A 56,532-nucleotide genomic window follows, 5' to 3' on the forward strand; every position below is an offset into this window, starting at 1 on the left:
AGCCGGAACGCCGGCGGTGCTATCTTACACGGACCAGCATTTTTTTAGCGCGCTCATCCTGCAGCCAGCAGTCCACATGATGCTCACTGCTTAAACGGCTTTCAAACGGATAGACTTTTTCACAAACTTCCATTGCATAATCACATCTTGCTGCAAAAGGACAGCCCTGCGGCGGTGCGAACAAATCAGGGGGGGATCCAGGTATCGGCACAAGCTCCCCTTCTTCAGAATCAAGGCGCGGCACCGAGTTCAGCAGCCCTACTGTATAAGGATGCTGAGGACTATAGAAAATCTCCCTTCTTGTGCCTGCCTCAACGATCTTCCCGGCATACATAACTGCGACACGGTCAGCTACCTGCGCAACCACGCCAAGGTCATGGGTGATCAATATAATGGATACACCTGTCTTTTGCTGGATTTCCTTGAACAAATCAAGTATCTGTGCCTGAATGGTTACATCCAGGGCGGTCGTCGGCTCATCCGCAATCAATATTTCCGGCTCGCAGACAAGGGCCATCGCAATGACTATTCTCTGCCTCATGCCGCCGCTGAATTGGTGCGGGTATTGCCTGAGCCTTGACTCAGGACTGGGTATCCCCACCAGTTTAAGCATCTCCAAAGCCTTTTTCTTAGCCTGGTCTTTGGAAACGGACTGATGCTGCCGGATTCCTTCTATAATCTGTTCCCCAACTGTAATGGTCGGATTAAGAGCTGTCATGGGATCCTGAAAGATCATGGATATGTCCGCCCCCCGGATCTTGCGCATCTCTGACTCTTTCAGCCGGGTCAGGTCCCGGCCATTGAACAGGATCGACCCCTCTGCGATTCTTCCGGGCGGGGAAGGTATCAGCTTCATGATGCTCTGGGAAGTGACGCTTTTGCCGCTTCCGGATTCGCCGACTATAGCCAGGGTTTCCCCTTTGTATAAATCAAATTCCACCCCGCGGACTGCTTTTACCTCTCCGCCATAGGTGGAAAAGGACACATGCAAATTTTTGATTTCCAATACTTTTTCCATCATGGCTCTACCTCCTCAGCTTTGGATCCAGTGCATCCTGCAGGCCGTCCCCGAGAACATTAAAAGCAAACATCGTCATGGAGATGAAAAAGGCAGGAAAGAACAGCCTCCACCAATGGCCGGAAAGGATAGTAGACAGCCCGTCATTGGCCATTACTCCCCAGCTGGCAAACGGTGCCTGGATTCCCAGGCCAAGAAAGCTCAGGAAAGCTTCTGCAAATATGGCCGACGGCACGGTCAGCGTGAGCTGGACGATGATCGGGCCCATTGTATTAGGCAGGAGATTCTTTCTGATGATCCTCGATGTCTTTGTTCCAAAGGTTTTGGATGCCAGTATAAATTCATAATTTTTGATTTGCATGACCTGTCCCCTGACAATCCGGGCCATTCCAATCCAGCCTGTAACTGACAAGGCGACAATGATGGTCGTCAGGCCAGGGCCCATTACGACTGCAAGAAGAATAACAACCAGCAGATATGGCAGGCCGTACAGGACTTCAATGATCCGCATCATCAGGTTGTCTGCCCTGCCTCCTTTATAGCCGGCAATGCCTCCATAGATGACTCCGATCATAAAATCCAGCAGGGCCGCAATCACCGCTACGAACAGTGAGACCCTGGCGCCATACCAGGTTCTTGTGAACACATCCCGCCCCAATTCATCTGTGCCGAACCAGTGGCTGGAGGATGGAGGGAGATTCTGTTCGGTCAGCTTAGAGCTTTCGACCGAATGGGGTGAAATGACCGGTCCAAAAATAGCCATAAAGAGCAGAAAGATGAGAAATACGAGTCCGGCCATTGCCAGCTTGTTGCGCGACAGCCGCCTCCACGAATCCTGCCAGTAGGAAAGGCTTGGCCTCACTACTGCCTCAGCTTCCCCCTCTTCTTTCGAACGGGGCGTAAACCACTCATCAGGAATTTCCGGGGAAACGCTGCGCTCCTGCTGTTTTCGCAATTCCATTATCGTCCCTCCCTTTTACTCAGCTTAATGCGGGGATCGAGTACGCCATAGGCGAAATCCACCAGAAACAGCATGAAGATAAGTACGGCGCTATAAAAAACGGTTGTTCCCATGATGACGGGATAGTCCCGGTTTCCGATGCTTTCAATAAAATACTTGCCCATCCCCGGTATGGCAAAGATCTTCTCGATGACAAAGGTGCCGGTCAAAATGCTAGCCGCCATGGTGCCAAGCACCGTGACAACAGGAAGCAATGCGTTTCTCAGTGCATGTTTGAATACGATTTTTACCGGTGTAAGTCCCTTTGCCTTGGCCGTCCTGATATAATCCTGGGTCAGCACTTCGAGCATGCTTGCCCTTGTCAGCCTTGCAATGATTGCCATCGGGCCGGTTGCGAGAGCCAGTGTCGGGAGAATCATATGCCTCCAGCTGGTCCATGTAGCTGCGGGAAGCAGGTCCCAATTGACAGCAACCTGCTGGATCAGCAGCGTTGCCAGAACAAAGTTGGGAACTGATATGCCAAGCACAGCGATGGTCATCGCCAGATAGTCAATGAATCCGTTATGCCTGAGTGCTGCGATGATGCCAAGCACGATCCCCGAAAAGACTGCCAGGAGCAAAGTCCACATCCCAAGTTCAAATGACACCGGAAAGCCCCTGCTCAGCATGTCATTGACTGTCTGTGACGACTTTTTGATAGAAGGTCCGAAATCCAGCGTTATAAGCGACTTCAGGTATGTTGCATATTGGACAGGAAGCGGTTCATCCAGATGATAATAGGCCTCCAGGTTCTTCTGGACAGCTTCGCTCGTCGCCCTTTCTTCGTTGAAAGGAGAACCAGGGATGCTGTGCATCAGGAAAAAGGTAAGCGTGATGATCAGCCATAGTGTAACAAGCATCGATAAAAGTCTTTTGAGTATATAACTATTCATCCCGGCCACTTCCTAACAAAATGCCGTTCTCATGGCCAGCTCGGTCATGACCAGCATAGCCTGGTATGCTTCCAGAATATTTTTTGCCTGGAACCGGACAGTTGTCGTTCCTTTTTCTATTTCCGTACCAGGCATAAGCCCTGCCCATTCTGCCTGGCCGTAGTTTGCAAATTCAATCCTCAGGAGAGGGGCATCCGGCGGGACAAGCGGTTTAACCTTTTCCCTGTTTTCGATAGCAGCGGCGGTTTTTTCTTTCAAAAGCATTCCGGCCTTAGCCGGTGTGAGGGTTTTTACGGCCGAACGGGAAATGGTCTGTTTTACAACGGCTGTCGTTACATTCGGAATAAGCTCTTCGGCTTCTTTGGCCGCCCTGTCATCGCCTGCAACCATGATCACCGGTACTCCAAAATGGCCTGCCACATATGCGTTGAATCCCAGCTCCCCGACTGCTGTGTCATTTATGTATATATTCCGGACACCGAATATCATGGTGTGAGACATTACACCTTCCATGGATGCCCGTGCATGATAGCCAGCGAATATAGCACCTGAGAATTCAGAATTCAAACCCTGGACCATGCTGAAAGGCTTAACATCCCCTGTGATCAGCTGGGTTTCCGGGTGCATCCTCTCAACAAGAAGATTATTCATTTTGGAATGGCTGTCATTCACCAGCACCTCAGTAGCACCGCGGTCAAAAGCTTCTGAAACAATAAAATTTGCTTCGTCTGTCATAATGATGCGGCTTCTTTCGTAATTATGCCTGGAAGAATCAACATGGGTATAATCAGACAGCCCGGTTATGCCTTCCATATCAACCGATAGATATATTTTCATAGACTCTCCACGCTTTCAAATATTTTGAATTTTCTTACTATTATAGCGGATAAATTACTATATTTCAATAGCGTTATGAATAGAACTTAGGCTATTAAAAAAATCCAGCTGCCAGAGAGAGTCTCTAACAGCTGGATTTTATCTGGGTTCAGCAGAAAAAGCAGCTATACATTTAAATTTATTCCGGCTATTTGCTTGTACTTTATGCTGGCATTCTTAAAAGCAACCATCAGCGCTTTCTGGGAAGAACCAAAATACCGCGCTTCTATTTCAGAAAGGATGCCTTCTTCCTCCAGCATGGATTTCCCTGCAAACAATGACTTAACAAACAGGGAAGTCAGCCCAATTGTTGAAGAGCATTCTGCATCTTCAATCTTATGTGTGTCCCTGTCAATGACGAGTGCAATGAAAAAACCATTGTATTTCTGCATGATCGGATTATTGGAGGATGTCTTGCTGTCTCCAATAATATACACTGTGCTGTCCTGATACATATTGCCCTCCTGCGGCGCGGGGATATTATATGAGGCATTTATGCGGGAACATAAATATTCATTATAATGCACACGCCCTTATGGAAATTGTAATATAACAGAGACTGCTTTGACAATTATTTTTATGGATTTTTCTAAATTTTTTATCTATTCAAGCTTCAATAGTTATTAGAAAGGACCAAAAAGTCCCTTCATCTGTATCTTTCCTCCTTAAACGGATCGGCGGTCATGGAGTAGCCAAGCTCCTCCCAGAAGCCTTCTTCATCGTCTTTCATAAAACGGATGCCGGATACCCATTTTGAGCCTTTCCACAAATAGAAAGAGGCTGGAGGTATGAACCTCAGCGGGTAGCCATGCTTAGGGGATATTTCCTGCCATTCATGGTTTTCATCCTTCCATCTGTATACAAACAGGGCGTCATTGCCTAGAAGGTCCCCCAGAGGCAGGTTTGCAGAGTAGCCAAAACGGTCCCCGTTATAATACCCGTATATCTTAATATATTTGACATCTTCCTTGATATTGACCAGCTGCAGCAGTTCCCTTAAAGCGATGCCTTCAAACCTGGTCCCAAACTTGGACCAGGTAGTCACACAATGCATATCAATGCTGGACACCGTTTTTGGCAGCATCATCATTTCAGCATATGACAGGGAAACCTCCTCTTCTACCTCTCCAAAGAGCCTGAAATCCCAAGAAGCTTCATCAAATTCATAAACATCGCCCTGGTGGAGAACAGGCCATTTTTCAGTTTCAAATTGCCCTGGCGGCAGCACCCGCTTCACTGTCATCATCCTTTACAATTATATTTTCATTAAGAATAACCTTTGCAGCTTCCTCCCGCAAGAAATCCCCTTTACCAATCACTTTTTCAGGCAGTCCTCCCCGCAAATACCCAATGGGATATAAGCCTGGCCAGCGGGATTTTTCCGGTTTAAATCATAATATTTTGAGAGACTAATTACTGCTGATAAAATAGACATGAGCTGATGAACTGCAGCAGCCGCCATTCCAGAAGAAAGAAGTGACAATATGTCTGAGAATAAAAAGTTAAGCGATATTAAATATTCTGTACTTGACCTTTCACCTATCAATGAAGGCAGTACAGCAGCGGTTTCGCTGAAGAATACTCTGGACCTCGCACAGCATGCCGAAAAATGGGGCTATACGCGCTATTGGCTTGCAGAGCATCATAATATGGCAGGGATCGCCAGCTCTGCTACTTCTGTTGTGATCGGACATGTCGCCGGGGGAACCTCTAGCATCAGGGTTGGTTCCGGCGGGATTATGCTTCCGAACCATGCACCGCTTGTCATTGCAGAGCAGTTCGGTACATTGGAATCTCTTTATCCGGGCAGAATTGACCTTGGTCTCGGGCGTGCGCCGGGCACTGACCAGCTAACAGCACATGCATTGCGCAGGGATCGCGGAAACGATGGACAGGATTTCCCTGAACAGCTTGAAGAACTCCGGGAGTATTTTGAAGCAGAGTCGCCGGCTGAAAGGAAAAGAGTAAGAGCCATTCCAGGCGAAGGCTTGAATATACCGATCTGGCTTTTGGGCTCAAGCGGCTTCAGCGCCAGGCTCTCTGCCCAGCTGGGACTTCCTTTTGCGTTTGCCAGCCACTTCTCTCCTGATAATACCCTGCCTGCCCTTCAGCTTTACCGAAGCCATTTTACGCCATCAGATGAACTATCTGAGCCTTATGCAATGGTAGGGGTCAATGTGATTGCCGCTGATACACAGGAAGAAGCTGAAAGGCTCGCCACTAGCATGCAGCAGCAGTTCCTTAATTTGATCCGCAATACACCAGGTGCCCTGAAGCCGCCTGTCGACAACATGGATGAACTATGGAGTGAATACGAGAAGGCTCTGCTGCAGCAGCAGCTTGGCTCATCCATTATTGGCGATGCAGAAACGGTGCAGAAGAAGCTGCAGGAATTCCTGGACAAAACACAGGCTAATGAATTCATGGTCAACGCCCAAATTTATGATCACAAAGCCCGCTTGCGGTCATTTGAAATTGTTAGTGAGATCATGAAAAAACAGTAAACAAAAAGGGCTGCCGATAAATCTCGGCAGCCCTTTTTTGCTTCTATACTAAATATCATCAAAAAAAGATGCGTGGCATTATACTGCCACGCATCCTTCAGTATGATCTGAGAGGGATTCGAACCCCCGACCCCTTCCCTGTCAAGGAAGTATTCTCCCGCTGAACTATCAGATCGTGTCTTAACTACATATTTAATTATATTCATTTTCGGGGCAAAGTCAATACTATTTCAGATATTTTTTCGTTTTAATATATTTTTTATTTTGCGGTTTGGAGAACGTCTCCATTGCCTAAAGAGGCATGTGACAGTTCCCCTTAACCAATTTGTTAAATATGAATCCTCAATCGATGTCCATTCACGCTTCCTTTTTTAAAAATAAACGAACCCCCGCAGCAGCTGCTGCCAAACAGTAAGCCACTATAATCAGACTGTCTTTAAGCAATGGTGCCAGTTTAGCCGCAATGTCCCCCTGGCTTAGATAACTCAGCGCCCTCATGACAGGGGGCAGCAGCCACAGGAACCAGGAAGCTCCCTTCCACTCATCTGCAGCTGATTCTGCTGCTAATGAAGCTGTAAGTATGAGAACAGCGGCCAGCCAGGCATACCTTTTATCCGCGTTCAGTCCGCCAGAGAAAAGCATTGATACAAGCAGGCCCAGAATCGCCAGCATAATATGGGCATAGAAAGCCAGCAGGTAAAAAGAAATCTCCATTTCCAATCTAAAGCTTCCTGTGATCACAGGAAAGTAGATAGCAAATATCATGAGCGGCAGGGAGGAGACAAACACAGCAGCCGCCTTGCCAGCAAGGTATTTCTTTTTGCTGCCCAGGTGTGACATAAGGATAAACTTTTCCTGTTCCTGATCCAAGGAAAAGAAAAGCATGCCCAGCCAGGCTGTACACAAATATAAAGCAATCGATGAGACCGCGTAGCTGCTAAGGACGGGTGCCCCTTCGTAGGTGTACAATACGAAAATCCAGACCAGGTAAACAGTATACGGAGGCAGGAATCTGTAAGATCTGATTACACTTCTGAGCTGATACTGAAGGAAAGCCATCAAAGCGCTCCCCCCCTTTCTATCACTTCAACAATTGAACAGCCAGAATCAAGAAGGCTTTTTAGAAGGACGTCTGATGCCGAAGCTGCTTCTTTAATAATAAACAGGTTATGGTCCAATTGGCTATACTGAACAGCTGGCAACTCTTTTAGGATTGAATTATGCGGGACTAGGGCTTTTATGTATTTTACGGCTTCTGCAACATTATTAACATCAGATACAACAGAACCATTTTCCAATTCATTCACCCTGTCCGCAGCCTCTCTGACAAGGAAGTTTTCATGAGCAGTAAAAGCAATGGCCATTTTTCCTTTAAGGCCTGGAAGGTACCTGAGGAATGCCTGCTGGGCTTCCTCGTCCAGACCGGTCAATGGCTCATCCAGGAGGAGAACATCCGGCTGCAGCAGAAGGGCCTGGATAATCCCAGCCTTCTGCATCGTTCCCTTAGAACAATTCTTCAAGGGAGTTTCCAGAAACCCTTCTGCATTGAATAACTCAGCATAATATTCAATCTCTTCCTCAAGCTCTGACTTCGTTCGGCCTCCCATTCTTCCTGCAGACAAAAGAAACTCTCTCATCCTGAACCGATTTTGATCAGGGAAATGTTCAGGAACAAACCCGATCTTCTTGGTCCTCCTTTTTACGCTTCCGGCAGTAGGTTCAAAAAATCCTGCCATCAGTTTCAATAAGGTGCTTTTCCCAGAGCCATTGTGCCCGATTATAGCTGCCCGTTCACCCTCATCCAGCTTTAAATTAATATTAGTGAGAATCATCTTCCCTTTTATGTTTTTCTCTGCCTCAATTAATTCAATCATATGCTTATTCATAGCAATCCCCTAGTCGATTTTCTTTAAAGCAAGCACCGATATATCAAGTGACTCTAAAATGTAAAAAAATGAAAAAAAGTTAAGCCTCATACTTGAAAAAGAACATTTGTTCGCATATAATAAAAATACAAGAAATAAAAGCCCTTTGAAGGCTTAATGGGAGGAAAACTAAATGAAAGGCATTTTATACAGATCAATGGAAAAAAATATGGCTATACAGGTAATCTATCTTTCCGCCAAGAACAAGCTGACACAAAGGAAGATTTTAGTAAAGGATATAAATGGGACTACCGTTCTTGCCTATTGCTTCACAAGAAGGCAAATGAGAATCTTCAAGCTCGAAAACATTCTTTCGCTCATGCCGGAAAAAGAGCAGACATACCGTAAAATCAGCTAATTTCAATATTTGTATTGGGATTAGCTCTTCTGCTTTGGCCACCTATATTTCGCCTCCGCCCCACTCGATTTGCAATCAAGCTATGTTAATATTCAAAAATCTTCCTTCACATCCATATTATCACAATTTTAATCATTCAAAAAAGGAGCCCGATTGGACTCCCTTTGTAATTCAGCCTGCAGTCTGCGGCTTTAGTGAATCATCCCTTTTAATAACGAACTGAAGGATGATAAGAGCTGCAAATAATGCAAGGCCGACAATATCTGTTAAAGTTTCTGGATAGATGAGGCATAAACCACCAACAATGCCGATTATGCGTTCAAACCACCACAGCCTTCTGAACCAGTAGCCGATAACACCTGACCCGATAGCCATCATTCCCGCAAGAGCAGTAAAGACTACCCAGACCAGATAATACCATGTTGTATCAATCATTAACAATTCAGGCGAAAGAACGAACATATACGGAATGATAAAGGCCGCGATCGCCAGCTTCGCCGAATTGACCCCGGTCTTGATCGGCTCCCCTCCGGATACACCAGCGGCTGCGAAGGCTGCAAGTGCAACTGGCGGTGTAATATCGGCAATGATTCCAAAATAAAAGACAAACAGGTGGGCTGATAAATCAGGCACACCAAGCAAAATGATGGCAGGTGCCGCGATGGTTGATGTAATGACGTAGTTTGCTGTCGTCGGTGAACCCATCCCGAGGACGATGGCAGCCAGCATCGTGAGCATAAGCGTCGGTATTAAAGCACCGCCGGCCAGATCAAGCAGTCCATTTGCCAGCTTCAGCCCCAGCCCTGTCTTGGTTACCACCCCGACGATAATGCCGGCAGCTGCGGTTGCAGCGGCTACACCAAGGGCAGTTCTTGCACCGTCAACGAGCGCGTCAATAGCATCTTTAAAATTAATCCTGGTTTCTTTTTTGATAGCGCTGACTGCTATTGTAATGAGGATAGACCAGAGAGCGGCCCTAATTACACTCATACCGCTCATAAGCAGGACGACCACTGCCAGGATAGGCAGCAGCAGATAGATTTTGCTCAGCACTTCTTTGCGGTTTGGCATTTCTTCTTTCTTCAGGCCCCTGAGCCCTATTCTTTTCGCTTCAAAGTGGGTCATGATCCATATCCCCGTGAAATAAAGAAGGGCAGGAATCGCTGCTGCTTTGGCAATATCCCAGTAGGTGATGCCTCCGCCAATGAATTCGACCATCAGGAAGGCCGCAGCCCCCATGATTGGCGGCATCAGCTGTCCGCCTGTAGAAGCTGCTGCCTCAACGGCTCCGGCAAATTCCTTCTTGTATCCAAGCTTTTTCATCATCGGGATTGTAAAAGAACCTGAAGTTACCACATTGGCAACTGAGCTCCCGCTGATCGTACCCTGAAGTGCACTGGAGAAGATCGCTACCTTCGCAGGCCCGCCTGTCCTTTTTCCGGCAATGCTGACAGCCAGATCATTGAAATATTGCCCCACACCCGTTTTTACCAGGAACGACCCGAACAGCAGGAACAGGAAAATGAAGGTGGCAGAAACTCCGAGGGGCGTACCCAATATCCCTTCGGTTGTAAAGAACATCGTCTGCACCAGCCTTTGGAGATCCAAGCCTCTGTGCGCAAGGAATCCGGGCATATAAGGACCGTATAAGGCATACGCAAGAAAAAGGGCAGCAATGATGGTTATAGGAAGCCCGACTGCCCTCCTGGTTGCCTCAAGGACAAGGATGATTGCTGTAAGTCCAATATAAAAATCAAGATCAGTCAAACGGCCGACCCTCATAACGATTTCATCAATCATAAGCGGCCAGTATGCCCCTACTGCAACCGCAGCAATGGCAAGGATCAAATCATACCAAGCTACCTTATGCTTTTTTCCCCTGTCCTTTTTCCTCGCCGGGAAAAGAAGAAAAATAAGCGCAAGTGCAAATCCCAAGTGGATGGAACGCTGTAGCTGCGCCGTCAATACACCGAATATTCCAGTGTAAAGCTGAAATAGGGAGAAGGACAGCAAGCCTAAAAAGACAATCCATCCCAGCACTCCCTTCAGCTTTCGCGTCCCCGCTTCGGGATCATATTTTTCGAGCAGCTCCTGCTGCTGTTCCTGAGTCAGTGTTTCTCCTTTATTGCTCAATGATATTCACTCCTTCCAACTGCTGGTAAATGTTTATTTTATCAATTGTAAATCTTACCCATGTTCCCGGCTCGATAAAACCTGCCATAGGATACTCGGTTCCGTTATATACAATTCTATGATTTGCCCTCACCTTGCCTGTCCGCATATCAAAATGAGGGAATATCCTATTCATATTCCGGATATAGTATTTCCCGTCCTTTTGTTCAAATACCTCACCTGCGGAAGCGTTGTCAGGCATGCCGATCGCAAAATCTTCATACATAAGCTCGTATTGCCGGATCTTCAAATCCTTTGTTGGTTTATAGCTCTCTACCACATCTGAAAGATGGATTGAATGGGTATATTTTATTTTAAAAATTTCTTCCTCGGTGAAAGGGATATAGGCAAGCACTTTGCCTGTATTTTGGTATTGAATTACAAGTGCTTTTTTGTAAGGGATAAAGATAATAATTGCAATGGCAGCAATTAAGAGGGGAAGCAGCAATAATGCTCTCTTCAATCTAGTTCGTTTTTTCATCAGGACCCCCTGTTAGAAAATGGGATGAAGGCCAACACCTTCACCTGGCCCATCTCTCATTGGGCTAAGGCTGACTTAAACTTCAGGTCCTCTTAAAGAGAATTGACCGGCGCGGTAACCTGTTCAGGTTTGCGGCGCCGGCCAGGGTGAAGCCATTTAGAAAAATCAGCAGACTATTCGGCTTTTACGCCTTTTTCGTCAAAATACTTCTGAGCTCCCGGGTGCACATCGATGCCTACCCCATTAAGAGCACTTTCAGCTGTAATCAATTTGCCTTTTGCGTGTGTGATCTTGTCTGTGTTTTCAAAGATAGCCTTAGTAATGTCGTAAACCGTATCTTCAGACAGGTCATTTGCCACGACAAGCATCGCCTGTACAGCAACAGTTGCTACTGCATCAGAGAGTCCGTAAGTTCCAGATGGGACTTCATCCTGGATATAATAAGGGTACTTCTCAATCAGAGCATCAATTTTGTCTTGTTCGATAGGAACAATGACAACTTCTTCAGTTGCTGAAAGACCTTCAACAGCACCAGTAGGAGTTCCGGCAGTTACGAAAGCCGCATCGATAGTTCCATCCTGGATACCTGCAGTAGACTCGTCAAAAGAAAGATCCTGCTTGTCGATGTCATCAAATGTCATCCCATGCACTTCAAGGATCTGTTCTGCATTCGGGTTCGTGCCTGAACCTGGAGCACCGACAGAAACCTTCTTGCCTTTCAAATCCTCAACAGATTTGATGCCGGATTTAGCTGTAGTGACGATTTGAATCGTTTCAGGATAAAGCGTTCCGATAGCGCTGACATTGTCAACAGCAGAACCTTCAAACATCAGCTTTCCATCTTTTGCATATGAGGCAATATCAGTTTGTGAAAAAGCAATTTCAGCATTTCCATCCTTAAGCGTATTCATGTTCTCGGCAGAAGCGCCTGATGTTTCAGCATTGGCCTGGATGCCGGTTTCATCGGAAATGATATCCGCAAATGCGCCTCCAAGCGGGAAGTATGTACCGCCGGTTCCACCGGTAACGATGCTGAGGAATTTAGGCTTTTCTGATCCGCCTTCCCCTCCATTGTCTGAACCGCCTTCATCTGAATTGCCGCCGCAGGCAGCAAGAATCATAGAAAGCGCCAGCAGCAATGCTGCTGAAAGTAGAAAACTTTTTCTTTTCATAGAATTTCCCCCTCTGTTTTTATTTAGAATTTCTCAAGTTTATTTTAACATAAACTTTTGCACAATTGTCAATTACCATCCCCTGGTCGGTCCTAAAACCAATAGCGGGGCGGTTATGCCGGCAAGGAAAACTGTCTTTGCCTTCAATGTTGAAGAGTTATTAATATTCATGGATTAAAATTGGATTTATTATCCAATAATAACATATTACTGCAATAGGCTGAACCAATAAGGTGCACAGATTGGGCAATTCTTAAATTCTTATGTTAGAATTCCTTTTAAAAGGCTTACAAAGCTGTTAATGGAGGTCTGGAATGGAAATTCAAAAAGGAACGATAAAAGAAATCTCTTTTCAGAGCAGGGAGCTGGGAGAAGAGCTGGATATACTTATCTATCTTCCTCCCTCTTATTCTCCTCTTTATAAATATTCCCTTCTCATTGCCCAGGATGGAAAGGATTATTTCCAAATGGGACGGGCAGGACGGGCAGCGGACGAGCTCCTTCACAAAAGAGAAATAGAAAACGTTATCATTGTGGGCATCCCTTATAAAAATGTGCATGACCGCAGAAGCAAATATCATCCCGAGGGAGATAAACACAGGGCGTACATACGATTCCTGGCACATGAGCTCGTGCCTTACCTTGATGCAGAATTCCCTACTTATCAAATGGGGCAGGGCCGCATTTTGGCCGGAGACTCACTTGGCGCTTCAGTCTCGCTCCTGGCTTCGCTGGAATATCCGCATACATTCGGGAAAACCATCCTTCAATCTCCTTATGTGGACGAAAGCATCCTTAAAGCTGCCCGGAGCTTTCCAACCCCCGGCCTGCTGAATATCTATCATGTAATCGGCACGCAAGAGACAGAAGTAAAAACGACTAAAGGAGAAATAGAAGACTTCCTTACACCAAATAGAAGTCTCTCATCCATATTATCTGAGAAAGGTTTTCAATATTTCTACGACGAATTCGAAGGCAATCATACCTGGAAATACTGGCAGCCGGACTTTAAAAGAGCTTTGAAGCACATGCTTTAAGAAAAGCGGAGGCGTCTGTTCTATCGAGGAACGCGGACTAAGTACGCCGCGTCCTGCGGCAACGCCCTCAAGCACAAGACGCATTAGCAAAAAAGGCGTCCTCAGCCTTCAATCCTAAGACATTTTATTGATTTTCAAAAACAATCGGCCTTAAAAAAGCACCTGTTATATCATTGAAGTCGGAAAATTTGTTATAATAGATAAACAAATCTTATATATGTGCTTATCATTTTTATCAATGGAGGTATTCAGGATGAAATATGGAATAGTTATATTTCCTGCAAAGAAACTTCAAGATCTGGCCAATTCCTATCGGAAGCGCTATGATCCGCATTATGCTCTCATTCCGCCGCACTTGACACTGAAAGGTGCTTTTGAGGCAACTGATGAGCAGGCTGAATCGCTTTCCGAAAAGCTTCATAAAGCAGCTGAGAATGCTAGGCCTTTTAATATGAAGGTCAATAAGTTCAGCTCTTTTCAACCGGTCAACAACGTGATTTACCTTAAGGTTGAACCAGATGATTACCTGGATGCACTCCACACGGAAATCAATCAAATATTTCCCGGGGGCGAAAATCAGGAATATGCATTTGTTCCCCATATTACAGTCGGGCAAAAGCTCTCGGATGACGAGCATTCCGATGTCTTCGGCTCACTCCGCATGGAGCGTGTCAACTATGAGGAAACAATCGACCGCTTCCATCTGCTCTATCAGCTGGAAAACGGTTCTTGGACAGTATATGAAACATTTCGTTTTGGAAAGGAATTTTAAATCGTGATCGTAAAAAAAGCAGTTGAACAGCAAGAGATTGAAGATGTATATAATATCAGGCGAATCGTCTTTATAGACGAACAGCAGGTCCCAGAAGAAGAAGAGTATGATGAGTTCGAAAAGGAAGCCGTCCATATCATTCTCTACGATGACAGCCACCTCCCGGCAGCAGCCGGAAGGTACAGAGTCGTAGATGGGGTCGGGAAGGCTGAAAGGATCTGCGTCCTTAAAGATTCCCGCAAAATTGGGGCTGGCAAGGCTGTCATGGATAAAATCGAAGAGCTTGCCAGAGAGCAGGAACTTCCTGCTGTTAAGCTGAATGCCCAGACACAGGCCATCCCTTTTTACAGCAAACTGGGCTATGAAGTGGTCTCTGAGGAATTTATGGATGCTGGCATCCCTCACCGCACAATGAAAAAGTACTTATAAAAACCCGGGCGCCCTTATTTCAGGGCGCCTTTCCTATTGAAAAATACTCTTCCCAGTCAATAATTTCCTCCATGTCCGTACATACTATGAAAATAATAAGGACGAAAAGGAGTTATAGCCATGGAATATCTGCATATTTTCGCAGAGCTGGTTGTGGGTTTTGCCGCCCTTTTTTTAATCACTAAGTTCCTGGGCAAAACACAGATCACCCAAATCACAACCTTTGACTTTGTTTCAGCCCTTGTTTTGGGAGAACTGGTGGGAAATGCATTATTTGATAAGGAGATCGGCCTGGGGCAAATCCTGTTTGCCGTCTTCTTATGGGGAGTATTGATTTATTTCACTGAGTATTTGACACAGAGATATAAAAGAATGCGCCGTTTTTTAGAGGGAGAACCATCGATCGTCATTAAAAAGGGGAAGATTGTATACGACTCTTTAAAGAAGAATCACCTTGACATCAATCAGCTGCAGCATCTATTGAGGTCCAAGGATATTTTTTCAATACGCGAATGCGAGTATGCGATACTTGAAACAGATGGGACAGTAAGCGTGCTTAAGAAACCGGAATACAGCTCCCCTGCAGCCAAGGATTTCAAAATCCAGCTGCAGCCGGAAGAGCTTCCAGTCACCCTGGTGCTTGATGGTGAAATAGTCACCGATAATCTGCATATGATCCATTGGGATGAAAGCAGGCTTCAAACCGAACTGAAGGGATGGGGAGCTAAAACGGTCAAAGATGTGCTTTACGCTGAATGGAAAAAGGGAGAGCCCCTGCATGTGCAGACCTTCTAGGCTCTCCCTTTCTTTACGTCCCTTAAATTGATTCGCTGAATAGTGTCCCTTTACCTGTCATGTCCCCGTACACTCTTTCAACAGTCCGTTCATTTACCTTCCTCGCCGGCTTTTCCTCCGAGTATCGGGTCTCAGCAGGACGCGAAAATTGAAACAGCTGCTCCGGCTGGAACCATTGTGTGTCATTTTCCACTCTGTTCACCCTTGAAACTGGATAAAGCCGGAACGGATCCTGCTTTTTATCCAAGTCCCTCACAGCATACTGATTGTATTGATAATGATTGAAAGGCACGATATACCCCATTGTCCATTCCTCCATTTCAAGGTCTTTTCCAGACTTTGCCGAAAATGTATATTTTTCTTCCTATACCCCTTGGCCCGCGTGATAAACTGAGGAAACTCCTTTTTTTAAATCACTTGTTTTGTTATGATAGACTTCGCCGGCTTCGGCATGTTTACGGGTATAAAATATTTATTTTTTCCAGGTGGAAACCCAGGTTTATGGGTATTCAATACATAATAGATGAACTAGAAAAACGGGGATGACTTTTCATGAAAACTGCTGTTTACCGGCAACAGACTATTAATATAGATAACTACAGCCGCGAAGAATTCCAAAAAATCTATGATGAAGGAAAGAAGGGCAATCTTTTCTGTCCTGCCTGCGGAGAGCGGGTGAGGATGTACTTGGGGATACAGGCTTCCCCCCACTTCTACCATCTTCACTCCAATGCTGAATGCCAGGATGCAGAGGAGACATTGAACGAGGTGAAAAAAGAGCCGGTTGAAGCGGAAATCTCCGCCGGCGGGTTCAGGCTGCCTAAATCGAGGACGATCACTGCTGAGACAATGCCTCCTCCTGTGTTCCAGGAAGCTTCATTTGTAAAAACAGGTGCCCCTTTCCAGTCTATGCCTCTTAAAAACAAAGCTGCCAGCGGATACCTGAAGGATCTCGCAGACAATGGATTCCAACTGGATGCTGCACAATCTGCTGCTGTATCTCATATCGACGGACCACTGCTTGTTCTGGCCGGGGCAGGCAGCGGAAAGACGAGGGTTTTAACCACCCGTACTGCTTATATGCTCCAAGAGCTGAGAATAGACCCAAAATCCATCATGCTGGTTACTTTCACAGCTAAAGCTGCTGCTGAAATGAAAAGAAGGCTGATTGACTATCCAGGCATAAAGTCTGCCCAGGCACAGCAGCTCCTTGCCGGCACCTTCCACAGTATTTTTTACCGCATCCTCTCCTTTCATGACAGAGAAGGATGGAACTCTCAAAAGCTGCTAAAAAAAGAATGGCAGCGGGAGCAGATTTTAAAAGGGGCTGCAAAAGAGCTGAAAATCGATGAAAAGGACTTTGCTTTCGATCTGGCTCTGCAGAAAATCGGTTTCTGGAAGAACTCTCTTATTCTTCCACAGGACACAAAACCTGCAACTGATTGGGACAAAACGGTTACAGAATTATACAGGCTCTATGAAGAATATAAAGAGATTCACAGGCTCTTCGATTTTGATGATATGCTTCTTGGCTGTTACCGTCTTTTCCAGGAGCATCCCCATATTCTGGAGTCTTATCAAAACCGCTTTCACTATTTCCTTATTGATGAATTCCAGGATATCAATAAAGTCCAGTATGAGCTGATTAAGATGCTTTCCGCAAAAAGTAATAATGTTTGTGCAGTCGGAGATGATGATCAGTCTATCTATGCGTTCCGGGGAAGCGACCCTCGGTATCTGCTCGAATTTGATAAAGATTTCCCGGCTGCCAGCATCGTTGTGCTTGATCAGAACTACCGTTCCGCACATGAAATCGTGTCTGCGGCCAACAGCATCATTGTCAAAAACAAGCAGCGGCGCGACAAAAAGATGAAAGCCCAGTATTCAAAAGCAAGGAAGCCTCTCCTCTTTTTCCCGCTTGATGAGGAAGAAGAAGCGACGATGATCGTTACCGATATCCAGGAGAAGATTTCCCAGGGCGGAAGTCCAGGGGAATTTGCGGTATTATTCAGGACCCACGCAGGGATGAGGGCCATTTTTGAAAGGCTGGCCAATTCCAGCCTGCCATTCAGGATTGACCAGGATGCTGAATCATTTTACGATCGTTATTTAGTGAGGACCCTCCTGGCTTTCTTAAAATTGGCTCTTGATGAGGATAGCCAGGAATCCATCAAAAATATCCTCCCTGCGCTCTTCCTGAAGCAATCTGTACTGCAGGACTTGAAAGCAGAAAGCATACTGACCGACAGGACTCTTCTCGAGTGCCTTGCTGATGTGAAAACAGGATTTGCTTTTCAGGAGAAAAAGCTGGCAAGGGCTGTCCCATCGATTCGTTCCATCAAGTCGAAGAGTCCTGCAGCTGCCATTGATATGATAGAAAAAGAACTCGGATTCAATGACTTTCTTAAAAAACGCGGGCTGGAAGGCTCCAGTATGGAAAAAGGCTCAGATGATATTCGCGATTTAAAGGTTGCTGCCAACAATTTTGAGAGCATAGCAGGATTTCTTGAGCATGCCGAGCATATGCGCGCCATGAATAAAGAAATGAAAAAGCCCGGCAATATAAGGGACAATAGCATAACACTCAGTACGATTCACCGCTCAAAAGGCCTTGAATATAAGACTGTTTATATTATCGGGGTTGTTGACGGGAGCATCCCCCATGACTTCGCCCTTGAAGCTTACAGGAATGGGGACCCTGACCCGATGGAAGAGGAAAGAAGGCTATTATATGTAGCGGTTACACGGGCACAGGAGGAGCTGTTCATATCTGTCCCGCAGAAAAGGCGGGGCAAAAAGGCGAGGCCTTCCAGGTTTCTTGCGCCGGTAAGGAGCTAAAATGGCATAAGAAGGCAAAGAAGGACTTGGCTCGCTCCAAGTCCTTTTCTGCAGATTATTTTTTATTGATCATCTGGCTGATTGTATTGAAATCCAGCTGTTTGCCGTCCGCGACGATGGATTGTACAATTTTATCTTCTGTTGCTTTTGGGACCGGTTTGTTGGCAATTTGGGATACCCTGCGGATTACGCTGCGGACAGTTTTTTCATCCTTGAAATTTGCATTCTGCAAAGAATTCGCCAGCTCCAGAATATCTTTCATATTAACGCCTGTTTTCTTCTCGATATTTTTAAAGAATCCATTATCCATGCTGAATTCAAGCCTCCTTCTTAAACTACTTTATATAGTATGAAGGAGGGCTGAAAAGGTGAAATGAATAAGAAGAAAAGCCTAAAAATTTGCCTTCAGCAGGTTTTAAGGCGTTAAAATCAATTTGCCGCTCGTTTTCCTCCCCTGCATCTGTTCATGAACAAATGGAGCTTCCTCCAGGGGATAAATTCCGCCGACCGTCAGCTTCAATTTACCTTCTGCCAGGTAGCCGAGCAGTTCCTTCATGCTTGTATGAAGAAGCTCCGGCATTTTCATGATTTGCGGGAGGAAGAATCCAATCACAGACTGGTTCCGTGCCATCAGTGAGGATGGGTACATTCTGTATTGCTCTCCGCTTGCCACGCCATAGACGACAACCCTTCCAAACGGTGCGAGACACTTCATGGTTTTAGCGAAAACCTCTCCCCCGGCCATTTCAAGTGCCAGATCGGCCCCCTTGCCCTCTGTTGCTTCCCTTACTTTCTCCTCCCATCCGCTTTCTGTATAGTCCACCAGAACGTCAGCCCCCATATCCCCAGCCAGTCTGAGTTTTTGCTCTGAGCTGGCTGTCGCGATAATCTTTCCAGCGCCAAATATCCTGGCAAGCTGGACTGCCAGTGTTCCCACACCTCCAGCAGCTGCATGGACAAGAACATTTTCTCCTTTTTGAAGCCTCCCCATTGTCTTTAAAATGTGATAAGCGCTCAGTCCCTGGAGGGGCAGGGCCGCTGCCTCATGGAAGTCAAGTCCTTCCGGAATGGGAATGAGCCCCCTGCTGTCGGCAATGGCAAATTCCGAATATCCGCCGGATTCTATCAGTGCCACTACCCTGGTGCCCGGCACTATATCCGCCTTTTCTCCAACTGCCTTAACCACTCCAGCCACTTCCGCACCAGGAATGAAGGGGAGGGGGGTTTTTACTACATACTGGCCCTCTCTCCTTGCTGTATCGGCATAGTTAACGCCAATCGAGCGGATTTGAATCAGCACCTCATGTCCTCTTGGCTCTGGAACGTCCATTTCAACAAGCTTCAGGACATCAGGTCCTCCATATTCCTTTAACTGAATTGCCTTCATATAAGTTCCCCTCACTTTCCCTGGAATTGCGGCTTCCGTTTTTCTTTGAATGCTGCAATTCCCTCTAAATGATCTTCTGTTCCGGCCATCATCGTCTGGATAAGGCGTTCTTGTTCCAATACCCCCTCAAGTGTAGAGGCATGGGCGCCATCAATCAGCTTCTTCATCATCCCATATGCTTTGACAGGTCCTGATGCCAGCTTTTCTGCCACAGCCAACGCTTCTTCTCTCAGCTCCGTGCCAGGTACAATTCTGCTGACAATCCCCATCTGCAGCAGCCTGTCCGCAGGTATCGCTTCAGCCGTAAAGAAAAACTCCTTTGCAAGATGAGGCCCGATCAGCCGCGGCAGGAAAAATGATCCCCCTCCATCTGAAATTAGCCCCACTTGTGAAAAACTCATCGCAAAGCGGCTGTCATCTGCAGCAATGATCAAATCACATGCGAGTGCGAGATTGAAGCCAGCTCCTGCTGCGAATCCATGAACAGCAGCAATGACAGGCTTGCTGGCGGCTTTTATGCTTAAAATGCACTCATTGAGTTTCCCGATATGTTCATAGATTTCTGCCGGACCTGCCTGCCCCATTGTTTTTACGTCTCCGCCTGCAGAGAAAGATCTGCCTGCGCCGGATAAGACAATTGCTTTAATATCCTCATCCTGATCAGCCTGGCGGAATGCTTTAGTCAGGCCGGTAATCATTTCACTGCTGAAAGCATTCAGGCTGTCCGGTCTGTTCAGCGTTAAAAGCAGAACACTGGCTTTTTTTTCAGAAAGCAGGTGCTGATGATCCATATTCTCTCCCCCAATCGGTTATATAAGGTTTGGACATGAGAAAACCTCAATCGGCATGCACAGCCGGTCCCCATTGCAAAGCTCCTCAAGTTTTCTGCTGCTTCTAGCATACATAGCGGGTTGCTTGATAAATTCTTTCAGCAATTCTCCGGTTCCGGCTGAAGCCTCCCCCATTCAGCTCTATTCTTCTGAATCCTTTTTCAACAGCGGAGGCCAGTTTTTTTACATCTTCCCGTAATGCCAGTTCCGAAGAAAGGGTCCTGAAGGCTTTCTCACATTCCCACAATGCCTCTTCCAGATAAGATCTGGCCAGGTCAATTTTTTGTAAGGATGCTTCTTCCCCGGCTTTATTGATGCTTTTATATGTCCTGTAGACTGCCGACTCGGCCGCATATAAGGATATCGCCATATCAGAAAGCTTCATCAGCGTTTCCTGTTCCTCCGAAATCTGCTGGCCGTGAACCTGCAGGGCCAGGCCTGCTGCAAGCAGAAACGCATGTCTCATCAGGGAGACTGCCTCCCGCTCCATAGCCAGGACTCCATTAAGAGATGCAGGCTGCAGGATGGCGGATGCCGCTTCTTCGGTCAGCTCCCTGAAATCCACTTCTCCCTTTGCAGCTTTCTTAAACAAGCCTGCCGGAATGAGCAGCCGGTTGATTTCATTTGTGCCTTCAAAGATCCGGTTAATTCTGGAGTCCCTGTATATTTGTTCGATGCCATATTCTTTTATGAATCCGGCGCCCCCATAAAGCTGCAATGTTTCGTCTGCTGCATAATCAAGGGTTTCCGATCCAAATACCTTACAGACAGCACATTCTGAGGCATACTCGCTCATCCTCTTCCCTGCAAGGCGGGAATCAGGGCTGTCCCATACATCGCCCAGCGCCTCTTCAAGCAGTCCTGCTGTCCTGTATTGCATAGATTCAGAGGCATAGATCCTCGCTGCCATTTTTCCCACTTTTTCTTTTGTCGCATGGAAGTCAGCGATCTTTCGTCCAAACTGCCTCCGCTCCTGTGTATATTGTGCTGCTTTCTTCAGACTGTATTTGGCAGCTCCCATGCAGGCCGACCCTAGATTGAAGCGGCCCAAATTGAGGACGTTCAGGGCGATTACATGGCCTTTCCCCTGCTCCCCGAGCATATTTTCAGCAGGCACCTCGCAATCTTCCAAGATGACAGACCTGGTTGATGAACCTTTGATGCCCATTTTGTTTTCTTCAGGCCCCAGAACCAGGCCCGGAAAATCCTTTTCTAAGATAAAGGCAGTAAAATCCTTTCCATCAACCTTTGCATAAACGATGAAGGTATCTGAAAAAGCCGCATTAGTGATATAAAGCTTCGTCCCGTTCAGAATATAATGCGTCCCCGCTTCATTGAGGCGCGCCACAGTCTGGGAGGAAAGGGCGTCAGATCCTGCATTCGGCTCTGTCAGGCAATAGGCGCCGATATATTCTCCGGACGCCATCTTAGGCAGATATTTATTTTTTTGCTCTTCGGTTCCAAAATAGGTGATCGGCAGGGTGGCAATGCAAGTATGGTTGGAATGGGCCACACCATAGCCGCTTGAGGCTCCGATATTTTCACCTACAATACCTTTAGTGATCTTATCCAATCCAAGCCCGCCGTACTGTTCAGGAATGCTGTGTGCCAGCAGTCCGAGATCCCCGGCTTTCTTCAGCAGCTCCTTCACCAGCCCGAAATCCTGGCTCTCGATTTCTTCCTTTAAAGGGGCCACTTCCTGTTCAATGAACTGCCTTGCTGAAGTGCCGATCATTTTGTGTTCTTCAGTAAAATCTTCTGGTGTAAACAATTGGCCTTCATCTATCTCCGATAACAGAAACCCGGAGCCCATGTTTTTTGTTTTTGCCATGCTGTTCACTCCTCCTTTTTTTTTAAAAATGCCTTCCTATTTGCACACCTTTGCTGCCGAGATGAGTCCATTCTTATAAACTGGGACAATATGAATACTGTCTAAGCCGGCTGCAAAGGTAAGTTCATCACTGAGGCCATGGCGGGCCAGAAGGCCGCCGACATATGAATTTCCCAAGACTTCCTCGGCATTGTCCCGCTTTGTCTGAAAGAAGAGCAATGCCGCCAGAGCTGCATCCGTCAGCTCATAAGACTTCCTGCCTGTTTTTTGGAGGCAGTCAATCAAATGTCCTGCTCCATAGAAATCCTCAAGGCTGAATTCCCCTGAATTTCCTGCACAGATGATGACAATGGTGGGATCCCCATCTTCTTCACTGATCGCTTCCGCCACTGCAAAGTTATTTAATAGAGACGAAGCATATACCTTTTTTGCTGCATCTGCCTTTGCAAGGGCAACTGTCCCGTTGGTAGTTGCAAGGATCAGCGTCTTTCCGCTCACCTGCCGCCTAAGAACCTTCGGACTTGGATAAACAAAGCCTGCGACAGGTTGTGCGTCAGATTCCCCGGCAAGAAGCATCCCGCCGGAATCATCCTCGTCAAATCGGACTTTCGCTATTTCACAGCTTTCTGCCGGGATGACATGGGCTGCTCCGTCCTTTAATGCCGAAGTGATGCTTGTGGTTGCAAGCAGGATATCCAGCACAACAGCTATTTTGCTGCCTTCCCGCAGTTTCTGTTCATTGATTTCTTCTTTTTTCAGCAGCAGATGAATCTTGCCCATAGATGCCTCCCGGTAAAATACTGACTTGCATTTCTGTTATGCCTTTTCATAGGCAATACTTGAGCTGTGCTGGATAAGGCTTCTGACAAACCTGTCAAACTGGGAAAATCGCTTATCGGCTGTCTGCCCTTTTTTATAGCGGTAATAGATTTGCTGGCAGATGACAGCAAGCTTAAAGTAAGCGAAGGTCAGGTAGAAGTTCATGCCGCTTATATCCCTTCCGCTTCGCTTTGCATACGCTTCCATAAATTCCTTCCTGGAATAAAAGCCCTTCAAGGCAGTTACTGGCGGTTTGCCCAGGCCATATTTCAGCAGATCTGGGTCGTCCTCCTGAATCCAATAGCTCATGGCAGCCCCCAGGTCCGCAAGCGGGTCCCCAACCGTAGACATTTCCCAGTCGAACAGTCCTGTCATAGCTTCCAGTTTATGATCAAACATGCTGTTGTTCAGCTTATAGTCATAATGGATGATGCTATGGCCGCTCTCGGAAGGGATGTTTGCCGACAGCCATTTGATGAGCGCCGCTGCCTCTTTGATTTCCTCGGTCTTCGCTTTCTCGAAACGGCTGATCCATCCGTGGACCTGTCTCTCCATGAACCCTTCAGGACGGCAGATTTTTTCAAGGCCTGTATCCCGGTAAGGAAGAGAATGCAGCTCGGACAGCTTTTCGACCATGGTTTTTGACAGATGCTGGCAAAGCTCCACGGAAGGGGTGATATGCCCGGGAAACTCTGTATCCAATACAATCCCATTCTTTCTTTCCATCAGGAAGAATGGACTTCCGATGATGCTGTCGTCCCCCGTATAGATGAGTGGCTTGGGTGCTGGAGAGAACATGCTGTTCAATTCCTTCAGTATGATGAATTCACGTTCCATATCATGGGCTTTGGCAGCCACAGGGCCAAGGGGCGGACGTCTCAGGACTGCTTCCCAATCCCCCGACCTCAGCTGGTAGGTTAAATTGGAATGGCCGGCTGAAAATTGAAGGACTTCAAGAGGCCCGCCCGGGAATAAGTCCACATTGCTCTCCAGGAATCTGACAAGGCTGTCCAAATCCAGCTCTTCTCCTTTTCTTACCATTATTGTGTCTTTGCCGGCAGGCATGTACAGCGCCTCCTTTTTTAAATTTTCAAATTATTCTTCTCGTGTAAATATCCTTTGAGCCCTTCCCTCAGGTCCTCCGGCAAGGAGCTGCTCTGCTGTGCTTCAAAGTCAAAATATACGATGACAGCATTTCCTTTGGCTATAGGCTCTTTTGTTTTCGCACAAAGGATTTCATGCTCCAGCTGAAAGCTCTTATTCCCTATTTTAGAAACATAAGTTGTGATGGCCAGTTTTTGATTGAAATAGCCCTGATTCAGAAAATCGCATTTAGTGGAAGCAAGGATGAAGCTCCACTTCCTGGTATCCATGCTGTAGCCAAGCGATTCGAAGAACTCTATCCTGGCTTCCTCCAAGTAAACGAAGTAACTTGTGTTATTCACATGGCCAAGGGCATCAGTTTCACAAAAACGGACTTTGACCTGCGTTTCCTGCATGGGGCATCCTCCCTTAGCGGTGCTTGAACTCCGCTTTTCTTTTTTCGATGAAAGCCTTGACTCCTTCTTTTATATCCTCCGTGCGGAACACCTCTTCAAACAGGCGGGCTTCAAGCTTTACGCCTTCTTCTAAAGTCCTGTCGAGACCTCCATCCACTGCCTGCTTGATTCTGGAAAGCGCCTGCAGTGAATGGCCGGCTATCTTGGCTGCAAGCTCTCTTGCACTTTGCATGCCCTCCCCCGAAGCTGCGACCTTATTGACAAGGCCGATCCTTGCAGCCTCTTCCGCTGAAACAGGCTCACCAGTATACATCAGTTCTTTGGCCTTTGCTTCACCAATCAGCCGGGGCAGCCTCTGGGTTCCTCCGCCGCCGGGAAAAAGGCCCAGCTTTATTTCCGGAAGGCCGATTTGAGCATGCTCCTCCGCGATCCTGATATCACATGCAAGGGCTAGCTCGCATCCTCCGCCGAACGTAAGGCCATTCAGGACAGCGATGACAGGCTTCGGGAATTGATCTATGCTGTTCAGCACTTCATGCGTAGACATTACCTCATCAATCATGCGGGGATTGCTCATCATCTCCGGAAATTCTTTAATGTCAGCACCTGCAACAAATGCTTTGTCTCCAGATCCAGTGAGAAGGACAGCCACCACCCCGTCATTGGTTCTAAGAGATTCAAAGGCTTCGCCCAGCTCCTGAAATACCTTTTTGCTCAGCACATTAAGCGGCGGATTCATGATTGTCAGTACAGCAGTTTTATTTTCAAAATGAATATGCACATAATTTCCCATCAGCGCACCGCTCCCTCTTTCCCATACTCATACCAGCCTTTTCCTGTCTTTCTGCCCAGGTGGCCTTCCTTTACTTTTGCTTCAATACAGGCAGCAGGCTTATCCAGCGGATCACCCGTTTCTGCATACCGCTGCTCCATCACATAATAGCCGACATCAATTCCTGACAAGTCCATCAGCTCAAAGGGGCCGATCGGATGGTTAAGCGCCTTTCTGCAGATGATGTCAATATCCTTGTAGTCTGCAATGCCCTGTTCATATAATTGGACCGCTTCACGCTGCAGGGCCCCAAGAATACGGTTGGCGACAAACCCGGAAATCTCTTTTTTCAGGAGGACAGCAGTACGGTTGATGGCGTTGCAGACTTCCATCGCTGTCTCAGCCGTTTCTTCAGAAGTCCGGCTGCTCATGACAACCTCTACGCAATCCATAACCAGCGGCGGAAAGAAGAAATGCATATTGACTGTCTTTTCCGGCCTGTCTGCCGCATCGGCCAGCAGGCTGTTGACAATGGTTGAGCTGTTCGTCGCAAATATGGCATGCGGCGGCGCCATTTCCTCAAGCATTGAAAATACTTCTCTCTTGACCTCGAGCTTTTCAACGACCGCCTCAATGATAAAATCGGCAGACTTTACAGCTTCCCCAAAATCAGATGTGCAGCGGAGCCTGCTGAATGCAGCCTCTATCTGTTCTGATGGCAGTTTCCCTTTGGCTGCCCATTTATCCATAATTCCGCGGAGCTTTTCCTGAGCCTGATCCAATGCTTTTTCCTGCATGTCATGCAGGGTGGTTTCAAATCCTCCCAATGCACAGAGCATGGCGATTTGGTGGCCCATCTGTCCTGCACCAACCACGGTAATATTTTTCACTGTCAAAGCCATCAGCATTTCCCCCTTTTAATATCACTATCAGGTATACCATCCAGCTAGCAGGAAAGAGTCAGTTTCCTTTCCTGATTTAATTGGTGATTCCGTTCAAAACCATATCCGTGAATATGCGCGCCACTTCATAATCCGGGACGCTTCCGTTCGGGCTGAACCACTGGTAGCTCCAGTTAGCGGCACCCAGAATGCCGAATGTAATGATTGAGGCATTAAGATCCTCCCTGAACTCCCCGTTCCTGATGCCTTCTGATATCAGCGCTTCAATATTGGTCCTGAACCGGTCCCTCTTCGGGATAATCTGGCCCAGCCTCTCTTCACTCAGATTCCTGATTTCCCTGAAAAACACTTTGGCGCTTGCCCCCTGATTTTCGATGCTTCCGATCAGCATGGCGACAACATCATACAATTTACCTTTACAATCGGCATTGCTGTTTTTGAGGATTTTTTCCTGCTGTGACAGAAGATCATCTATATAACGGAGGTGTATATCCATCAGCAGTTCTTCCTTGCTTGAAAAATAATAATAGAAGGTTCCTTTGGTCACTCCGATTGAATCGACTATATCCTGGATTGATGTCTCGCTGAACCCTTTTTTGTCAAATAAGCGGATGCTTTGTTCTGTTATTTTTTCCTTCATAATGATGTCCTCTCAATCTTTGAATATCGCCAGGAATTATACCATGAATTGGATGTCTCTTTCTAAGAATGCCCATCGGAAAGCCTTTTTTCAGCATAGGAGTGCCATGTAAACAACCTGTCTTAACGCCGGCCTGTTCCCGCTTCCTCCCGTAATGCTCTGCGGAGTATTTTTCCAACACTTGTTTTCGGGAGTGCATCCCTGAATTCAATGATGCCCGGCACCTTATACGCAGCCATATTGGCGCGGCAAAATTCCATGATTTCCTTTTCGTCCGCCAGTTTGCCCGATTTTAGGACGATGACTGCTTTCACATCTTCTCCCCTGTACGCGTCAGGAACGCCGATCACCACCGCCTCCTGGACGGCAGGGTGCTCATAGAGCACTTCTTCTATATCGCGCGGATAGATGTTATAGCCGCTCGCGATAATCATATCTTTTTTCCTGTCGACGATGTATAGGTATCCTTCTTCATCAACCCTTGCAATGTCCCCTGTATAAAGCCAGCCGTCCCGCAGCGCATGTGCCGTCTCCTCAGGCATATTCCAATAGCCCTTCATCACCTGCGGCCCCTTTATGATCACTTCTCCAAGCTCACCGGCAGGGACTTCCTGGCTTCCTGACGCCAAATCCACTATTTTATAGTCAGTTGAAGGAAAACCGATCCCTACACTCCCCGCTTTGCGGGCTGCAAATACCGGGTTGCAGTGTGTGGTAGGAGAGGCTTCAGAAAGCCCGTAGCCCTCCAGGATGACAGCACCCGTCTTTCTTTCAAACTCCTTCAGCACCTCGACAGGCATCGGGGCGCTGCCGCTGTTGCAGACCTCAATGCTGTCGATGCCGTATTCCTCTGCCCTGGGGTGATTTGTAATAGCTCCGTACATCGTCGGAACACCCGGGAAGACTGTCGGCTGCTCATTTTTTATCGTTTCCAGCACCTCATCGAGTTCGAACCTTGGCAGCATGATGGATTCTGAAGCAGTAAAAATCGAAAGATTCATGCAGGAGGTCATGCCAAACACGTGGAACAGCGGGATGACAGTCAGATAGCGTTCTTCACCGATATCAATAGTCTGCTTGAAAAACTCGTAAGACTGCACCACATTGGCGATAATATTTCTGTGGGTAAGCATGGCTCCTTTGGAACGGCCAGTCGTCCCCCCTGTATACTGAAGTACGGCTGTATCATGCTCCGGCTCCATCATAACCGGCGCAAAGTTTCCTTTGCCCCGCTGCAGGAAGCTCTCAAAGGTGCTGTCTTCGCCAAAATCCACGGCGGACGGCTGGAGGCTTACTGCTATGATTTCTTTAAGTGGCATATTGCTGCGTACACTGCTGACCTTCGGATAAAATGCATCAAGGGCAATCATTCTTTCTGCACCCGAATCATTTAAAATATATTCGATTTCCCTTTCCACACTCATCGGGTTCACTTGGGTGACGATCCCGCCGGCGGCAAGGATGCCGTAATAGGAGATGACATATTGCGGACAGTTCGGGAGCATGACAGCGACCCTTCCTCCTTTCTCAAAACCGCCCGCCTGCAGGGAAGCCGCGAACAGTCTGACATGCTGCCGAAGTTCCCGGTAGGTAATCTTCTTTCCGTAAAAAGATAATGCAATATGCTCCGGATATTGTTCTGCCGTATCATCCAGCATTGTCGGGAGGGTTATGTCAGGAATCTCCACTTCTCTTGCAGCTGAATCGGGATAATGGGCAAGCCAGTTCTTTGTGCTCATCTTAATACCTCCTGTATTAAAAGCGTAGTTTAATAGCGAAATACCAAAGAGTAATGAAAAGGCTTACAATGTTTTTCACAGTCAGCAGACACGTCTATCTGCTACATGGCGTGAGTGCCTCCATCTACCACCAGGACATTGCCTGTTACAAAGCTTGATGCTTCCGATGCAAGGAAAAGTGCTGCACCCTTCAGATCCTGGTCAGTACCGAAGCGCTTGAGGGGGGTTGCATCAAGGATAGGATCTTTTCCATGTTCAATAATGGCCTGTGACATTTTTGTAGGAAAAAAACCAGGGGCAATGCTGTTTACATTAATATTGTATTTTCCCCATTTAACTGCCAAATCTTTTGTCATGGTAATGACTGCACCTTTGCTCGTGTTATAGCCCAGCGTATCCATGACACGCGGGTCTGTTCCTCCCAGGCCTGCAACTGAAGCAATATTGATGATTTTGCCGCTCTTCTGCTCTATCATCACCCTCCCTGCCGCCTGGCTCATCAGGAAGGTCCCGGTTACATTGACATCGATCACTTTCTTCCATGCTTCCAGAGGCATTTCTGCAGCAGGCGCCCCCCAGGTTGCACCAGAATTATTGACAAGGATATCAATCGTGCCAAACTCCTCCACTGTTCTGTCCACTATCTGCTGAACCTCGTCCGGATTGGAGATATCACACTGCAGCGCCAGGGTTCTAACACCAAGGCTTTCGAGATGGGCAGCGGTTTCCCTGCAGGCCTCAAGCTTACGCGAACAGATGACAATATTGGCGCCTGCTTCTGCCAGCCCTTCAGCAATCTGGGCCCCAAGGCCTCTTCCCCCGCCTGTGACAATCGCCGTTTTCCCTTTAAGATCAAAAAGTCCCATCACATTCATATAAAAACCTCCATTTAGTTATTGATGCTTCCGCAATTCCAATTTTGCGATCTGTGCCCTGTGCACTTCATCAGGACCGTCAGCCAGCCTCAGTGTCCTGGCATTTGCCCACTGTGCAGCCAGCGGGTAATCATCGGAAACGCCCGCTCCTCCCATAGCCTGGATGCTTCTGTCCAAAACCCGGAGTGCCATAGAGGGAGCAGTGACTTTTATCATGGCAATTTCTGCTTTTGCTTCTTTGTTACCGACTGTATCCATCATATAAGCAGCTTTAAGCGTCAGCAGCCTGGCCTGCTCAATCTCAATCCGGGAGTCTGCAATCCATTCGCCTATCACTCCCTGGCTTGACAGCGGCTTTCCGAATGCAGTCCTTGTCTGGACCCTCCTGCACATAATTTCAAGTGCTCGCTCAGCCGCCCCGATCAGCCTCATGCAATGATGGATCCTTCCCGGGCCGAGTCTGCCCTGGGCAATCGCAAAACCTTTCCCTTCCCCCCAGATGATATTTTCCTTTGGGACTCTGACGTTTTTGTATGTAATCTCTGCATGCCCGTGCGGTGCATGGTCATAGCCGAATACAGGGAGCATGCGTTCAATCGAGACTCCCGGTGCATCAAGGGGCACAAGTATCATAGACTGCTGCTCATGCCGTGCTGCCCTTTTATCTGTCTTTCCCATCACAATAGCCACACGGCACCTTGGATCTCCTGCACCGGAAGACCACCACTTTCTGCCGTTTATGACATATCCATCTCCATCCCGCTCGATGCTTGCCTCAATATTTGTTGCATCCGATGAAGCAGTCCCGGGTTCGGTCATGGAAAAGCAAGACCTGATCTCGCCTGCCAAAAGAGGATCAAGCCACCGTTTTTTTTGTTCATCGCTCCCATATCGGACCAGCACCTCCATATTCCCTGTATCAGGGGCGCTGCAGTTAAAAACCTCCGGACCAATCAGGGATCTGCCCATGATTTCGCACAGCGGGGCATATTCCAGATTTGACAGGCCAGCTCCATATTCACTGTCAGGCAGGAACAGATTCCACAGACCCTCCGCCTTCGCCTTCTCCTTCAGCTCTTCCATAATTTGCGGAACCCCGCTCCAGCGGGAATCCTGCTCATTAAGCTGCTTTTCATACAAATGTTCAGCAGGATATACATGCCTTTCCATGAATTCTGTAAGCTTATCCTGCAAATCCTTCACTCTGCCTGAATAAGAAAAATCCATTCTTAAAAAGCTCCTTCCTTAACTTACTAACCGGTCGGTATGTAAAATAGTATACTCTTTTCAGAAAATTATTCAACTATTGTTCTAAAAATTCTGTCTTTATACATACAAAAAAAAGAACTGCCCTTAGGCAGCTCTTCTTCTTCACTTTTAGTTATAGAAGCTAGCTCCAACAACAATCAACAAAATGAACAATACAACGATTAGTACGAAAGTTGATCCTCCGTAATAGCCGCCGCCACCGCCGCCGCCGTAGCCGCATCCGCCATATCCGTAGCCCATCAAAGTCACCTCACTTTGTCTTTACTCACTTATAACATATGAGAATTGACAAAAGTTGTGTGGGCAAGCTCCCAGTATTGCTCTCAATTTTCTTTTTGGACTTTCAAAACTGGATGAATCTGTTTGCGGAAAGTTTCAATCTCTGCAGAAAACTGTCTGCAGGCTTCAGAGAATTGGGGTGCTTCTGCAGACAACTGCTCAAACTGTTCCTGCCACTTTGCCATGCAAGCCAGTATGTTTGCAGCAGACAGTTCCTGTCCGGCATTACCAGTTGCCTTCGGCTCATCCACAGCGGGCCGAAAGCATTCCAAATCTTCATAGACGACAGGCTGTTTGACTTTTTTTAAAAGAACACTGATCTGCCCATTTGTTTCAAGCTGGGCAAACTCGACATCTTCAGGCTCGAAAATACTTTTCAGCCTCAGCTGCTCCAGAAGTTCATCCATCGTATACTTTTCCTTTTTCACCTTTTCCTTCAGCAATCTGCCATTTTCAATGAATACGGTTGCTTTTCCTTCCACAGCAGCCCGGAATTTAGGAAAACGCAGGGATAAAAGGGATACAATCAAGGGGGTTGCGGACCAAATCAGGAGCGCCGGGAGGCTGGATGCCAGGCGGAGCCTTGGATCCATCGAGATGCTCCCAGCAATATCGCCGATTGTTATGCCCACAATATACTCATAAAAAGATAAAGAAGAGAGCTGTTTTTTTCCGAGCACTTTAGTGATAAAAAATAGCGCGATGATGATTAAAACCGATCTTATGATTGCTGCTCCAAAGTCCGGCACCATGCCAGCCTCCTCTTATTAACCCTAATGGTGATCCATAGCACCATGCTATCCAATATCCCCGAATTCCGGCTTATCCTTTAGGCTTAAACAGCAAAGCGCCGATAAACCCAAATACAATAGCAGCAGATATACCAGAGCTTGTCACTTCAAACATTCCCGTCAGGACACCCACAAGGCCGTGCTGCTCTGCTTCCTGAAGGGCGCCGTGGACCAGTGAGTTGCCAAAGCTGGTAATAGGAATGGTTGCGCCTGCACCGGCAAAATCAGCAAAAGGCTCATAAAGCCCAAGCCCGTCCAATACCGCGCCAATAACGACAAACAAACTTAATGTATGGCCCGGAGTCAGCTTGCCTATATCCAGGAAAAGCTGTCCGATCACACAAATGACCCCTCCTACAACAAAAGCCCAAAAAAACATTGCTAGCATCCACAAATCTCCTTTCTGAACTCCGGTTCCTTATTTACTGAGTCATTTCAATCGCTACGGCATGGGCAATGCAGGGAATGCTTTCCTTCTGCTGGAAGGTCAGCGGGGACAAGAGAGCGCCTGTTGCCACCACAAGGATCCTTTTCAATTCTCCCTGCTTCATCCTGTTCAGCAGATGTCCGTAAAGCACGGAAGCTGAACAGCCCGCCCCGCTTCCTCCTGACTGTACTGGCTGATCATCTTTGTAGATTAAAAGGCCGCAGTCCGCAAACCTGTTCTCATCAATGTTAAGCCCGTCATTCTGCAATAGCTCAAGGACTGTCTCCCTCCCAATCTTTCCAAGGTCTCCTGTGACGATCAAGTCGTAATAGGAAGGATCAATTTCCATATCCCTGAAGTGGGCTGAAATCGTGTCAGCAGCTGCAGGTGCCATGGCCCCTCCCATATTAAAAGGATCGGACAGTCCCATATCGATGACCTTTCCAATTGTGGCAGAAACAGCAGCCGGCATATCTTTTTGCCCTGTATTTTCGCCCACAAGAGCAGCGCCACCGCCCGTCACGGTCCATTGGGCAGTAGGAGGCTTCTGCCCCCCATATTCGGTTGGATAGCGGAACTGCTTTTCTACGGCAGAGTTATGGCTTGAAGTGCCGGTAATGATCTTCTTTGCTCCTCCGTAATTGATGATAAAAGCAGATAATGCCAGACCTTCCATTGAAGTCGAGCATGCTCCGAATACTCCAAAATACGGAAGCTGGATCGTTCTTGCTGCAAGGCTGCTTGGCGTAATCTGGTTAATCAGGTCCCCGGCAATAAAAAACTGTACATCATCTTTCTCTACAGAACCCTTTTGCATGGCTGTCTTTGCTGCCTCTTCCATCAGGACTCTGTGCGCCTTTTCGTAGGAGTCTTCCCCCATCCAGAGGTCATCGTGAAGGATATCAAAGTCCCTGGCAAGGTTGCCCTTTGCTTCAAAAGGCCCCCCAGAGACGCCAGTGGAAAGAATGACAGGCCGGTTCTGAAATATCCAGGATTGTTTACCTTTCAGCATTCACAGCACCCCCCACATGACTAATAGTGTTTTAACCAAAGCTACTACAAAAGCGGAAAAAACCCCAAATAAGATAACTGACCCGGCGAGCTTAAACATATTTCCTCCCACCCCAAGCACAAACCCTTCAGTCCGGTGCTCTATGGCAGCAGAAATAACTGCATTTCCAAAGCCTGTAACCGGTACAGCGGAACCTGCTCCGGCATATTGGCCGATATGGTCGTATACTCCAAAGCCTGTCAGCAGCATGGATATGAAAATCATAGTGGCGACTGTAGGGTTTCCTGCTGTCTGCTCTGTAAAATCAAAGAAATATATATAAAAATAAGTAATGGCCTGGCCAATCACACAGATTACCCCGCCCACCCAAAACGCCTTCAGGCAGTTCTTCAGGACCGGGCGCTTTGTTTCATGCTTTTGTTCAAGCTGTTCATATTTCTTCTGCTCGGGTGTCTTGCTCTTTGCCACTATTTTCGCCCCTTTCTATGTGAGCTCTTTTTTCATATTGATGATTTTTTCAAGCTTATCCTTGGCCTTTTTGCGCGGGAAAGCCGGGTCCTCCATCTGTTCCTTCAATTCCACAGCCTCAAGGAAGATTTTATAGTCGCTGGATACAATGAAGTCTTCTTTAGGAAACTTTTCTTCCAGTCGCTTATTGATCGTCTTTTCAATTTTTTTCATGCGGAAGCGCTTAAGATGCTTCACCTTATAGGCCACAAGAACTTCCTCTTCGCCTACAACCACCGCAACATCATAAACCTCTTCGATTGCTTCGATTTCCTTTTTAACCCTTGGCGCCAAATCCTTCCGCTCCTCTTTCTTTTCATCAAGAAGCAAAGGCTGCGGGTTCGTCGTTTTTATTAGTGCCAGACGGCTTTCCGCGGTCTTTTGCTCGTTGCTGCAGCCGCTCACATACAGAATGGCGGCCAGGATGACCATTGACCTTCTAAACATCTGTTTTCTGTTCATATGCAATCCTTCCTATGTAAAGTGGATTTATTCGCTCTTATATTTTCCTCGCGGCAACAGCAATTTATGAATAAAACTAACTTGTAAAAAATGACAAATAAGAAAAACAAATGAGGCTGGACAGTAATCAAAGTTGAAAAAAAATGAAAAAAGCCGCTAATGCGGCTTCTGAATAGGCACCTTATTGCCTTCTTATTCAGCTGTTCCCCTTCTTTTTGCCGCAATTGCAGCCCTTCTTCTTTTTTTTCTTTTTGACAGGCCGGGACACTGTCCCCTGAACCGGTTTATCAGCATTTAACATAAGGATGCCTCCATTATTTAAATTTCAGTACACAGTGCCAGTTTATGCATGCAAACCAGCGCCTGTGCCGGCACAGTGCCATAGTTCAAAGATATCAGATAAGCCGCTGAATGACCGATTCAATAACTGCAGCAGCACCGGCGATGGCAAGGATAAAGATGACAGGGGCCGCTGCCATGGGGAAATAAAGATAGGAGAGGTAAAGCAATGCAGAGGCCCATACGCCTGTGCACCAATAACAGCTGATAAGCTCGCCGATAAAGCCTCTGATCAATCCCGGCCTCGTCACATAATACATTTCTCCTTTTTCCACAACCTCTTCCAAAAAAATCTGCCTGAAGAATTCGGTAATCGAATCAAATACAATCAGCCTTGTCAGCCGGAAGGCGGCAAAGGCCAGCACAGTGAATTCCCATAGTGATATGAACATCATGTACCCCTCTTCTGAGTTTTTTCCTACAGCTGATGCAGTACTATACTTTATGCACAGCAGAAAAAAAACTGCCTAATTTTCAGAAACAAGGCGTTTGTCCGTAACCCATAAGCCCTTCCGGCAATATGTTATTAGTGTAGTATCACAAGAAATAAAGGAGGAAAAGATAATGGGTTGTGGAAAAAAAGACGATGTTTATGGCTCAAAAAGCTGTGTCTGCGAAGTGGTTCGTGCGATAAAAGATATTCAAGATAATGCCGAAGATGTATGCGAGTGCCCGACAAATTGTTTCCTGGAGCCGCTTGGGACACTGGTTTCTCCGTCAAAAAGGCAAAATGCCGATACACGCGTTTTTGTCCTGAAAACAGCTGACGGGTCACCATTCCATGCTTTCTTCAGAGGCAGCGACTGCTCTTGCGTATCTATCTTCTTCCGTGTAGAAGATGTTTTTGATAACTGCTGCGCAGTGCTCCGCGTCCTAGAACCGCAAAAAAGAACACATGATGGCTATGATACAGTAGATCTCACAGAAGACTGCTGCATCGACCTCAAAAAGGTCTGCCAGGTAGACCGCTTTGTCAAGACGAATGACTGCATCACAGTCGACCTGAAATGCTTCTGTGCTGTGCAGTGCATCGCCGATGTCAACCTAGACATCTGTGACTAGCACCTTGGCCATTCTGAATGGCCCATCTGAGTTAGAACCTTCTTTGCATAAGTCAGGCAAGTCAAACACTTGGCGTTCGCCGGCTTTGACCGGCGGACCGCTTTGTTTTTGTATTGAAATGCGGAGGCGGCTTGCCCATTAAGGAGCGCAGACTAAGAACGCCACGTCCTGTGGCAACGTCTGCATGACCCACATCCTGTGGGCCTCAAGCATAAGACGCGGTAGAATAAAAGGCGTTCTTTGCCTTTAATTCTACCGTGGCTTATGACTAGAGGCACCAGCCGCTGCAGCTGGACAAATTGAAATGCGGAAGGCGCTTGCTCAGCCCCGAAAATCATGATTCCTATTCATTAAAAAGCCAGCCCGAAGGCTGGCTTTTTTGCGTGCTTATTACTTTGTGAAGCCAATCATCTTGATTTCTTTTATAGACTTTACAGAAATCGTTTCTAAGGATTGATCCATAAGCTTTATTTCTACCCTATCTTCTGAAGGCATGCTCTGCACAATCCCTCTGTATGTCTTTTCTTCCGTTAAAATCAGGCAGGGAACCGGCGGCAGCTGCTTGGGAAAATGGATCAGATAATCGAGCCTTTCTTCGACATTCATTTCTTTGAATGGCTTTACTCTCTGAAAGGAAAAGAACCCCTGCTTCCGTGATTCTTCTTCCTTCTTTTCAAGCTGAGCATCCTGATAATCTCTGATTGCAGACTGGACATCATCATTTCTTTCAGGCAAATCAGCTTCATGACTGGCAGGACCGAAAATTGACTCTTCCCTTTGTACGGCCGGCTTGCTTTTTTTGTGATTATCGCTTGCCTGACGAGCAGCAGCCTGTTTTTTAGCATTTTTTGCAGAATAAACCTCCTGCATTTTGATTTCGGGCATTTTAAAGTGTGGCTGATGAATATAAAGCATAGGTTCTTTTGTTTTTTTCTCCACCCTGTGCACCTCCGCATTGTTTCTCCTTCATATATGTATGCAAAATGGGCAAATTCGTTTACAGGGCGACCTTATCTTAGACTCGCAGATATCGCGGCAGAGAAATAAAATCATCAGATGAGCAGCTTTACAAAGGATTAACACGGGGGGAATATATGGTTCACAATCATGTGCTATTGTTGGAATATACGGAACCTCAGTGCGGGATTGCTTCCTGCGCTTCAGGTTTTACCCCCCATTTACATATAGAAAAGGCAGGCCAAGGAAATGGCCTGCCAATTTTTTTATTAGCCCATGATATGGAAACCGGAGTCAACATGGATGTTTTCCCCAGTGATTCCTCTGGACATATCGCTGAATAAGAACACCGCAGTATCTCCGACTTCTTCTTGTGTGGTGATGCGGCGCAGAGGGGCCTTTTCTTCAATTTCCCTCAAGATTGAATTGAAGTCGCTGACACCTTTTGCAGACAAGGTACGGATCGGGCCAGCAGAAATAGAATTAACCCGTATACCTGATTTGCCAAGATCTGATGCAAGATATCTCACGCTTGCATCGAGCGACGCCTTGGCAACTCCCATAACATTGTAATTCTGCATAACACGCTCTCCGCCCAGATAGGTCAGTGTGACAATGCTTCCTCCATCGGTCATCAATTCTTTTGCTTCCTTTGCCACTGCTGTCAAAGAATAAGAGCTGATATTATGGGCAAGCAGGAATCCGTCCCTGGTCGTGTTCATGAAATCCCCCTGCAGCTCTTCTTTATTGGCAAAGGCGATGCAATGGGCGACGCCATGGATGGTTCCTGCCTGGGCTTTAATTTCTGCGAAGCATTTAGCAACTTCTTCGTCATTTGTCACATCACACGGGATGACAAGGCTATCTGCGTTTTCCAGTGAGCCTGCCAGCTCTTTTACGCTCTTTTCAAGGCGTTCTCCTGCATATGTAAAAATCAGGCGCGCTCCTGCTTCATGCAACGAACGGGCAATTCCCCATGCTATGCTGCGTTTATTGGCCACTCCCATTACAACATATGTTTTTCCTGCTAAAGACAGAGTCATAGTCGGTGCCTCCTATATTAATACATGTTATTAGTACCTAGTACTAATATTACTACATAATCAGCTAAAAGGAAAGTGCTGTTAAAGAATATAAGAAAGCCGGCCATCTTAAACGGCCGGCTTTCTATGATGCTGATTAACACCATTCGCAGAACTCAAGCTCACGCTTCAATTCATCCACATACTCTTTAGAACCTGTAACGATCAGCCTGTCATTCATCTGAAGCTCAGTATCCCCATGCGGGACAATTGAATCCATTCCGCGGAAAATGCGGACAAAAATAACATCCCCGGTAAATGGAAATCTCCTTAAGGTCATGCCGTCAAACTGGCTGTTCAGCAGCTTGATCTCATACAGGGATGTTTCCTGATTGGTCAGGATATTCATCACGCTAGGAGATTCGATTAGAGCACGCAAAAGCGCCTTTGTCGATAAAAGCACTGAGAAGACTTCCACTTCCTGCTCACGAAGGGATTCTTCCAGGTCAGGGCTTTCGATGCGGCAGATGACCCGCTCTACTCCCCGTTCCTTGAAAGCGACGGATAATGTGGCATTAGCTTCTTCATCACCTGTAGAAATCACAACAATATCCGAATTGAAAACATCTGTACCCTCTAGGACACCCACTGTGAAATCATCAACCTCTTCTATCTCGAAAAGGGAATCGGCAATCTGCTTATCAGACTTCTCTTGCTTTTTATGGTACAGCTTTGGTTCATACAGCGAGGATTTCAGTTCACTGTAAACCGGAAGTGTAAGCTGGTTGGCGCCAATAAAGGCGACCTTGAGCATTTTTTCCTCTGCAGCTTCTTTCGGGAAAAGCTTTTTGAAGACAATCGGAGTCAGCACACAGGTAATGATTGCAACCAGGATCAGCGTTCCGCTCATCTCTGCTGTGATGATCTCCATCCTTTCTCCGATGGTTGCTGCCGCAATGACAAGAGACAGCGTGGATGTCAGCAGGAACCCTGATGCTATCACAGTTTTTGCGTCATACCATTTCTTGAGAATAAGAACTGGGACAAGCTTGGAAGCAAGCAGGGCAATCAGCAGAAGCGGAATAAGCATAAGCATCTTCTGATCGCTGAATAACGTCCACACATTAAGGTCAACACCGACCATTACAAAGAAAATAGGAATCAGGAAGCCATAGCCGAATGAATCCAGTTTATGAATCATTTCCTGATTTGGTGCAAGCAGGGACACAAGCACACCTGCCAGGAATGCACCGAGTATATTCTCCGCGCCAACCGTTTCAGAAAGGCCAACCAAGAGCAGAATGAGTGTAAAAACTGCTCTCGTGCCAATTTGAACTGTACCGGTTGACATCGCCTCAATGAAATTGCGTTTCTGGAACTTCTTTCCGACAAAAAACAGGATGACTCCGGCTCCGAATAATACGAGCAGAAGCCAGGTATTGCCTTCACCGCCATCATTAAGCGACACAAAGACAGCCAGGAGGATCATTGTCGCCAAGTCGGCAATGACTGCGATCAGCAGGATGATCTGCCCGATCCCCGTTTTCATCAGATGGGCTTCTTTCAATGTAGGCACTACCACCCCAAGGGATATGGTCGAAATGATCAGGGTCATCAGGAAAGCATTATCAATGAATCCTGCCAGGACAAACAAATAGGAAAGCAGCAGCGATACAGCGAAAATCCCGACAAACACAATGGACGCAACAAGAAACGTGTTTGGCTCAGGCTTTCCATTTGGCAGGACTGCTTTTTTCTTGCTCTTTTTGAAAGCCGAAAAGTCAATTTCAAGCCCGCTTAAAAACATCAGGAAAATAAAGCCGAGGGTCGAGAGGGTTTCCAGCCACATGTCTTCATGAACCAGGTCAAACCCGCTTTTTCCTATGATCAGGCCGACAATGATTTCCGCCACGACCACAGGGATAAAGTTTAACTTCAATCGATGCAGCACAATAGGTGTGATAAACGCTGCAAGAATGACTATAACAAGAGAAGCAACAGATGCTCCATGCTCCATATCTATTCCTCCTCCGATTTAAATCAGATAGCTCATGAACAATGTGGCCATCCCAAAATAAATTAAAATACTGATAATATCATTTATTGTCGTAATAAAAGGTCCTGAAGCAACTGCCGGGTCGATCTTCATACGGTGCATGATCAACGGTACGAGCGCCCCTGCGAGTGTTGCAACAATCAATGTAGAGAAAATGGAAATGCCGACAAGCAGGCCAAGATAAATATCGCCATGCCAGAGCCATACAGCGAGACTGACCAATATCCCGCAGATCGTCCCTGTAATAACCCCTGTCCCTGCTTCCCTGAATATAAGCTTCGATTTGTTCTCCCTTTCAAGGTCGCCTGTTGCAATCCCGCGTACAGCAACTGCCAGGGCCTGTGTGCCCGTATTGCCAGCCATGCCGGCGATAAGCGGTATGAACACAGCCAGTATGGACACCTTGCTCAGCGTTTCTTCAAACCGTCCAATCAGACTGGCAGTCATCATCCCCAGAAACAGCAGGATAATAAGCCATGGCAGCCTCTTTCTGGCAGCAGCAAATGGACTTCGATCAAGAGTATCCATGTCAGAAACCGCTGCTAGCTTGGAATAATCGTCTGATGCCTCTTCTTCCATGACATCCATTACATCATCAACTGTTATGATTCCCAATAAATGATTCTGAAAATCCACTACCGGCAAGGCCAGGAAATTATAATCCTTAATTTTTCGGGCAACATCCTCCTGATCTTCGCCCACCGACACTGAGACGACCCGGTCATTGGTGATTTCCGCGATCATCGTATCGTCATCGTTCACAATCAGATCACGGAGGGAAATGACCCCTGCCAGCTTTTTGTCTTCATCCACTACGTATACATAATAGATTGTTTCGGCCCGGGGGGCTTCATTTTTCAGGATATACATAGCAGAACGGACCGTCTGATTGGCGGAGATCGAAATGAATTCGGTCGTCATGATGCTTCCTGCCGTATATTCTTCATAATGCAGCAGGTCTTTGATTTCCTGTGCCGCATCACTGTCCATTATGGTCAGATAGCTTGCAGCCTGGTCTTTGTCCAATTCATTCAGGACATCGACCGCATCATCAGCATACATATTTGACAGCATATCTGCTGCATAGCTTGGATTCATTTCAGCCAGTACATCTTTGTATTCTTCCTCATCCACTTCCAGATTTTCAAAGAGACCTGCCATCTCTTCCGGGGACAGGAATTGATAGATGACTGAACGGGCTTCTTCCTCCAGCTCCTTAAAAAATGAAGCTTGATCATAAGGGTGCAGATCAAGGAACTCCTCCCTGAAAACATCTAAATCTTCATTTTGTAAAGACTGGAGCAGCAGCTCGCGGTTATATTGCTCCGAGGGTCTTTCTTGCATATCGGGCATGATTTACCCCTCCTTCCGGGTATACTAAAACAGTCTTTACTATACTAGCAAATGTTTGTTTTTTTGTCGTCATTAAAATCTTCCCACAGGAATATTTTGAGGATTTCAAATATACTGAGTAAGACCTGCTTAAATGATAGGCGGAGGAGGAACAGAATGAAAATTGATATCATTGGGGATATACATGGATGCTTTGCTGAATTCAAAACACTCACTATGAAGACGGGCTATTCCTGGGAAACCGGCATCCCCATCCATCCTGATGGGAGAAAGCTTGCTTTTGTCGGTGACCTGACTGACCGGGGCCCCGAGTCGCTGAAAACGGTTGAGATTGTGTGGGAGCTTGCAGCCAGGCGGCAGGAAGCCTATTATTCACCGGGCAACCATTGCAATAAGCTTTACCGCTTTTTCCTGGGCAACAAAGTCCAGATTACCCACGGCCTTGAAACCACTGCTGCTGAATATGAAGCCCTTCCCCATAAGAAAAAAAAAGAAATAAGAAGAAAATTCATGGAACTGTATGAAAAGGCTCCCCTCTATCAGGTGCTTGACGGGGGAAAGCTCGTCATTGCCCATGCGGGGATCAAGGAAGAATATATCGGGAAAAATAATGCAAAGGTGAAAACTTTTGTATTATACGGAGACATTACCGGGAAGAACAATGCAGATGGCACTCCTGAAAGAAGGGACTGGGCAAAGGCGTATAAAGGAGAGAGGGTCATTGTGTATGGACACACGCCCGTGAAGGAACCGCGAACCGTCAATTCAACCTTTAATATTGATACAGGTGCCGTTTTTGGCAACAAGCTTACAGCCTTGAGATACCCGGAAATGGAATTGGTTTCTGTCGGCTCCTCCATGCCTTTCAATGCAGAAAAGTTCCGGGACATCCTTTAAACATCTGCCGGCATAGTAAAACGGCCGCCTAAAAAGGCGGCTGTCTTCTATTCCAGCAGTGCCTTCATATCATCAGGCAGCCCGGCTGAGAAGCAAAGCTCCCTCTCCAGGAACGGATGAAAAAAACGGAGCTCCCGGCAATGAAGGGCTTGGCGGCTGATTTGATTTTTATTCCCGCCATACAGCCCGTCTCCAAGCAGGGGATGGCCGAGATGGCAAAGATGGACCCGAATCTGGTGAGTTCTCCCTGTTTCAAGCACCAGCTCCACATAAGTGAACTCTCCGGTTCCTTTTACTTTATAATGTGTGCAGGCATACTGCCCTTCAAGGAAATTGACTTCCCTTTCAATGATGCTGTCCTTTTTGCGCGCAATCGGTGCCTCAATGGACCCTTCTACCGGGAATAGCTTTCCTTCTGCAAAGGCTTCATAGGTTCTCTTAACCCTGCCTTCCCTCTGCAGTGTGCTCATTAAGTGATGGACATGGCGGTGCTTGGCAACCAGGACCAGCCCTGAAGTGTCACGGTCAAGCCTTGTCACAATATGGACCGTCGATGCCAGATCGATTTTCCTGTAATAGCCGATAAGTGCATTCGCAAGGCTTCCGCGTGGATGCTCTCTTGAGGGGATCGTGCTCATAGCGGCTGGCTTGTTGACAACCAGTACATAAGGATCTTCATACACGATAGCCAGGGGAATGTCTTCTGCTTCCATCCCTGGACTCGGCATTTCAGAAGGAAACCTGACGGAAAGGCAGTCCCCCTCATTTAGCGTATAGCGCACATTTTCCTCATTGCCGTTCACTTCGATTTTCCCGCCGCTGAACTTTATATCAGTCAGGGCAGCTTTGGAAATTTCACGCTGCTTCAGATAATCTTTAATGGACTGTCCGCTGTCCTGCTTATCGATTCTCCAATTTAATGTGAACGAATCCATGGACGGGCCCTTCCCTTCTTAGTTGTCGGTAATAAATGAATCATGCACCCTTTTCCAGAATGGGAATGGACGGAAACGGGCAAACCTGATCTTCTCATCCGCCACCCTGAACTGGATCGACTTTACATCCTTGTGCAGGAGCGTCAGATGGTCAATTGTAATCTGGAAGTCCGGTACATTTACCGGCTTCAGCATGCACGTATGATGGGCCGGCAGGACAAGCGGTGAACCCAGCGTCCTGAATACCCTGTTATTGATTGAAGCCATTTCCGCAAACTGGATGGCAGGCAGCGAAGGATGGAGAATGGCCCCTCCAAGCGCTTTATTATAAGCCGTACTTCCTGATGGAGTGGACAGGCAGAGCCCGTCTCCCCTGAAGCGCTCGAAATGCTGTCCCCTGATTTCCACGTCCATTACCAATGTGCCCTCGATGCTCTTGACTGTCGACTCATTCAGGGCCAGATATCTCGTTTCCCTTCCTCCATGCTGGTAGCGGATAATTACTTCAAGAAGCGGATATTCAATCACCTGGTACGGCGTTTTGGCAATGGCAATCACCAGCTTTTCGATTTCTTCCGGCACCCAATCAGCATAAAAGCCAAGATGTCCTGTATGTATGCCGACGAAAGCCGTTTTTTCCAGCCTGCTGCTGTACCGGTGGAAAGCATAGAGAAGCGTGCCATCCCCGCCTATGGATACAACAATATCCGGCTGATCCTCATCATATATTAAATCGAAATCCAGTAAATACGTTTTCATTTTATGCATAAGTGTATTTGATTTGGAGTCGCCTTTAGACGTAATGGCAAATTTCATTGTGCTTTTTCTCTCCTTTTCAAAATCCCAGTTTGACCTTTGCCCTTGTAGTGGACAGAAGCCTTGCCGCCGTCAGCTTCCGCCTTCCTTCTGATGCTCTTTCTTCCGGGTGAAGAACGCCTGTGCATCCTGGATTTCTCCTCTGATCAGGGACATTTCTTCGTCCAGGCGGAAGGCAGCCTCAGCAGCCCTTTTCAGCCTCATCTGTATATCCTTTGGAAATTGGCCGCGGTATTTATAATTCAATGAGTGTTCTATAGTCGCCCAAAAGTTCATGGCCAGCGTCCTGATCTGGATTTCAACAAGGATTTTTTTCTCGCCATTGATCGTTTGGACAGGATATCTTATGACGACATGATAGGAACGGTAGCCGCTTGCCTTTTTGTGGGAAATATAATCCCTTTCCTCTATCAGCTCGAAATCGTTCCTGCGGCGGAGCATTTCAACAACCAGTTTTATGTCATCCACAAACTGGCACATCATCCTCAAGCCCGCAATATCCTGCATCTCGGTTTCCAATTTATCAAGAGGTATCCCCTTTTGATTGGCTTTATCCAATATGCTCGCAATCGGCTTTACCCTGCCTGTCACAAATTCAATCGGGGAACTTGAGGAATCAAGTTCAAACTGGCCCCTCATCCCTTTCAGTTTTACCTTCAATTCCTCGACAGCCTGCTTATAAGGTGCTAAAAATTGATCCCAATGCTTCATGCGCATCTTCACCTCATCCCATTTTCTCTATTTTCCGGAGGAAGGCCGGGGTGCACCAGCCTTTCTGCCGGGGGCTATTGCGCTTTTCAGAAGGCGGCTTCCACCTTTGCCACCATTTCATCTCCATAATTGCTGTTGCCTTTAATATTCTCGATCAGATAGCCGAGTTCCTCCCTGAATTGAGGAAGGTGCAGCCTGCCAGGGCCGTTTGCCAGATAGGCATCCGCCCCTGCTGCGAGGGCCAGGCTCATGGCGGCCCATATGCCTTCTGATAGGACTATGTATGTATATTCATCATTGCTTTCCGCAATATAAACAAATGCCAGGTTATCTGAATCGACCAGCATCTGTCCATTCGCCTTAAGCCCATTAATATCCTGTTCTGTCTCCAGCAGCAGCTCATTCGTTTCTGTCAGTGCCGCATTGGTTATGTCTATTTTTTTATTCATGAATTCCAACCTCCCATACTCTCCCCTATTTTATCACAGGTTGTTTCTATATCCTAAGGATTGAAGTCTGTCTGAAAGAAAGAGATAATAAAAATGACTATACTCAGGGGAGCACACATAATATGAGCCATTCACAGCACATTGAAATAGAATACAAGAACATGCTGGAGCAGCATGAATTTGAGAAGGCGGCAGCCTTTCTGCAGGTTAAACCGGCAGATTTTTTCTTGCAGGAAAACCATTATTTTGATACACCGGACTTTAAGCTCAAGGACAAAATGAGCGCGTTAAGAATCCGTTTTAAAAACGGGACATATGAAATGACGCTCAAGCAGCCGGCAGACGAAGGGCTTCTCGAGACAAATATAGAGCTTTCGCAAACGGAAGCGGATGCCTGCATGCAAACAGGAAGCATCCCGGACGGCCACATAAAAGAGGCGCTTGAAATCATGAAAATTCCTGCTGCTGAACTTGAATACTTTGGATCCCTTTCTACCAAACGGGCCGAAAAAGCTTATAATGGCGGCCTGATGGTTCTCGACCATAGTTCCTATTTAAATTGCGAGGATTATGAATTAGAATATGAGGTAAGTGACAGCGAAAAAGGAAAGAAGGAATTTATCCTTTTCCTGAAACTCCTAAACATTCCCGAAAGAAAGACCGAAAATAAAATTAAGAGGTTTTACCGTCAAAAATTAAACATGAACACTGCTGAATGATTGATTAAAAGCTTTGGCAGTTATATAAAAGGAGACAGCAATGAACATTGACCAACTGAAAGTGATGCTTGAACTCCAGGCCCTCCAGAATTTCGGCGGCAACAGTACTCCTTCAGACTCCGGCTTGGGCAGTGTCTTTACCAGCATCATGAATGAAATGATGGCATCGGATGAGGCACCCGGCGGACAGGAGTCTGCAGAAACCGGACGAGAAACATTCTTGTCTGGAAAGATGGCTGCGGCACTTCCTCCAGTAAGCTTTACAAAGCTTTCCGGCGGAAATGGGGAACCTTTTTCAGATATCATCAATGAGGCAGCAGAGCTGTACAAGCTTCCTGCCAAGCTCATCCACTCTGTCATCAAACAGGAATCCAACTTCAATCCCGGTGCTGTCAGTGCTGCCGGGGCTTCCGGGCTGATGCAGCTCATGCCGGAAACAGCCAAAGGCCTTGGCGTCAAAAATATATTTGATCCCCGCGACAATATATTTGGCGGCAGCAAATATTTGCGTGAAATGATGGACAGATATGGGGGCAACATTGAAAAGGCGCTTGCAGCATACAATGCAGGCCCGGGAAATGTCGATAAATACGGAGGCATCCCTCCTTTTAAAGAAACTTTGAACTATGTAAAAAAAGTGACCGGCAGCTTCTTAGCATAAGAACCTTGCGAGAAAGCCTTCTGCAGCCCAGGCTATGCGGAAGGCTTTTTTTTTGCGGGAAAAACCTTCATATTGAGCTGACAATGGTTCACGCTGGAAAAATTCCGTGATATTGGTTAAAGTAATGAATGCCGCCACTTTGTGCTGCTTGTCCTCAAGCTATTTGTTTGAGATATAAAAAGGGCGTTGTTAAAATAAAGAAAGCACAGGAATATTAAAAGATAATGTTTCTGCTATAACTAATCTTTTGGAAACTTACTCATTAAACTCGAAAAGGAGTTTTTATAATGGCCGAGAAAATGACTGTACCGTTCGATGCTATTGGCGAAGAAAAACTTCACCGGCTTGTTGATGTTTTTTACAGCCTGGTTGGACAGCACCCTGATCTCGCTCCTATCTTCCCTGATGACCTGACTGAAACGGCCAGAAAGCAAAAACAGTTCCTGACACAATATCTTGGAGGACCTGCTTTATATACATCCGAACATGGGCACCCTATGCTAAGAGCCCGCCACCTCCCCTTCGAAATTACGGAAACAAGGGCAAAGGCATGGCTGTCATGCATGGAACAGGCTATGGATGCAACAGGATTGGAAGGCGACTTCAGGCAGCATTTCTTCTCCCGGCTCGCATTAACGGCACAGCATATGATCAATACACCAGAAAAAGATATGATGAAAGGTGAGAGCAAGTGAGGGAAAAAGAAACTTCTCAATTCATCCATGCATCTCCTCATTGCCAGGGCATCGAGAAAAAGCGGATTGAGATTTACATGTTCGTCGATCCTCTCTGTCCCGAGTGCTGGGCGCTGGAACCGATTATTAAGAAACTGATGATAGAGTATGGAAGCTACTTTTCCTTTAAGCATGTCCTTAGCGGCAGGCTTGCCTCCCTCAACATGGGAAGGAAGCAGAGGCTGGAAAGCCTCGCGGACTATTGGGAAAAAACCGCAAGCCGTTCAGGGATGTCATGTGATGGCAATGTCTGGTTTGAAAACCCTGTCTCGTCCCCGCATCTGGCTTCCATCGCGATAAAGGCAGCCGAGCTGCAGGGAAGAAAAGCAGGGATCCGATTTCTGCGGAAGCTGCAGGAGGTGCTTTTCCTTGAAAAGCAGAACATTTCAAACTTCGATGTCCTCAAATCCTGTGCACAGAATGTCGGGCTTGACGTTGTCGAATTTGTTGCCGATATCCACTCAGACAGCGCTGCTAAAGCTTTTCAATGTGACCTGAAAATCACTTCAGAAATGGATGTACAGGAAATACCTACTCTTGTATTTTTCAATGAAAATATTGAAGAAGAAGGAATTAAAGTCACAGGCTATTACCCTTATGAGGTGTATGTGCAGATCATTGAAGAAATGCTGCAGATGAAGCCTGAACCTTCTGAGCCGCCATCCCTTGAAGCATTCCTGAGATACTTCAAGCTGGTAGCAACCAAGGAAATTGCAGTTGTATACAATATGACGGTTTCACAAGTAGAAAAAGAAATGAAAAAACTCCAATTGAAGCAGCTGGTCGAACAGCTCCCTGCAAAATACGGGACTTTTTGGAGATATTGCGGAGAATAACACAGGATATAAGAAAAGCCCTGCAGATGCAGGGCTTTTCTTATATTTCAGGATGGGAGTATATGTTTCAATAATAGAAAGGGGGTTTGATCGTTTGTGAACTATGTAACAAATACATCATATCATACTGGCTGCAGAATGAACAATAGATTGTTCATCTCTTCACAAAATTGTCACGAAATTATCCCCCGCTTTTTGCATATACATAAACAAGCCCTGAAACCTGAAACCATAACCAGGAGGTTAAGTATGCTTAAAAGCAAAGTCATCTTATTTCTGATCATACTGGCAGTCACTGCTGCTTTCATTCTGAATATATTGGGCCTCATGAAAATGCTGCCCCTCATCATCACCTCCCCTCTCTTATTCGTGGCCCTACTAATCCTGGTGCTGTATATAAATGAAAGGAGGCGGTTTAAAGGTTTTTAAGCAGAAGTGCGGAGGTGACTGTTCAGGTGTGACCAGCAAGTCTGGAGCAGTTTTAAAGGGATGCCGAGGTGAAGGTTTGCAGAGTTGCTAATATATGGCGGAAGTTGCTAATATAATTGAAATCTTGCTAATATATGGTGAAAGTTGCTAGTAAACCAGGAAAGTTGCTAATAAACAGGAAAAGTTGCTAATATCGTCCTGCAGCAGCTTCCTTCCTGCCCGATGCCCGCTCAACTCCGCCAGTCCCTCCCATCCCTGCTCGCAAATAAGAACGGAAACCCGCAAATAAACTCAGCAGAGTCGCAAATATACCCCAAAACTCGCAAATATATTAAAAATCCTGCAAATATCCTCACAAACTCGCAAATATACGCCCCCCTCTTCCCAATCAAACTATTTCCAGTCCGCAAATAAGCGCCAAATCTCCAGATTCAGCGCATTACTCACCTTAAGTCTTCACTGCCGCACTTCTCCAATATACTTCAGCCCATCAAAATGCTCACCGGCAGCATTTCTTCATTTCATATTACAGTCCTAACTTGCAAATAGAAATATCAAAACATTAATGTTACCACTAAAAAAAGCACGCTAAATCATATACGATTTAACATGCTTTTTGAGTGGTTTCTCACATTGTGTGGACTTCACAAAGGGAATAAGTCCATCCCCTTTTCTGTTTTACTGCTTAACCCTGTTCAAGAGTTCTTCCATCTCGTTCAGCTTCTCCTCGAATACCTTGCAGGCATCTGCAATCGGAGCAGGGCTTGTCATGTCAACACCCGCTTTTTTCAGCACTTCGATCGGGTAATCCGAGCTTCCTGCTTTCAGGAAGTTGATATACCTTTCGACTGCCGGCTCACCTTCTTCGAGGATCTGCTTGCTTAGTGCAGTTGCGGCGCTGAAGCCTGTAGCATATTGATAAACATAGTAATTGTAATAGAAATGAGGGATCCGGGACCATTCCAGCCCGATTTCCTCGTCGATGATGATATCTTCTTCGCCGAAATACTTTTTATTAAGCTCATAATAATCCTGTGTCAGTGCCTCTGCTGTTAATGCCTCATTATTTTGGGCTTTCTGGTGGATCTGATGTTCAAATTCAGCGAACATGGTCTGGCGGAACACCGTGCCCCGGAACCCTTCTAAATAATGATTCAGCAGATAAAGCCTTTTTTGGTCATCATCAATCGTTTTCAGCAGATAGTCGTTAAGGAGGGCTTCATTGCATGTGGAAGCTACCTCTGCCACAAAGATTGAATAATTTCCGTAAGGATATGGCTGCGTTTTTCTTGTGTAGTAGCTGTGGACAGAATGCCCGAATTCATGCGCAAGGGTGAACAGATTGTTCACATTGTCCTGCCAGTTCATCAGAATATATGGATTTGTGCCATATGCACCTGAAGAGTAAGCCCCGCTTCTTTTTCCTTTATTCTCATGGACATCGACCCAGCGGTTTTCAAACCCTTCCTTTAATACTGAAAGATATTCCTCTCCCAGCGGCTCCAGTCCTTTTAGTACATAATCCTTTGCTTCATCATAAGGAATTTCCATCTTCACATCTTTGACAAGAGGTGTGAAGAGATCATACATATGAAGCTTTTCAAGGCCCAGGACCTCTTTTCTCAGCTTAATGTAGCGGTGGAGAAGATGGAGGTTGTCATTGACCGTATTGACCAGATTTTCATAGACACTTTCAGGGATATTATTATCCGAAAGTGCAGCATGGCGGGCAGAATCATAATTCCTGACACGCGCATAGAAATTATCTTTTTTGACATTGCTGCTCAAGGTGCTTGAAAAAGTATTCTTGAATTTACCATAAGTATCATATACCGCTTTAAAGGCATCCCTGCGGACTCGCTGATCGTCACTCTCCAGGAAACGGATATAGCGGCCATGGGTAACCTCGACTTCTTCCCCGTTTTCATCTTTAATGGATGGAAATTCAAGATCGGCATTATTCAGCATGCCAAATGTGTTCCCTGGTGCATCAAGGACTTCTGAAGCCTGAGCCAGCAGCGCTTCTGCTTCTGCAGATAATACGTGGGGCCTTTGAAGATTAATTTCCTCCAAAGAATGCTTATAGAGTCTTAGCTCTTCTTTTTCATCAAGGAAGCTGCTGATCTTCTCTTCATCGATTGCCAGGATCTCTGGCACAATATAAGCAAGGCTGCTCGCTGCCTGGGAATACAGATTTTTAATGCGGTCATCCAGTCCCTGGTAAAAGGAATTGGTCGTATCCTGGTCATATCTCATATGGGCATATGAGTAGAGCCTGCCCAGCCTTTCAAGGAGATGATCCTGGTATTGAAGCGCTTCATACAGCTTGTCTGCGCTGTCCCCCAACTTGCCCTGGAACCCGCCCGCATCAGGAAGCAGCTGCTTCACTTCCTGGAATTCTTTTTCCCAGGCATCGTCAGTTGAAAAAATATCTTCAAGCCTCCATGTATCTTCCGGCTTTATTTCACTTCTTGAAGGCAATTTCTTTACCGCAGTTTCATTTGCCATGTCTATATCCTCCATTTCAGTTATTTCGTGGTCCGAATAAAAATTCGGTTCACTAGTTATTTCTACCTTTAAAGGGAAATTCCTTCTTTATTATAAATCTCTCCTTATTGTATGTCAGTGATGCTGTTTTCATTATTCCCCATTTCATATGGGAAGGGAGTGTCTTCAGATCTCGCCATTCCTGTATAAAAGCGCATTCTCAGTAGTCCGGCTTCATCCATTGTCTTAGGGATAGTCCATTCGTGAGCGAGCCTGTATCTCCCCTCTCCTTCAAACTGAAAGACTCCGGATGCTGATAAATGGCAGAAATATTCTGTAACAGCCAGGCTGTATTCTCCTTCTGAAAGAGGGAGCTCCCTGACTTTCACATCTCCAGCACGTATGCGCCGCTTCAGAGACTGCATGATTTCATTCTCAGTCACCTTCTCTCCAGGTTTCAGGCCTATGAAACAGTCAGTATGCAGATACGCCTGCCAGACTAGCGGAGGTGTTGAAATCCAGAGAGAATGAAGGACAGGAATGCCGATATGCGGCGGGAGCAGGGAGAGATGTAAGCCTGCTTGATATATGGCCATGTAGAAGGGATGTTTGAATGTATTGGGGGTCAGCGAATAGGTTTGCTGGAGCTTGCAGATTTCCTTCTGCCAGTCTGCCGGCGGAAAACGGACAATCCGCGGGGCAGTTATTAGATTTGGAAATTTCATTTGATGCAGCGGTATGACAGAGAAGTCTGTCAGGACATTACGGGTGGTAAGCGGGCAGATGTTGGAGAGGAAAATAAAGCTCTGTACATCGGGGCAGTAAGAAAGCAAATGATATGGAGCATCTGATGAACGATTGACAAAAGAATAATGGAATTCAGAGAAGCTTGCTTTTCGGGCTGAGGTCCGCCTGATCTCTTTTCCTCCGAGTATCCAGATGGGCGTGAAGCCTGCCTCTTTGTAAGCACTAGTCCTGCTGGCGAAAAGCGATTCTGGAATAGGGGAGCACTGGAATTCAACGGCAAATTTCTTCCCGGCATATACAAAGCATATATCAGGGCGCTGTTTGATGCTTTTTATATAAGTTTCCAGCCTGGCATGCACATTATTGGCTATCAGCCACCGGTAAATATCCAGCTTTCCCTTCATATGGTACTCTGACTCATTTTCAAAGGATGCTTCACAGGAATATTCCTTATAATGGGCAAAGTGGGGTATCTTCCTGGTTCCAACCTTAAGCATTACCTTTTCCCTGCATACTGGACAGAGGAAGCTGCCCTCCTTTACCTTGAGCTTCCGCAGTGTTTCCCTATCCGTGAAGTCAGCAGAGTTGATAAACTTGCCTGATTTACGGATTGCTGTCAGCATAATTCTCCTCCTTTCTTTTTACATTACTATATAATTCGCTGTTTGAAATCGATATCCTGCCAGAGATTAACCCTTCATAGAAAAATGCCGCAGCAGCTGCTGCGGCATTCTCCTCATATGTTATGGTTATAGATCCTAAAGCAGTGGTGACAGCAGGCGTGCAGTTGATTCAAGCAGCCTGTACCCAATATGCCGCTTTCCGAACAGAGCACCTGTAATTTCCTGAGAATCATTAAGATCAAGCAGATATTCAGAAGCAAGCTTTTGTGAACTGTGAGTTTTAAAAAGGAAAGCATTGACTTCAAAATTCAGGTGAAAGCTTCTCATATCCATATTCGATGTTCCGATAGAAGCCAGCTCATTGTCTACAATCACAATCTTGCTGTGCATAAAGCCTTTTTGATACTCATAAATCTTGACGCCTGCATCAAGCAATTCAGGAAAATAAGACCTAGATGCATGGAAAACAATACGCTTATCCGGTCGATGCGGCACCAGCAGGCGGACATCCACCCCGCTCAGGGCAGCCACTTTGATGGCGGTGAATATGTCTTCATCAGGGATGAAGTAAGGAGAAGCAATCCAGACGGACTCTTTCGCAGAAGTAATCATCGAGAAGAAAATATTCTTAATGACACTCCATTCATTATCCGGGCCCCCGGCAATCAGCTGTACTCCGCCATGATTGTTCTCTTCGGGAACCGGAGTAAGATATTCAGCTGTCAAAAAGCTGTCATTGGTCATATAATACCAATCCTGCAGAAAAATGAGCTGCAGTGTACGGACCGCTTCCCCCTGCAGCATCAGGTGGGTATCACGCCAGAAACCGAAATGCGGATTGCGCCCCAGATACTCATCACCGATGTTAAGGCCGCCCATAAAACCTGTATTGCCGTCAATGACAATGATTTTACGGTGATTCCGGAAGTTGAATTTGCTGTTCAGGAGCGGCATTTTTACTGGACCGAATGCAACTGTCTCCACCCCGGATGACCTGAGGTCGCGAATATACTTCTTGGACATTTTCCAGGAGCCCACCGCATCGTACAAAAATTTAACCTTGACCCCTTCCCCCGCCTTTTGCATGAGTATCTCTTTAATCTCCATCCCGATTTGATCATGGCGGACAATATAATATTCCATATGGATATGATGGGTGGCATTCCGGAGAGATTCAAGGATCTGATTGAAGGTTTCTTCTCCATTTGTAAGGATTCTTGTGCTGGTAGCAAAGGAAATGGGGCTGTTCCCGATTTCATGGGCCAAACGGAAAAGCTTTCTTTGATGCTCCCCCATCTGCCGTACTTTTTCAGCATAATTTCTCCCATGGTTTTCCTGGACTTTCCTGAAAGCTTCTTTGTCCAAGAAATATTTTTTCCGGAACATCTTTTCCTTCCGGTAGTTCCGCCCGAAAAGGAGGTAGAAAATAAATCCGAGCAGGGGGAAACCGCCTAAAACCACGAGCCAGGTCAAAGTCTGTGAGGGGTGGCGGTTTTCAAGGAAAATGATGAACCCGATAAATATGACGGATAAAGTTACCAACAGGCTGAAGTAGCCCAGAAAGCCGCCATTGACCGGAAAAAATTTATTAATGGCAAAAAGGAGTAAGATCAGGAATCCGCTGAATATGGTAATCCTTACGGCGTTTTTCATTATGGCTGTCACCTGTCCCAACGGCAAAATCATGCTGCCTTCTATATACAAAGAAAACACCGATTTCATTCAGAAATCGGCATTGTTTAATCAAAATATTTCCTGAGCTCCCCGAAGACATCTCCATCTATTATAAGCTTACCGTATTCTTCAATCCGGTGGATCGTCGTCTGGGTTTCATGCCCGAATTCAAGCAGGATGCTCAAAGCATTATCAATCTGCTCTTCATCAAGATCTTCCTCATCAGGAAATTCAACATACAGATAGTATTTATTTTCAAATGAATAAAGCTTTGTTTCCAAGGAATCCAGGCTGGAAGTTTTGGAAAGGGAAATGATATCTTCAAAATCATCAAATTTCAGAAGAAACTCAAGATTATCTTCATAAGAAGAGTCTTCTTCATCTTCATGCTTTGTGAAATGCTGATCCAGCAAATCCTCGATCCTCTCTTCAACAGGCAGATCTTTCAGCTTATCCTCAGGAACGGGAAGTTCAAATTTCTGGCCGTCTTTGGAAAGCTGCGCCTTGGTGACCAGCACCTCTAGCCCTTTATCCAAAGCTTGTACCTGAATCCATAAAGGCCCTTCCACCATGAACTCTTCTTCCTGATGCACTTCGTCCATCATTTCCCAAAAGAGTTCCTCGCTCCGCTCGCGGTTGTACCAGATTTCATCCCGGTCAAAGCCTCTCTCTTCTATATCAATATAAGAAATGTAAAACTTGACAGTATTATCATTAATCCGTTCAATTTCCATTCAGAACTCTCCCTTCCGGCGATTGTTGAAGGGACTAAATACCCCCATAAGATGTTGTTTATATCCTTTACCCAATATAGTTGGCTCTAATCTTTCTAGGAAGGTAACAGTATTGTTGCCTTATACTCCTATTTTATGACAAAAAGGGGATAAAGGGAATTAAAATGAAGCAGGTTTCAAAAAACCATTGTATGCCTATATGCTTCATTTTAGTACATTTAATCTTACCAAAAATTTTAATTGTGTACAAACAACTGGCTTGCCGGAAAGCCAATATGGCCCATATAATTAATCAGTCAAGGAACGGAACAAAATAAAAAGCCCCTTATCTCAAAGAGATAAAGAGCTGATTCATCAGTTAACCATACGCTGTGCTTCCCGCAGCTGATACGTGCGTACTTTGCGCGGAAGGAATCGTCTGATTTCATCTTCGTTATAGCCAACCTGAAGGCGCTTTTCGTCAATAATGATTGGACGGCGCAGCAGGCCGGGATTATCCTTAATTAACTCAAACAGCTCTTGAAGCGGCATGGTTTCCAGGTTTACGTCAAGTTTTTGGAACGTCTTTGATCTCGTAGAGATAATTTCATCCGTACCATCTTCCGTCATACGGAGGATTTCCTTGATTTCATCAATTGAAAGGGGTTCGGAAAAAATATTCCGCTCTTTATAGCCTATTTCATGCTCCTCAAGCCATGATTTCGCTTTCCTGCAAGATGTGCAACTTGGTGAAGTGTATAATGTGACCATTTTACAAATTCACACTCCTTAAATTAGACATATATAAAGATCTTTTACAAGAATTATACTCAGAAAATATGAACCCTTAATTAAAATTACTTTAAATTAGTAATTTATATTAATTATTATACACCATTAAAGATGCATTTGGTATCCCTTTTTAGAAATATGCTAAAAGACTTATGCAAAGGTTCTACAGTTCATTTTTCTTAAGCATTCTACTATATAAGACGTATGAGAAAGATAAAAGTTTCAAAAATTTTAATAGATTCCATCTTTCCCCGCTTGATGGCCATATTTATGTAATACTTATAATGGCCCGGTGCCGCATTTGACCTTTATATGTTTTATACCCATACTGTCCAGGCAGTAAACCTTATTTTAAATTCTCAATTAATTTATGAAAATGAAAATGCTGCTATCAAAAATAGCAGCACTTTTCCTAGAGCCCTTTGAGTACATCTCCAGAACTTTTGTCTTCTTCAAATGTCAGTACTTCCTCTACCGGCTGGTAGGATTCTCCGTAGAATTGAGCATCTTTATACGTATGAATCAGCTCATATGTCTTCTTCATGCTCTCGTAGATCAGTTCTTCCGATTCATTTCCAGGGGCCCAATAAAGGATTTCCATACTATTGATTTCCTTTGTTGCCAGGGAACGCCTTCTATATCCGATCGATTGGGCATGCTCAAAGCCTTCCCGCTTGTAAAACTTGAGCCTTTTTTCTGTGTCGGTGTCTTCATAATCGACCGGCTCTACTTCAAGGATGATCGGTTTTCCCTTTTTCTTAAGCTTATCAAGGAGTTTATGGCCAAGACCCTGTCCCCTGGCTGCCTTTGAAACAAACAGGTAGTCGATGAACACGAAGTTATCCAGTTCAACATACATCAAAACATGGTTCTTTCCTTCGTCCTTATGGTAGATTTCAGAGCGTTCCTTGAGCAGCGTCTCCATATGCTCGCGGGATTTCATTTCTTCGATAGGGAAATATTGATTCAATTTTTCATACCAATGCATATTTTGGCTCCTTTTATTTAATAGTCCAGTCCGATAAGCATCCATCTTTCTCTACACTTCCCCGGCTGCTGCAGAGCTTAATTGCCCCGCTCTGAATCTCACATGTAAAATACACTAATAATTTGCCAAAATGTAAAGTATTTATACAATAGACCTTTTCTAATAACTGCTGTTCTTTTACAATAAATAGAAAGGACACTGGCATTTGGCATTACAAATTA

60 protein-coding genes and 1 tRNA gene are annotated in these 56,532 nt (G+C 46.1%); 14 read left to right on the forward strand and 47 right to left on the reverse strand.

Annotated features, from left to right (window positions below; translation table 11 throughout):
• Positions 1–19 precede the first annotated feature (19 nt).
• The 6 genes from RBB45_RS06215 to RBB45_RS06240 form a co-directional block, all read right to left on the reverse strand.
• Complete coding sequence (locus RBB45_RS06215) at positions 20–1,018, reverse strand: ABC transporter ATP-binding protein (protein WP_035402756.1); 999 nt, start codon at positions 1,016–1,018, stop codon at positions 20–22.
• A 7-nt stretch (positions 1,019–1,025) separates the two neighbouring features.
• A complete protein-coding gene (locus tag RBB45_RS06220; protein ID WP_101550825.1) occupies positions 1,026–1,979 on the reverse strand; it encodes an ABC transporter permease in 954 nt (317 codons plus the stop codon).
• Positions 1,979–2,911, reverse strand: a complete 933-nt coding sequence (locus tag RBB45_RS06225) for an ABC transporter permease (protein WP_022543623.1) — start codon at positions 2,909–2,911, stop codon at positions 1,979–1,981. The genes RBB45_RS06220 and RBB45_RS06225 overlap by 1 nt, the downstream gene beginning before the upstream one ends.
• Before the next feature lie 12 nt (positions 2,912–2,923).
• Positions 2,924–3,748, reverse strand: coding sequence for a M55 family metallopeptidase (locus RBB45_RS06230; RefSeq protein ID WP_009794166.1), 825 nt, complete (start codon positions 3,746–3,748; stop codon positions 2,924–2,926).
• Positions 3,749–3,912: 164 nt separating this feature from the next.
• Positions 3,913–4,242 (reverse strand): DUF3870 domain-containing protein, encoded by a 330-nt coding sequence (locus tag RBB45_RS06235; RefSeq protein WP_022543622.1) that lies wholly within the window; start codon positions 4,240–4,242, stop codon positions 3,913–3,915.
• A 191-nt stretch (positions 4,243–4,433) separates the two neighbouring features.
• Complete coding sequence (locus RBB45_RS06240) at positions 4,434–5,024, reverse strand: molybdopterin-dependent oxidoreductase (protein WP_022543621.1); 591 nt, start codon at positions 5,022–5,024, stop codon at positions 4,434–4,436.
• A 247-nt stretch (positions 5,025–5,271) separates the two neighbouring features.
• Between RBB45_RS06240 and RBB45_RS06245 the strand changes: the two genes are divergently transcribed.
• Positions 5,272–6,291 carry an LLM class flavin-dependent oxidoreductase gene (locus RBB45_RS06245; RefSeq protein ID WP_009794162.1) on the forward strand — a complete coding sequence of 340 codons (1,020 nt, stop codon included), beginning with the start codon at positions 5,272–5,274 and terminating at the stop codon, positions 6,289–6,291.
• Between the two features lie 103 nt (positions 6,292–6,394).
• Here RBB45_RS06245 and RBB45_RS06250 read toward each other — a convergent pair.
• The 3 genes from RBB45_RS06250 to RBB45_RS06260 all read right to left on the reverse strand — a co-directional run bounded on the left by RBB45_RS06250 (position 6,395) and on the right by RBB45_RS06260 (position 8,177).
• Positions 6,395–6,466, reverse strand: a tRNA-Val gene (locus tag RBB45_RS06250).
• A 182-nt stretch (positions 6,467–6,648) separates the two neighbouring features.
• A complete protein-coding gene (locus RBB45_RS06255) occupies positions 6,649–7,353 on the reverse strand; it encodes a hypothetical protein (protein WP_022543620.1) in 705 nt (234 codons plus the stop codon).
• Positions 7,350–8,177 carry an ATP-binding cassette domain-containing protein gene (locus RBB45_RS06260; protein ID WP_306009279.1) on the reverse strand — a complete coding sequence of 276 codons (828 nt, stop codon included), beginning with the start codon at positions 8,175–8,177 and terminating at the stop codon, positions 7,350–7,352. The genes RBB45_RS06255 and RBB45_RS06260 overlap by 4 nt, the downstream gene beginning before the upstream one ends.
• Before the next feature lie 172 nt (positions 8,178–8,349).
• Between RBB45_RS06260 and RBB45_RS06265 the strand changes: the two genes are divergently transcribed.
• Positions 8,350–8,574 carry a hypothetical protein gene (locus RBB45_RS06265; RefSeq protein WP_009794159.1) on the forward strand — a complete coding sequence of 75 codons (225 nt, stop codon included), beginning with the start codon at positions 8,350–8,352 and terminating at the stop codon, positions 8,572–8,574.
• 171 nt (positions 8,575–8,745) lie between these two features.
• Here the strand turns inward: RBB45_RS06265 and RBB45_RS06270 are convergent, their stop codons facing one another.
• The 3 genes from RBB45_RS06270 to RBB45_RS06280 form a co-directional block, all read right to left on the reverse strand.
• Positions 8,746–10,707, reverse strand: a complete 1,962-nt coding sequence (locus RBB45_RS06270; RefSeq protein WP_306009280.1) for a TRAP transporter permease — start codon at positions 10,705–10,707, stop codon at positions 8,746–8,748.
• Positions 10,697–11,227, reverse strand: a complete 531-nt coding sequence (locus RBB45_RS06275; protein WP_306009281.1) for a DUF1850 domain-containing protein — start codon at positions 11,225–11,227, stop codon at positions 10,697–10,699. The genes RBB45_RS06270 and RBB45_RS06275 overlap by 11 nt, the downstream gene beginning before the upstream one ends.
• Positions 11,228–11,400: 173 nt before the next feature.
• Entirely contained in the window at positions 11,401–12,399 is a 999-nt protein-coding gene (locus tag RBB45_RS06280) for a TAXI family TRAP transporter solute-binding subunit (protein WP_009794156.1), read from the reverse strand.
• Between the two features lie 314 nt (positions 12,400–12,713).
• Between RBB45_RS06280 and RBB45_RS06285 the strand changes: the two genes are divergently transcribed.
• From RBB45_RS06285 to RBB45_RS06300, 4 genes are all read left to right on the forward strand, one after another.
• Positions 12,714–13,436 (forward strand): alpha/beta hydrolase, encoded by a 723-nt coding sequence (locus tag RBB45_RS06285; RefSeq protein WP_306009282.1) that lies wholly within the window; start codon positions 12,714–12,716, stop codon positions 13,434–13,436.
• 253 nt (positions 13,437–13,689) lie between these two features.
• Complete coding sequence (locus RBB45_RS06290) at positions 13,690–14,208, forward strand: YjcG family protein (protein ID WP_022543619.1); 519 nt, start codon at positions 13,690–13,692, stop codon at positions 14,206–14,208.
• A gap of 3 nt (positions 14,209–14,211) precedes the next feature.
• On the forward strand, positions 14,212–14,637 hold the full coding sequence (locus tag RBB45_RS06295; RefSeq protein ID WP_009794153.1) for a GNAT family N-acetyltransferase: 426 nt from the start codon (positions 14,212–14,214) through the stop codon (positions 14,635–14,637).
• A 120-nt stretch (positions 14,638–14,757) separates the two neighbouring features.
• The gene (locus RBB45_RS06300; RefSeq protein WP_009794152.1) at positions 14,758–15,432 is read left to right on the forward strand and encodes a DUF421 domain-containing protein; all 675 of its coding nucleotides are present in this window, start codon (positions 14,758–14,760) and stop codon (positions 15,430–15,432) included.
• Between the two features lie 22 nt (positions 15,433–15,454).
• Here the strand turns inward: RBB45_RS06300 and RBB45_RS06305 are convergent, their stop codons facing one another.
• Positions 15,455–15,736, reverse strand: coding sequence for a hypothetical protein (locus tag RBB45_RS06305; RefSeq protein ID WP_022543618.1), 282 nt, complete (start codon positions 15,734–15,736; stop codon positions 15,455–15,457).
• A 248-nt stretch (positions 15,737–15,984) separates the two neighbouring features.
• Between RBB45_RS06305 and RBB45_RS06310 the strand changes: the two genes are divergently transcribed.
• Positions 15,985–18,270: a UvrD-helicase domain-containing protein gene (locus tag RBB45_RS06310; RefSeq protein ID WP_306009283.1), complete on the forward strand. Its 2,286-nt coding sequence runs from the start codon at positions 15,985–15,987 to the stop codon at positions 18,268–18,270.
• Between the two features lie 55 nt (positions 18,271–18,325).
• Here the strand turns inward: RBB45_RS06310 and spoVIF are convergent, their stop codons facing one another.
• The 20 genes from spoVIF to RBB45_RS06410 all read right to left on the reverse strand — a co-directional run bounded on the left by spoVIF (position 18,326) and on the right by RBB45_RS06410 (position 35,042).
• Positions 18,326–18,580 (reverse strand): sporulation-specific transcription regulator SpoVIF, encoded by a 255-nt coding sequence (gene spoVIF / locus RBB45_RS06315; RefSeq protein ID WP_009794149.1) that lies wholly within the window; start codon positions 18,578–18,580, stop codon positions 18,326–18,328.
• 105 nt (positions 18,581–18,685) lie between these two features.
• Positions 18,686–19,657 (reverse strand): quinone oxidoreductase family protein, encoded by a 972-nt coding sequence (locus tag RBB45_RS06320; RefSeq protein ID WP_009794148.1) that lies wholly within the window; start codon positions 19,655–19,657, stop codon positions 18,686–18,688.
• A gap of 11 nt (positions 19,658–19,668) precedes the next feature.
• Positions 19,669–20,448 (reverse strand): enoyl-CoA hydratase/isomerase family protein, encoded by a 780-nt coding sequence (locus RBB45_RS06325; RefSeq protein WP_306009284.1) that lies wholly within the window; start codon positions 20,446–20,448, stop codon positions 19,669–19,671.
• Positions 20,449–20,551: 103 nt separating this feature from the next.
• On the reverse strand, positions 20,552–22,318 hold the full coding sequence (locus RBB45_RS06330; protein WP_094768221.1) for an acyl-CoA dehydrogenase family protein: 1,767 nt from the start codon (positions 22,316–22,318) through the stop codon (positions 20,552–20,554).
• Between the two features lie 36 nt (positions 22,319–22,354).
• Positions 22,355–23,098, reverse strand: coding sequence for a 2-phosphosulfolactate phosphatase (locus RBB45_RS06335; protein WP_253616565.1), 744 nt, complete (start codon positions 23,096–23,098; stop codon positions 22,355–22,357).
• Positions 23,099–23,134: 36 nt separating this feature from the next.
• Positions 23,135–24,202: a phosphotransferase family protein gene (locus RBB45_RS06340; RefSeq protein WP_306009285.1), complete on the reverse strand. Its 1,068-nt coding sequence runs from the start codon at positions 24,200–24,202 to the stop codon at positions 23,135–23,137.
• A 17-nt stretch (positions 24,203–24,219) separates the two neighbouring features.
• Positions 24,220–24,636 (reverse strand): acyl-CoA thioesterase, encoded by a 417-nt coding sequence (locus RBB45_RS06345; protein ID WP_009794143.1) that lies wholly within the window; start codon positions 24,634–24,636, stop codon positions 24,220–24,222.
• A gap of 13 nt (positions 24,637–24,649) precedes the next feature.
• Positions 24,650–25,429, reverse strand: a complete 780-nt coding sequence (locus RBB45_RS06350) for an enoyl-CoA hydratase (protein WP_094768225.1) — start codon at positions 25,427–25,429, stop codon at positions 24,650–24,652.
• Positions 25,429–26,316, reverse strand: coding sequence for a 3-hydroxyacyl-CoA dehydrogenase family protein (locus RBB45_RS06355; RefSeq protein WP_306009286.1), 888 nt, complete (start codon positions 26,314–26,316; stop codon positions 25,429–25,431). The genes RBB45_RS06350 and RBB45_RS06355 overlap by 1 nt, the downstream gene beginning before the upstream one ends.
• Positions 26,317–26,386: 70 nt before the next feature.
• The gene (locus RBB45_RS06360) at positions 26,387–26,950 is read right to left on the reverse strand and encodes a TetR/AcrR family transcriptional regulator (protein ID WP_009794140.1); all 564 of its coding nucleotides are present in this window, start codon (positions 26,948–26,950) and stop codon (positions 26,387–26,389) included.
• Between the two features lie 122 nt (positions 26,951–27,072).
• The gene (locus RBB45_RS06365) at positions 27,073–28,689 is read right to left on the reverse strand and encodes a long-chain-fatty-acid--CoA ligase (RefSeq protein WP_306009287.1); all 1,617 of its coding nucleotides are present in this window, start codon (positions 28,687–28,689) and stop codon (positions 27,073–27,075) included.
• 101 nt (positions 28,690–28,790) lie between these two features.
• Positions 28,791–29,564 carry an SDR family oxidoreductase gene (locus tag RBB45_RS06370; RefSeq protein ID WP_009794138.1) on the reverse strand — a complete coding sequence of 258 codons (774 nt, stop codon included), beginning with the start codon at positions 29,562–29,564 and terminating at the stop codon, positions 28,791–28,793.
• Between the two features lie 18 nt (positions 29,565–29,582).
• Positions 29,583–30,791, reverse strand: a complete 1,209-nt coding sequence (locus tag RBB45_RS06375; RefSeq protein WP_101550848.1) for an acyl-CoA dehydrogenase family protein — start codon at positions 30,789–30,791, stop codon at positions 29,583–29,585.
• Positions 30,792–30,941: 150 nt separating this feature from the next.
• On the reverse strand, positions 30,942–31,073 hold the full coding sequence (locus RBB45_RS06380) for a YjcZ family sporulation protein (protein ID WP_009794135.1): 132 nt from the start codon (positions 31,071–31,073) through the stop codon (positions 30,942–30,944).
• An 83-nt stretch (positions 31,074–31,156) separates the two neighbouring features.
• Entirely contained in the window at positions 31,157–31,864 is a 708-nt protein-coding gene (locus RBB45_RS06385) for a DUF421 domain-containing protein (protein WP_306009288.1), read from the reverse strand.
• 70 nt (positions 31,865–31,934) lie between these two features.
• Positions 31,935–32,291: a stage V sporulation protein AE gene (gene spoVAE / locus RBB45_RS06390; protein ID WP_022543615.1), complete on the reverse strand. Its 357-nt coding sequence runs from the start codon at positions 32,289–32,291 to the stop codon at positions 31,935–31,937.
• 34 nt (positions 32,292–32,325) lie between these two features.
• Positions 32,326–33,342, reverse strand: coding sequence for a stage V sporulation protein AD (spoVAD, locus tag RBB45_RS06395; RefSeq protein ID WP_306009289.1), 1,017 nt, complete (start codon positions 33,340–33,342; stop codon positions 32,326–32,328).
• A complete protein-coding gene (gene spoVAC, locus RBB45_RS06400; protein ID WP_035402683.1) occupies positions 33,343–33,813 on the reverse strand; it encodes a stage V sporulation protein AC in 471 nt (156 codons plus the stop codon). It abuts the gene before it with no gap.
• Between the two features lie 12 nt (positions 33,814–33,825).
• Complete coding sequence (locus tag RBB45_RS06405) at positions 33,826–34,311, reverse strand: YhcN/YlaJ family sporulation lipoprotein (RefSeq protein WP_022543614.1); 486 nt, start codon at positions 34,309–34,311, stop codon at positions 33,826–33,828.
• Between the two features lie 395 nt (positions 34,312–34,706).
• The gene (locus RBB45_RS06410; RefSeq protein ID WP_022543613.1) at positions 34,707–35,042 is read right to left on the reverse strand and encodes a DUF1360 domain-containing protein; all 336 of its coding nucleotides are present in this window, start codon (positions 35,040–35,042) and stop codon (positions 34,707–34,709) included.
• 172 nt (positions 35,043–35,214) lie between these two features.
• Between RBB45_RS06410 and RBB45_RS06415 the strand changes: the two genes are divergently transcribed.
• Positions 35,215–35,712: a CotY/CotZ family spore coat protein gene (locus RBB45_RS06415; RefSeq protein WP_009794127.1), complete on the forward strand. Its 498-nt coding sequence runs from the start codon at positions 35,215–35,217 to the stop codon at positions 35,710–35,712.
• A 390-nt stretch (positions 35,713–36,102) separates the two neighbouring features.
• Here the strand turns inward: RBB45_RS06415 and RBB45_RS06420 are convergent, their stop codons facing one another.
• The 4 genes from RBB45_RS06420 to mgtE form a co-directional block, all read right to left on the reverse strand.
• The gene (locus RBB45_RS06420; RefSeq protein ID WP_009794125.1) at positions 36,103–36,651 is read right to left on the reverse strand and encodes a spore coat CotO family protein; all 549 of its coding nucleotides are present in this window, start codon (positions 36,649–36,651) and stop codon (positions 36,103–36,105) included.
• Positions 36,652–36,938: 287 nt separating this feature from the next.
• The gene (fabI, locus tag RBB45_RS06425) at positions 36,939–37,712 is read right to left on the reverse strand and encodes an enoyl-ACP reductase FabI (protein WP_009794124.1); all 774 of its coding nucleotides are present in this window, start codon (positions 37,710–37,712) and stop codon (positions 36,939–36,941) included.
• A 136-nt stretch (positions 37,713–37,848) separates the two neighbouring features.
• Positions 37,849–39,708, reverse strand: coding sequence for a monovalent cation:proton antiporter family protein (locus RBB45_RS06430; RefSeq protein WP_148950154.1), 1,860 nt, complete (start codon positions 39,706–39,708; stop codon positions 37,849–37,851).
• Between the two features lie 18 nt (positions 39,709–39,726).
• Positions 39,727–41,100: a magnesium transporter gene (mgtE, locus tag RBB45_RS06435; RefSeq protein ID WP_009794122.1), complete on the reverse strand. Its 1,374-nt coding sequence runs from the start codon at positions 41,098–41,100 to the stop codon at positions 39,727–39,729.
• Positions 41,101–41,256: 156 nt separating this feature from the next.
• Here mgtE and prpE point away from each other — a divergent pair, with 156 nt between their 5' ends.
• Entirely contained in the window at positions 41,257–41,997 is a 741-nt protein-coding gene (prpE, locus tag RBB45_RS06440) for a bis(5'-nucleosyl)-tetraphosphatase PrpE (RefSeq protein ID WP_148950153.1), read from the forward strand.
• 47 nt (positions 41,998–42,044) lie between these two features.
• Here prpE and RBB45_RS06445 read toward each other — a convergent pair whose 3' ends face one another.
• From RBB45_RS06445 to RBB45_RS06460, 4 genes are all read right to left on the reverse strand, one after another.
• A complete protein-coding gene (locus RBB45_RS06445) occupies positions 42,045–42,932 on the reverse strand; it encodes an RluA family pseudouridine synthase (RefSeq protein WP_129611876.1) in 888 nt (295 codons plus the stop codon).
• An 18-nt stretch (positions 42,933–42,950) separates the two neighbouring features.
• Positions 42,951–43,748, reverse strand: a complete 798-nt coding sequence (locus tag RBB45_RS06450; RefSeq protein WP_009794119.1) for an NAD kinase — start codon at positions 43,746–43,748, stop codon at positions 42,951–42,953.
• 72 nt (positions 43,749–43,820) lie between these two features.
• On the reverse strand, positions 43,821–44,459 hold the full coding sequence (yjbM, locus tag RBB45_RS06455; RefSeq protein ID WP_009794118.1) for a GTP diphosphokinase: 639 nt from the start codon (positions 44,457–44,459) through the stop codon (positions 43,821–43,823).
• A gap of 86 nt (positions 44,460–44,545) precedes the next feature.
• Positions 44,546–44,908 (reverse strand): UPF0738 family protein, encoded by a 363-nt coding sequence (locus RBB45_RS06460; RefSeq protein WP_129611877.1) that lies wholly within the window; start codon positions 44,906–44,908, stop codon positions 44,546–44,548.
• A gap of 122 nt (positions 44,909–45,030) precedes the next feature.
• Between RBB45_RS06460 and RBB45_RS06465 the strand changes: the two genes are divergently transcribed.
• The 5 genes from RBB45_RS06465 to RBB45_RS06485 all read left to right on the forward strand — a co-directional run bounded on the left by RBB45_RS06465 (position 45,031) and on the right by RBB45_RS06485 (position 48,287).
• Positions 45,031–45,627, forward strand: a complete 597-nt coding sequence (locus RBB45_RS06465) for a CYTH domain-containing protein (RefSeq protein WP_306009290.1) — start codon at positions 45,031–45,033, stop codon at positions 45,625–45,627.
• Between the two features lie 40 nt (positions 45,628–45,667).
• A complete protein-coding gene (locus RBB45_RS06470) occupies positions 45,668–46,288 on the forward strand; it encodes a lytic transglycosylase domain-containing protein (RefSeq protein WP_094768236.1) in 621 nt (206 codons plus the stop codon).
• Positions 46,289–46,575: 287 nt separating this feature from the next.
• The gene (locus RBB45_RS06475) at positions 46,576–46,983 is read left to right on the forward strand and encodes a globin domain-containing protein (RefSeq protein WP_009794113.1); all 408 of its coding nucleotides are present in this window, start codon (positions 46,576–46,578) and stop codon (positions 46,981–46,983) included.
• The gene (locus tag RBB45_RS06480; RefSeq protein ID WP_009794112.1) at positions 46,980–47,858 is read left to right on the forward strand and encodes a ClpXP adapter SpxH family protein; all 879 of its coding nucleotides are present in this window, start codon (positions 46,980–46,982) and stop codon (positions 47,856–47,858) included. Before RBB45_RS06475 ends, RBB45_RS06480 begins: the two co-directional genes overlap by 4 nt.
• A 249-nt stretch (positions 47,859–48,107) precedes the next feature.
• The gene (locus tag RBB45_RS06485) at positions 48,108–48,287 is read left to right on the forward strand and encodes a hypothetical protein (RefSeq protein WP_009794111.1); all 180 of its coding nucleotides are present in this window, start codon (positions 48,108–48,110) and stop codon (positions 48,285–48,287) included.
• A gap of 678 nt (positions 48,288–48,965) precedes the next feature.
• On the opposite strand, the gene pepF is transcribed toward RBB45_RS06485, so the two are convergent.
• The 6 genes from pepF to RBB45_RS06515 form a co-directional block, all read right to left on the reverse strand.
• Positions 48,966–50,795, reverse strand: coding sequence for an oligoendopeptidase F (gene pepF / locus RBB45_RS06490; RefSeq protein ID WP_022543611.1), 1,830 nt, complete (start codon positions 50,793–50,795; stop codon positions 48,966–48,968).
• A gap of 104 nt (positions 50,796–50,899) precedes the next feature.
• Positions 50,900–52,144 (reverse strand): competence protein CoiA, encoded by a 1,245-nt coding sequence (locus RBB45_RS06495; RefSeq protein WP_306009291.1) that lies wholly within the window; start codon positions 52,142–52,144, stop codon positions 50,900–50,902.
• Between the two features lie 135 nt (positions 52,145–52,279).
• A complete protein-coding gene (cls, locus tag RBB45_RS06500) occupies positions 52,280–53,797 on the reverse strand; it encodes a cardiolipin synthase (protein WP_129611882.1) in 1,518 nt (505 codons plus the stop codon).
• 86 nt (positions 53,798–53,883) lie between these two features.
• Positions 53,884–54,552, reverse strand: coding sequence for an adaptor protein MecA (mecA, locus tag RBB45_RS06505; protein WP_094768239.1), 669 nt, complete (start codon positions 54,550–54,552; stop codon positions 53,884–53,886).
• 354 nt (positions 54,553–54,906) lie between these two features.
• On the reverse strand, positions 54,907–55,302 hold the full coding sequence (spxA, locus tag RBB45_RS06510; protein WP_009794105.1) for a transcriptional regulator SpxA: 396 nt from the start codon (positions 55,300–55,302) through the stop codon (positions 54,907–54,909).
• A 433-nt stretch (positions 55,303–55,735) separates the two neighbouring features.
• Complete coding sequence (locus RBB45_RS06515; RefSeq protein WP_306009292.1) at positions 55,736–56,311, reverse strand: GNAT family N-acetyltransferase; 576 nt, start codon at positions 56,309–56,311, stop codon at positions 55,736–55,738.
• Positions 56,312–56,532 lie beyond the last annotated feature (221 nt).

It is taken from the genome of Bacillus sp. MMSF_3328 (genome assembly GCF_030733525.1).
Lineage (GTDB): Bacteria > Bacillota > Bacilli > Bacillales > Cytobacillaceae > Bacillus_AB > Bacillus_AB infantis.

What these genes read in the sequence shown, in the direction of transcription:
- RBB45_RS06215 (WP_035402756.1), bottom strand. Translation starts at nt 1,018, where the DNA reads ATGGAAAAAGTATTGGAAATCAAAAATTTGCATGTGTCCTTTTCCACC.
- RBB45_RS06220 (WP_101550825.1), bottom strand. Translation starts at nt 1,979, where the DNA reads ATGGAATTGCGAAAACAGCAGGAGCGCAGCGTTTCCCCGGAAATTCCT.
- RBB45_RS06225 (WP_022543623.1), bottom strand. Translation starts at nt 2,911, where the DNA reads ATGAATAGTTATATACTCAAAAGACTTTTATCGATGCTTGTTACACTA.
- RBB45_RS06230 (WP_009794166.1), bottom strand. Translation starts at nt 3,748, where the DNA reads ATGAAAATATATCTATCGGTTGATATGGAAGGCATAACCGGGCTGTCT.
- RBB45_RS06235 (WP_022543622.1), bottom strand. Translation starts at nt 4,242, where the DNA reads ATGTATCAGGACAGCACAGTGTATATTATTGGAGACAGCAAGACATCC.
- RBB45_RS06245 (WP_009794162.1), top strand. Translation starts at nt 5,272, where the DNA reads ATGTCTGAGAATAAAAAGTTAAGCGATATTAAATATTCTGTACTTGAC.
- RBB45_RS06260 (WP_306009279.1), bottom strand. Translation starts at nt 8,177, where the DNA reads ATGAATAAGCATATGATTGAATTAATTGAGGCAGAGAAAAACATAAAA.
- RBB45_RS06265 (WP_009794159.1), top strand. Translation starts at nt 8,350, where the DNA reads ATGAAAGGCATTTTATACAGATCAATGGAAAAAAATATGGCTATACAG.
- RBB45_RS06275 (WP_306009281.1), bottom strand. Translation starts at nt 11,227, where the DNA reads ATGAAAAAACGAACTAGATTGAAGAGAGCATTATTGCTGCTTCCCCTC.
- RBB45_RS06280 (WP_009794156.1), bottom strand. Translation starts at nt 12,399, where the DNA reads ATGAAAAGAAAAAGTTTTCTACTTTCAGCAGCATTGCTGCTGGCGCTT.
- RBB45_RS06285 (WP_306009282.1), top strand. Translation starts at nt 12,714, where the DNA reads ATGGAAATTCAAAAAGGAACGATAAAAGAAATCTCTTTTCAGAGCAGG.
- RBB45_RS06290 (WP_022543619.1), top strand. Translation starts at nt 13,690, where the DNA reads ATGAAATATGGAATAGTTATATTTCCTGCAAAGAAACTTCAAGATCTG.
- RBB45_RS06300 (WP_009794152.1), top strand. Translation starts at nt 14,758, where the DNA reads ATGGAATATCTGCATATTTTCGCAGAGCTGGTTGTGGGTTTTGCCGCC.
- RBB45_RS06305 (WP_022543618.1), bottom strand. Translation starts at nt 15,736, where the DNA reads ATGGGGTATATCGTGCCTTTCAATCATTATCAATACAATCAGTATGCT.
- RBB45_RS06310 (WP_306009283.1), top strand. Translation starts at nt 15,985, where the DNA reads ATGAAAACTGCTGTTTACCGGCAACAGACTATTAATATAGATAACTAC.
- spoVIF (WP_009794149.1), bottom strand. Translation starts at nt 18,580, where the DNA reads ATGGATAATGGATTCTTTAAAAATATCGAGAAGAAAACAGGCGTTAAT.
- RBB45_RS06320 (WP_009794148.1), bottom strand. Translation starts at nt 19,657, where the DNA reads ATGAAGGCAATTCAGTTAAAGGAATATGGAGGACCTGATGTCCTGAAG.
- RBB45_RS06325 (WP_306009284.1), bottom strand. Translation starts at nt 20,448, where the DNA reads ATGGATCATCAGCACCTGCTTTCTGAAAAAAAAGCCAGTGTTCTGCTT.
- RBB45_RS06330 (WP_094768221.1), bottom strand. Translation starts at nt 22,318, where the DNA reads ATGGCAAAAACAAAAAACATGGGCTCCGGGTTTCTGTTATCGGAGATA.
- RBB45_RS06335 (WP_253616565.1), bottom strand. Translation starts at nt 23,098, where the DNA reads ATGGGCAAGATTCATCTGCTGCTGAAAAAAGAAGAAATCAATGAACAG.
- RBB45_RS06340 (WP_306009285.1), bottom strand. Translation starts at nt 24,202, where the DNA reads ATGCCTGCCGGCAAAGACACAATAATGGTAAGAAAAGGAGAAGAGCTG.
- RBB45_RS06345 (WP_009794143.1), bottom strand. Translation starts at nt 24,636, where the DNA reads ATGCAGGAAACGCAGGTCAAAGTCCGTTTTTGTGAAACTGATGCCCTT.
- RBB45_RS06350 (WP_094768225.1), bottom strand. Translation starts at nt 25,429, where the DNA reads ATGGGAAATTATGTGCATATTCATTTTGAAAATAAAACTGCTGTACTG.
- RBB45_RS06355 (WP_306009286.1), bottom strand. Translation starts at nt 26,316, where the DNA reads ATGCTGATGGCTTTGACAGTGAAAAATATTACCGTGGTTGGTGCAGGA.
- RBB45_RS06360 (WP_009794140.1), bottom strand. Translation starts at nt 26,950, where the DNA reads ATGAAGGAAAAAATAACAGAACAAAGCATCCGCTTATTTGACAAAAAA.
- RBB45_RS06365 (WP_306009287.1), bottom strand. Translation starts at nt 28,689, where the DNA reads ATGAGCACAAAGAACTGGCTTGCCCATTATCCCGATTCAGCTGCAAGA.
- RBB45_RS06370 (WP_009794138.1), bottom strand. Translation starts at nt 29,564, where the DNA reads ATGAATGTGATGGGACTTTTTGATCTTAAAGGGAAAACGGCGATTGTC.
- RBB45_RS06375 (WP_101550848.1), bottom strand. Translation starts at nt 30,791, where the DNA reads ATGGATTTTTCTTATTCAGGCAGAGTGAAGGATTTGCAGGATAAGCTT.
- RBB45_RS06380 (WP_009794135.1), bottom strand. Translation starts at nt 31,073, where the DNA reads ATGGGCTACGGATATGGCGGATGCGGCTACGGCGGCGGCGGTGGCGGC.
- RBB45_RS06385 (WP_306009288.1), bottom strand. Translation starts at nt 31,864, where the DNA reads ATGGTGCCGGACTTTGGAGCAGCAATCATAAGATCGGTTTTAATCATC.
- spoVAE (WP_022543615.1), bottom strand. Translation starts at nt 32,291, where the DNA reads ATGCTAGCAATGTTTTTTTGGGCTTTTGTTGTAGGAGGGGTCATTTGT.
- spoVAD (WP_306009289.1), bottom strand. Translation starts at nt 33,342, where the DNA reads ATGCTGAAAGGTAAACAATCCTGGATATTTCAGAACCGGCCTGTCATT.
- RBB45_RS06405 (WP_022543614.1), bottom strand. Translation starts at nt 34,311, where the DNA reads ATGAACAGAAAACAGATGTTTAGAAGGTCAATGGTCATCCTGGCCGCC.
- RBB45_RS06410 (WP_022543613.1), bottom strand. Translation starts at nt 35,042, where the DNA reads ATGTTCATATCACTATGGGAATTCACTGTGCTGGCCTTTGCCGCCTTC.
- RBB45_RS06415 (WP_009794127.1), top strand. Translation starts at nt 35,215, where the DNA reads ATGGGTTGTGGAAAAAAAGACGATGTTTATGGCTCAAAAAGCTGTGTC.
- fabI (WP_009794124.1), bottom strand. Translation starts at nt 37,712, where the DNA reads ATGACTCTGTCTTTAGCAGGAAAAACATATGTTGTAATGGGAGTGGCC.
- RBB45_RS06430 (WP_148950154.1), bottom strand. Translation starts at nt 39,708, where the DNA reads ATGGAGCATGGAGCATCTGTTGCTTCTCTTGTTATAGTCATTCTTGCA.
- mgtE (WP_009794122.1), bottom strand. Translation starts at nt 41,100, where the DNA reads ATGCCCGATATGCAAGAAAGACCCTCGGAGCAATATAACCGCGAGCTG.
- prpE (WP_148950153.1), top strand. Translation starts at nt 41,257, where the DNA reads ATGAAAATTGATATCATTGGGGATATACATGGATGCTTTGCTGAATTC.
- RBB45_RS06445 (WP_129611876.1), bottom strand. Translation starts at nt 42,932, where the DNA reads ATGGATTCGTTCACATTAAATTGGAGAATCGATAAGCAGGACAGCGGA.
- RBB45_RS06450 (WP_009794119.1), bottom strand. Translation starts at nt 43,748, where the DNA reads ATGAAATTTGCCATTACGTCTAAAGGCGACTCCAAATCAAATACACTT.
- yjbM (WP_009794118.1), bottom strand. Translation starts at nt 44,459, where the DNA reads ATGAAGCATTGGGATCAATTTTTAGCACCTTATAAGCAGGCTGTCGAG.
- RBB45_RS06460 (WP_129611877.1), bottom strand. Translation starts at nt 44,908, where the DNA reads ATGAATAAAAAAATAGACATAACCAATGCGGCACTGACAGAAACGAAT.
- RBB45_RS06465 (WP_306009290.1), top strand. Translation starts at nt 45,031, where the DNA reads ATGAGCCATTCACAGCACATTGAAATAGAATACAAGAACATGCTGGAG.
- RBB45_RS06470 (WP_094768236.1), top strand. Translation starts at nt 45,668, where the DNA reads ATGAACATTGACCAACTGAAAGTGATGCTTGAACTCCAGGCCCTCCAG.
- RBB45_RS06475 (WP_009794113.1), top strand. Translation starts at nt 46,576, where the DNA reads ATGGCCGAGAAAATGACTGTACCGTTCGATGCTATTGGCGAAGAAAAA.
- RBB45_RS06485 (WP_009794111.1), top strand. Translation starts at nt 48,108, where the DNA reads ATGCTTAAAAGCAAAGTCATCTTATTTCTGATCATACTGGCAGTCACT.
- pepF (WP_022543611.1), bottom strand. Translation starts at nt 50,795, where the DNA reads ATGGCAAATGAAACTGCGGTAAAGAAATTGCCTTCAAGAAGTGAAATA.
- RBB45_RS06495 (WP_306009291.1), bottom strand. Translation starts at nt 52,144, where the DNA reads ATGCTGACAGCAATCCGTAAATCAGGCAAGTTTATCAACTCTGCTGAC.
- cls (WP_129611882.1), bottom strand. Translation starts at nt 53,797, where the DNA reads ATGAAAAACGCCGTAAGGATTACCATATTCAGCGGATTCCTGATCTTA.
- mecA (WP_094768239.1), bottom strand. Translation starts at nt 54,552, where the DNA reads ATGGAAATTGAACGGATTAATGATAATACTGTCAAGTTTTACATTTCT.
- spxA (WP_009794105.1), bottom strand. Translation starts at nt 55,302, where the DNA reads ATGGTCACATTATACACTTCACCAAGTTGCACATCTTGCAGGAAAGCG.
- RBB45_RS06515 (WP_306009292.1), bottom strand. Translation starts at nt 56,311, where the DNA reads ATGCATTGGTATGAAAAATTGAATCAATATTTCCCTATCGAAGAAATG.